Raw genomic sequence first — 55,097 nt, 5'->3', positions numbered from 1 at the left:
CCCGACGCCGCCAACCGGGTCTATGCCACGCTGGAGGAGGCGCTGGCACGCTTCCGGCTCGCCCCGCCGCAGGGCTGCGAAAACCCCTATATCGCCGATTTCATCGCGCGTGGGTCGCTGAAGGCCGTCGAGGGCGGCTGGACCTGGAAGTTCGACCCGGCCATCTGGCAGAGGTTCTCGATGCCGGACCTGGGCGAGCTTCTGCCGCGCATCGCCTGCCCGGTGGCCCTGATGTGGGGCGAGCGCTCGGCGCTGATGCACGACGAGACGCTGGACTACATGTTCAGCCAGATGCCCGACGACACTTTGCGTCTCGCCATCCCCGACGCCGACCACCACGTGATGGTCGATCAGCCCCTGGCCTTCGTGGCGGGGCTGCGAGGACTGCTGGCGGGGTGGGGGTAGGGTTTGCCAGCCAGCCGCTGACGTTCTACTTCCGTCTTTCCGGCCCCTGAGGAGCGCGCTACGCGCGACCTAAGGGCCGGGGAGACGGAGTTTTAGGGCAGGATGAGCGCTGACAAGTCGTCACGAGCCGGCCCCGTCCTCGTCTACGCCCCCGATCGCGGGATCGGCGACCTGATGTGGCACTTGCCGACCTTCCGGGCGATCGCCGCCCAGACGCCGGAGGGGCAGGTGGTGCTGGCCGCGCGACCGTCGAGCCGGGCCGCCGAGGTGTTGGCGGTCGAGCCGTCGATCGCCAGCGTGGTCTATGCGCGCCATTTCTCCGGAACCCTCAAGGGCGTCAGCGAGGTGCTCGACTTCTGGCGCATTTGCCGCGAGGTCAAGCCGCGCGCCGTGTGGATCCTGGAGAAGATAGGCCGTCCCGCCCAGGCCGCCTGGCTGGCCGGCGTGCCGGAGCGGCGCGGCTTTGGCCTTGGTCACAAGAGCCAGGAGCAGTGGCTGCAGGGACCGTTCCTGCCCAAGGCCCTGCGCCCGGCCCATCGGTTGGACAAGCTGGCGGCCTTCGAGGCCCTGCACGGCCTGAAGGTCGAGAGCCGCGAGCCAAACCTCAAGCTCGACCCCAAGGCCGTGGCCGCCGTCCAGGCCCGGTTCGCCGAACGTCCCGGCCCGTGGCTGGTGCTCGGCGTCGGGGCCAGCGAGCCGGCGCGGACCTGGCCCGCCGAGCGGTTCGCGGCCGTGTCGCAAGGCCTGGCCGACCTGTTTCCGACGGTGTTCTGGCTGGGCGGCCCAAACGACGCGCTGCGCGTCCAACAGACAGTCGACGCCCAGCCCGCGCCCATCCCTGGCGTTTTGGCCCGCGACCTGCTCGCCTGCGACCTGCCGCTGGACCAGGCCGCCGCCCTGATCGCCCTGTCAGCCGGGTTCCTGGGCAACGACTCTGGCCCCCTGAACGTCGCCGCCTCGGTGGGATGTCCGGCCATCGGCCTGATGGGGACCAGCCCCGTGCCGGCCTATTCGCGCTGGCTCAGTCGCCTCGACGGTGGGGAGGGCAGGATCGCCGATATTTCGGTCGATCAGGCCGTCCAGGCTGTTCGAACACGGTTCACTGACGAGGCTTGGGCCAACCGCGACATCGGGGCGGCTTGAGCCGGCGCGCCGCACGTTGTAAGCGGCGGGGCGTTTTTTCTTCCAAGTAGGAATTAGACATGGCCGGCGACTACAACCGCGGTGAAATGAACATCCACGAACAGGCCGCGACCTTCGAGGGTTTTGGCAAGTTCACCAAGTGGGGCTCGCTGGCGATCGCCACCCTGCTGCTGACCATCACCGTGTGGTTCTGCACCGACGCCGGCCCGCTGGCCGGCTTCGGCGCGGGAATCGCGCTGGCGGTGCTGGGCTTCCTGGCCCTGCGCGAAAAGCCCGCCTCCGCCCACTGACACCGGTAGACATCGGTATATTTTTGCCCCTGACGCGAGCGTAAGGCTCGACATGGGGCAAGAACCTCCCCTAGAGAGACGCGCAAGCTCGCGTGAGCAAGCAGCGTCCTTGGGAGGGGTATGCCGGTGGCCATCATCGCCGTCACGAAAGAGACCCGCGGGGGTGAAACCCGGGTCGCGGCCACGCCCGAGACCGTCAAGAAACTGGCCGCGGCCGGCTGGACGGTGGTGGTCGAGGCTGGGGCCGGCGCCGCCGCCGCCTATCCCGACGCCGACTACGCGGCGGCCGGGGCGACCCTGGCCGCTACAGCGGCGCAGGCGGTGAAGGACGCCGACGTTCTTTTCAAGGTGCGCGCGCCCGAGGCCGCAGAGATCGCCGCCCTGAAGACCGGCGCGATCGTCGCTGCGGCGCTCAATCCGCATGTCGACAAGGACAGTCTGAACGCCCTGGCCAAGGCCGGCGCCAGCAGTCTCGCCATGGAATTCATCCCGCGCATTACCCGGGCCCAGGTGATGGACATGTTGTCCTCGCAAGCCAACCTGGCCGGTTATCGCGCCGTGATCGAGGCCTCGGAAGCCTATGGCAAGGCCCTGCCGATGATGATGACCGCCGCCGGCACGATCGCCGCGGCCAAGGTGTTCATCATGGGGGTCGGCGTCGCCGGCCTGCAGGCCATCGCCACGGCCCGCCGCCTGGGCGCGGTGGTCACCGCCACCGACGTGCGTCCCGCCACCAAGGAACAGGTCGAGAGCCTGGGCGCCAAGTTCCTGGCGGTCGAGGACGAGGAGTTCAAGAACGCCCAGACCGCCGGCGGCTACGCCAAGGAGATGAGCGCCGAGTACCAGGCCAAGCAGGCCGAGCTGGTCTCGGCCCACATCGCCAAGCAGGACATCGTCATCACCACCGCCCTGATCCCCGGCCGCCCGGCTCCCAAGCTGGTCAGCGCCGCCCAGGTGGCCTCGATGCGGCCGGGCTCGATCATCGTCGACCTGGCCATCGAGGCCGGCGGCAATGTGGTCGGCGCCAAGCTCGGCGAGACGGCGGTCACCGAGAACGGCGTCAAGATCCTGGGCATTCCCAACCTGCCCGGCCGCATCGCCACCGACGCCTCGGCGCTCTATGCCCGCAACCTCTTCGCCCTATCGGGCCTGTTCCTGAACAAGGAGGGCAGCTTTGCCCCCGACTTCGAGGACGAGATCCTGAAAGCGGCCTTGGTCACCCGAGGCGGCGAAGTCGTGCATCCCGCGTTGAAGACCGCCTAACTCCAAGCTCGAAAAGGGAGGCTCCCATGGAAGCCGTCGACCCCACCGTGTTCCGCCTGGCGATCTTCGTGCTCGCCATCTTCGTCGGCTATTACGTGGTCTGGAGCGTGACGCCGGCTTTGCACACCCCGCTGATGGCCGTGACCAACGCCATCTCGTCGGTGATCATCGTCGGCGCGCTTCTAGCTGCCGCTGCGCACGGGGCTGACGCCGACCTGGCCGGCGGCACGGTCGCCGCCTCGACCTGGATCTCCAAGGGAGCCGGCGCCATCGCCGCCGCCTTCGCGGCCGTCAACATCTTCGGCGGCTTCCTGGTCACCAACCGGATGCTGGCCATGTACAAGAAGAAAGAGAAGGCCAAGTGAGCCAAAACAGCGCCCTTCAAGCCCTCGGGCTGCTGGTTGCGCTATTCGTAACGGGTTCGGGCGCGGAGGCGGCCGAGCCGTCCGCGAGCGGCCGACCCTTGCTTCTTTTCCCAATCATCGTCGAGCCGCCAACAACGACCTCGACGACCGCCGTTGCCAGTGGCGGAGACCTGTTCAGCCAGGCATTCCGATCCGAAGCGGCGGTTCGTCTGACGTTCGCCTATCAACTGCCGGACGCCACTGGGCGCACCATCGCCTTCCCGGAAGGCGCTGTGTTCGCAAAGGCCGTGACCGCCGAGAGCGACGTGTTTTGCGCGCCGAGCTCCAACGGGGCGATCGGCATCTTCTTGAAGGGGGACGTCGGTGTTTGCTTTCGCGACGCGGATCATGACGGAGTGTTCGATGGGCAAGCGCTGGTCGACTCCGCTTCGCGCGCCCGTACCGCCTACGAGCTGAAACCGAAGGCTTGGCGCTGGGCTCCTGCGAAGGTGGCCTACAGCCCGATCCGCCCGGAGGACATCCCGGCCGGGAGGATCGCTATCGACTACTTTTACGTCGATCCGCCTTTAGCCCGCCCCCAGGCATCCGTCGCGTTGCGTATCTGCGCGCCGGACGCCATGACCGCCCCAACCAAGGAATGGACATGGGGCCAGTGCGGAACGTTGATGGTGGGCTTCAAGGTCACCGCTTACAGGGACCGGACGGCGATCGACCTGAAAGCCCCGGGGCCTCAAGCCCTGACCTTGGGGCCAATGGCTACGACGGTTCGGGTGGATGTCGCGGGCCTAGCTTCGGCGGAGACCGGCCAGCCGTTTCCGGCCGGACGTAAGCTGATGATGCTCGCTGCCACCTACGGCCGTCCCAACGACCCGGCCCTCCAGACTTCGATCTTTGCGCTGTTGCCCGCTGACGCTCCCCTGGGCGAGGTCCGTCCATGAGCCGCTCGTGTTCAAGGGGCGGGTGCTGATGTTCGGCGGCAAGCGCATCGTCAAACAGGCCCAGGTCGCCAACCGCATCGCGCTGGAGCGGTGGTGGGACGATCTGCGGGCCAGTGCTCGCGCCCAAGAGCCCGGGCGGCTGATCGCCCATGGCCGCAAGACCTATAGCCAGAACGACGAGGACGGCATCGTCCTGGAAATCTTCAACCGCATCGGTGAGGGCGACCGGCGGTTCATCGAGTTCGGCGTCCAGGCCGGGGTCGAGTGCAACACCGCCCTGCTGCTGATGGCCGGCTGGAGCGGTCTGTGGCTGGACGGTTCGGACAGGTATGTCGCCGCCGCCAAGGGCCACCACGCCGTGGCCGTGGGGCAGGGGCGGTTGACTGCCCAGAAGGCCTTCGTCACGTCCGAGAACATCGACACCCTGCTGGGCCCCTGGGCCGGCGGGACCGCCGCCAAGCCCGCCTCCGTCGACCTGCTGTCGATCGACATCGACGGCAACGACTACTGGATCTGGGACGCGATCACCGCCGTGCGGCCCCGCGTCGTGATTATCGAATACAACGCCGCCTATCCGCCGCCCGTCGCCTATGTCGCCGAATATAGGGCCGACCGCACCTGGGACGGCGGCAATGACCACAGCGCCAGCCTGACCAGCCTGGAAGCCCTGGGCCGCGCCAAGGGCTACGCCCTGGTCGGCTGCAATCTGTCGGGCGCCAACGCCTTCTTCGTGCGCGACGAAGAACTGACCGGCGAGGGCGGCCAACCCCGCTTCGCCGCGCCCTACACGGCGGCGAACCACTACGAGCCGCCCCGCTACGACCTCTCCGGCCTGCCTTCAGGCCATCCGCCCCGGTTCGGCGTCAACGCCGCGCCTGAGCTGGCGGGGGGGAGGTCCGCATGAGCGATGGCGCTTCGCCCTTGCTGACCATCATTTTGATGAGCGCAGCTTTTGGCGGCGGATTCCTGCTGCTTCTCTTCATGTTGTGGGCCAGTGGTCGCAGCCCGATCGTCCGGATCGCCGGGGAGTTGGCCGCGAACCTGCTATACTTGGCGATGGCGCTGCTCCAGGCCTGGAACGCCCGTGGAGCGGACGACGCGACCGTCTGGAAGGCTGTTTCAGCGACCTTGGCGGTTGCAGCGGCCTTTAACGCATTCCGCTTCGCGAAGTCTCGCCAGAAGTCCGAGTTTTCACCGCCCGATGGAACGGCCAAGCCATGACGTTCCACCATCTCAGCGGCGTCGCCGCTCGTTTCTCTCCGCTCTTGGGGGCCAAGACCTGACATGAACGCCAATTTCGCCGCCGTCCTCTACATCGTGTCCGGGGTGCTCTTCATCCTGGCCCTGCGTGGGCTGTCCAGCCCGGTGACCAGCCAGGCGGGCAACCGCAACGGCATGATCGGCATGGCCATCGCCGTGCTGACCACCCTGGCCACGCTCTGGAAACAGGGCGCGCTGGACCCCGTGACCATCGGGTTGATCCTCGGCGGCGTCGCGGTGGGCGGCACGGTCGGGGCGGTGATCGCCCGCAAGGTGGCCATGACCTCGATGCCGCAGCTGGTGGCGGCCTTCCACAGCCTGGTCGGCATGGCCGCCTGTCTGGTGGCCGTGGCGGCGATCTACACCCCGGCGGCCTACGGCATCGTCGGCGCGGACGGCCATGTGCATCTCAACAGCCTGATCGAGCTGTCGCTGGGCCTGGCCATCGGCGCCATCACCTTCACCGGCTCGGTCATCGCCTTCCTCAAGCTGAACGGCAACATGGGCGGCGCGCCGATCATGCTGCCGGGTCGCCACCTGCTGAACATCGCCCTGGCCCTGGGCATCGTCGCCCTGGTCGTGGTGCTGGTGATCAGCGGCGGCGCGGCCATCTGGGCGTTCTGGGCGATCTTCGCCCTGGCCCTGATCATCGGCGTCACCCTGATCATCCCGATCGGCGGGGCCGACATGCCGGTCGTGGTGTCGATGCTCAACAGCTATTCGGGCTGGGCGGCGGCGGCCCTGGGCTTCACCCTGGAAAACACCACCCTGATCATCACCGGCGCCTTGGTCGGCTCGTCGGGCGCGATCCTGTCCTACATCATGTGCAAGGCCATGAACCGGTCCTTCATCTCGGTGATCCTCGGCGGCTTCGGCGCCGCCGACGCCGTGGCGGGGCCTGGCGGGACGGCCGAGACCCGGCCCGTCAAGCAGGGCAGCGCCGAGGACGCGGCCTTCATCATGAAGAACGCCAGCAAGGTGATCATCGTCCCCGGCTACGGCATGGCCGTCTCCCAGGCCCAGCACATCCTGCGCGAGATGGGCGACAAGCTGAAGGAGGAAGGCGTCGAGGTGAAATACGCCATCCACCCCGTCGCCGGCCGGATGCCCGGCCACATGAACGTGCTGCTGGCGGAAGCGAATGTCCCCTATGACGAGGTGTTCGAGCTGGAGGACATCAACAGCGAGTTCTCGACCGCCGACGTGGCCTTCGTGATCGGCGCCAACGACGTCACCAACCCGGCCGCCAAGACCGATCCGACCAGCGCCATCTACGGCATGCCGATCCTCGACGTCGAAAAGGCCCGCACCGTGCTGTTCATCAAGCGCGGCATGAGCTCGGGCTATGCCGGGGTGGAGAACGAGCTGTTCTTCCGCGACAACACCATGATGCTGTTCGGCGACGCCAAGAAGATGGTCGAGGGGATCGTCAAGGCGCTCTGAAGCTTTTTTCGAGCGAAGTGGTTCCGGTGAGGGCGGCAGACGATCTGCCAGGACGGGCGCGGGACCTTGTCCTGTTCTTCTCGGAAGAGGCTTTCGTTGGTGTCGATCCAGCCGGGCAGGCCCCTACGGTGGGGGCGTTTCTAGAGCAAGCCGCGCGATATAGAAATCGCACGGCTTGCTCTAGATTTTTGTTTTCGCATCGCTTTTGCGGAAAACCGGTGGCCACTTTTCCGCGCGATGTTCTAGGCAGATGGCTTCGGGCTGTGGTCGCTTGCCGACCACTCCCCCACCGCCACATCCCCCACAGCGGGAGGCATTAGGACCGCTCTTCCCCCCGCGCCGTCAGCCAGTACATCACCGGCGTCGCCACCCGCGACAGCACGGTGCTCGTGATCAGCCCGCCGATGATCGCGATGGCCAGTGGCGAGTACAGCCCCGAGCCCTCCATCGCCAAGGGCAGCAAGCCGCCGATCGCCGTGACCGAGGTCAGCAGCACCGGCAGGAACCGCACCTCCCCCGCCTTCTCGATGGCGTCGTGCAGACCCATGCCGCCGCGCCGCAGCTGTTCGGTGAAATCGACCAGCAGGATCGAATTCTTGATCTCGATGCCAATCAGGGCGATCAGGCCGATGGTCGCGGTGAAGCTCAGCGAATGGCCGGTGATCCACAGAGCCGCCACCGCCCCGAACAGGCCGAACGGGATGATGCCGGCCACCACCAGGGCGGTCTTGAACCGCTGGAACTCCAGGACCAGCACCGCCAGGATTCCGAACACCGCCACCATCACCGCCGCGCCGAGCCCCGCGAAGCTTTTGGACTGGGCCTCGGCCTGGCCGCCCAGGGTCAGGCGGTAGCCGGGAGGCATGGGCAGGTCGCGATCGAGCCGCGCCACGATGTCGGCGGTGACCTTGGCGGTCAGGTAGCCGGTCTGGACATAGGACGAGACGGTCACCGTCCGCTCGCGGTCGAAGCGGTCGATGCGGGCCGGGCTGGAGCGCAGGGTCGGGGTGGCGATGGCGCCCAGCGGGGCGGCCTCGCCGTCGGCGGTGGGCACATAGATCTTGGACAGGTCGGCCAGGGCGTTGCGATCTCCCGTTTGGGCCGACCCGTCGGTCGCGGCCATCGGCAGCCGCACCTTGACCGCATAGTCGTCGCCGTCCGGATCGCGGAAGCGGCCGGTCTCCTCGCCCGACAGCGCCAGGCGCGCCACCCGGCGGGGGGCTCCGGCCGGCACGCCCAGGGCGGCGGCCTTGCCCTCGTCGACACCGAGGTCGAGGTCGGTGCGGTCCAGCCGCACGGGGTTGCTGACGTCGCGGGTCCCCGGCGCGGCCTTCAGCACCGCCTCGGCCCGGGCGGCCAGGGCCTTCAGGACCTCCAGGTTCTGGCCGGTCAGGCGCACGGCGATCGGGGCGTCGATCGGCGGGCCGTTCTCGAAGGTCACCACGCTGATCCGCGCCCCGGGGAAGCGGGCGAAGTCGCGGCGCAGGTCGTCCAGCACCGCCTCGCTCTTGCCTGGCTCCCAGGCCTTCAGGCTGGCGAACACCTCGCCATAGGTCGTCGAACTCTCGCGCTGGCTGACATTGTAGAAGATCTGCGGATTGCCCCGCCCCAGATTGGCGGCACGCCAGGTAATGTCCGGCTCGGCCTTCAGACGCGCCTCGACGAACCGAAGGGCGCGGTCGGTGCGGGCCAGGGGGCTGCCGTCGGGGGTCTCGACCCGGACGATGAACTGCGGAGTCTCGGCGGCCGGAAACAGGCTGCTGCCGATGATCTTCAGCATCGGCAGGGTGGTGAGGCAGAGGGCCAGCATGATCGCCAGGCTCAGCCACGGCCGCGCCAGGCCGAAATGCAGAACCGGTCGGTAGAAGCGATGGATGGCCCCGTTCACCGCCCGCAGCAACGCGTTGCCCTCGGGGTCGGAATGCTTGTCCAGCACCCGGCTGGCCAGGAACGGGATGATGGTCATCGACACCACGAAGGACGCGCCCACCGTGCATAGCACCGTCACCGGCAGCGAGCGGATATAGGCGCCCGAGCCCGCCGGCAGGGCCATCAGCGGCAGGAAGGCCAGCATCAGGCAGGCCGTGCACCCCACCACCGCCAGGGCGATCTGCCGGGCGCCATTGATCGCGGCGGCCGTGCGCTCCTCGCCCTCGCGGATGCGGCGGGCGATGTTCTCGGTAATGACGATGCTGTCGTCGACCAGCAGCCCCAGGGCCAGCACGAAGCCGGCGATCGACAGCTGGTTCAGGGTGAAGCCGAAGGCCTGCAGCATCGACAGGCCGATCAGCAGGCTCAGCGGGATCGACACCATCACCACCAGCCCGGCCCGCGTCCCCAGCGGCAGCAGGGTGATCAGCACCAGGGCCAGGGCGATGCCGAAGTCGCGGAACAACCTATTCAACCTGAGTTCGACATTCCTGGCCTGGACAAAGCCGCGCTCCAGCTTGACCCCGGCCGGCAGGGTCTTCTCATAGTCGTCCAGCACCTTGTCGACGCCGGCGGTGATCTTGGCGACGTCCTGGCCGTCCTTCTGGGTGACGGTGATGAACACCGCCCGCCGGTCGTTGAAGCGGGTCAGGTGGGTGGGCTCGGCCTGGGCCCAGGCCACCTGGGCGACGTCGCGCACCCGCACCACCTGGCCGCCGAGCGAGCGGACCGGCGTGTCCTTGACCGCGTCCAGCGATCGGAAGGCGCCGCCGGCCTTGACGTTGAAGCGGCGGTCTCCGGCCTGCACCGCCCCGATCGGCGCCTCGGCTCCAGCGGCCTTCAGGGCGTCGGAGACGGCGATGGCGGGGAGTTTCAAGGCCGACAATCGGGCCAGGTCCAGCGACACCCGCACCTCGGAAGGCGGCGCGCCGTAGTAGCGGGCCTGGCGCACGCCGGGCACGCGGTCGAGCCGCTCGCGCAGCCGGTCGGCCACCTTTTCCAGCCGGCGCATCGGCAAGACTTCGCTCGTCAGAGCCACCTGGACGATGGCCACCTCGGTGGTGCGCACGCGGTCGATCTCGAGGCGAGTCAGGCCTGCCGGGAGGTTACCCCGGATGGCGTTCACCTCGCGGACCACCTGATCGTATTTGCGCTCGGGATCGACATCCCAGGTGAAGTGGACCCGGATCACCGCCGCACCGTCTAGGCTGGTCGATTCGACCTTGTCGATATTGTCGAGGCCGTCGACCGCATCCTCGATCGGGTCGGCGACCAGCTGCTCCATCTCCGAGGGCTCGGCCCCGGGCAGCACGGCGCGGATCACCACGATGGGGATCGGGAAGTGCGGATCCTCGGAGCGCGGCACGCTGAGGAAGGCGTTGACCCCCAGCATGACCAGCAGGCCAAAGGCCACCAGGGTGAACTGCCAGCGGCGGACCGCGAAGCCGAAGAGATCGGGCTTCATCGCGAAGGTCCCCGATCGCGAACTCCCCCAACATCCGTCATTCCCGCCCTTGTGGCGGGAACCCCTGGTTCAGCCGACGGTGAAGCGCCATGGCGCGCTGGCGCGCCACACTTCCGCACCTGCGGCGGAGAGAGGGGTTCCCGCCACAAGGGCGGGAATGACGGCTGAAATGTGGGGGCCTTAGCGAGAAAGGCAGAGCGCATCATCGCCCCGCCTTCCCGCCCAGCGCCTTGGCATCCGTAACCGTCACCCGGTCGCCGTCCGAGACGAAGCCGGCGCCGGCGGTGATCACCCGCGCGCCGTCCGGCAGGCCGGCCACCAAGGCGTCGTCGCCGTCGAAGCCGCCGAACCGCACGGGCGTGCGGCGGGCCTTGCCGCCCTCCAGCCGCAGCACGGCCGCCCTTCCGCCCGAGGCTTCCAGCACCGCCTCGGCGGGGATGCGGGCGAAGCCGGCGTTGGCGGTGGGCGCGCGGGAGGCGAGGCGGGCATTGGCGATCTGGCCGCTGCGCAGGTCAGGCCTCTCTTGGTTGGAGGAGGCGGCGACCTCGATCTCGACGATGACCGCGCCGGTCCGCACGTCGGTCGCCTGGCCCACGCGGGTGACGTGGCCCGTCAGCATCTGGCCAGGTAGGGCGTCGACGGTGATCTCCACGGGCGAGCCGACCGCGATCCCCGCGACGTCGCGGGCGGCCAGCGGGACGCGCAGCACCAGCGGGCTGGTCAGGTCGGCGACGGTGACCACGGCCTGGCCGGCCTGCACCACCTCGCCGGCCTGGGCCTTGCGCTCCAGCACCACGCCGGAAGCTGGGGAAACAAGCTGGGCCCAGCGACGGTCGAAGGCCGCGCCGCCATAGGCGGCGCTGGCCGAGCGCACGGCGCTCTCGGCGTCGTCGACGCGGACCTTGGTGACATAGCCCTTGGCGAAGAGAATCTTGGCCCGGTCCAGGTCGCGGCGGGCCTTGTCGAGCTCGGCGCTGGAGGCTTGCTGGCGGGCGTCGACGGCGGCCGGGTCGATCGCGGCCAGCACCTGGCCAGCCCGGACCGGGTCGCCGGCCTCGACGCCGACCCGGGTCAGCACCCCGGCGATCCGGAACGACAGCGCCATCTGCCGGCGACGCTCCAGGGTCCCGGTGGCGGTGACGCCGCCATTGGCGTGGGGCGCGGCGACGGCGACGGCCTCCACCGCCTGGGGCGGGGGTGGAGCGGCCGGGGTCTTGTGGGGGCCGCAGGCGGTGAGGGCGAGGGCGGAGAGCAGGGCAAGGAACGCCGCCTTCCCCCTGGAGGGGGGAAGGGCTGGGGATGGGGGTGGAAACGCATTAGGATAAGGCGCGAACGCAGCGGCCGCCTCCAGCGACGCCGCCCCCATCCCCGACCCTTCTCCCCTCCAGGGCGAAGGGAGTTTCTCCGTGCCCATAACCCCGCCCCCTCGACTATCGATCGATGATAAGTTATCAGTGATAGATTATCGCGACTTGTCAAGCCGCTCGCGGTCGGAGAAAGCATCGAAACGATGAAGGCGCCGCAGGTCCGATCTCCCCGCAAGGCCAAGGGCCAGGGCGGCGAACGTCGCGAGGAGATCCTCGACGCCGCCCTGACCCTGTTCAGCGCCAACGGCCTGCAGGCGGTCTCGACCCGGCAGATCGCCGAGGCGGCCGGCATCAGCCAGCCGGGGCTCTACGCCTATTTCGCCACCAAGGATGACCTGATCGCCGAGCTGTGCGTCCGGGCCTTCGCCAAGCTGTCGGCGCGAATGGAGGCGGGCAAGGCCCAGTGGACCCCGACCCCGGAGATGTTCGACCGGGCGATGATGACCTATATCGACTTTGGCCTCAGCGAACCGGACGCCTATCGCGTGGCCTTCATGGTCGAGAAGAGCCACGACGGCTCGTTCCTTTCGCGGAGCGGCGGGCGGCCCATGGCGGCGGGTCTTGAAGCCTTCCAGGGCTTCGTGGCGATGATCGCCGACCTCCACGACCACGGCTTGACGGCCGACGACGACGCCCTGCGCCTGACCCAGACCCTGTGGGCGGGGCTGCACGGACTGGTCTCGCTGCTGATCGCCCGGCCGGAGTTTCCGTGGGTCGAGCGCGAGGCGCTGATCGCCGCCCATATCGCCATGCTGCGGCGCGGGGCGCTGAAGTAGGAGAGGGTTTCGGAGGGCGGGCTCCGCGCCTATATCCCGCCTTCCTCATTCTGAAAGACACCCCATGGCCAAGCTGCAGCTCCTCGAAACCTTTAGCCTGCAGGAAACCGAGAACGGCTATAGGCTGCTGGTCTCGGCGGTGGGCGGCGACGCCCTCTATGTCGAGATCACTTCGGCCCAGATGGACGACATCATCGAGAGCCTCGAAGCGGCCATGGGCGGCGAAGAGGACGGTGACGCGGTCGAGGACGACGAGGCGTTCTAGGGCAACGGCTTATGCCGCAAGCCGCTCGCCTTCGCGCCCTGACGCCCTACGCCGCCTTGCTGGGCGCCATGGTGTCGTTGTGCATCGGCACGTCCTTCGCCAAGAGCCTGTTCCCGCTGGTCGGGGCCCAGGGGACCAGCGCCTATCGGGTGGGGTTCTCGGCCCTGATCCTGCTGGTGGTCTGGCGGCCCTGGCGCACCCGGTGGGCGGGGCCGGATCTGAGAGCGGTGGCGATTTATGGCGCGGTCATGGGGGCGATGAACCTGTGCTTCTACATGTCGCTGCGGACCATCCCGATGGGCCTGGCGATCGCGATCGAGTTCACCGGCCCGCTCAGCCTGGCCATGCTGCACGCTCGCAAGCCCAGCCATTTCGCCTGGATCGGCCTGGCGGTGGTCGGGCTGGCCCTGCTGCTGCCGTTGGGCGACGCCAGCCTCAATCTCGACCCGGCAGGCGTGGCCTTCGCGGCGGCGGCGGCGGTGTTCTGGGCGCTCTATATCGTGGCCGGCCAGCGAACCGGTCATCTGCATGGCGGCCAGTCGGTGGCCCTGGGCATGACCACGGCCGCCCTGGTGGTGGCCCCGTTCGGGATCGTGGCGGCCGGGACCAAGCTTTTGGACCCCATGGTGCTGGGCCTTGGCCTGGTGGTGGCCGTGGTCTCCAGCGCCATCCCCTATTCGCTGGAAATGGTCGCCATGCGCGGCATCTCCAAGCGTAGCTTCGGGGTGACGCTCAGCCTCGAACCGGCGGTCGGGGCGCTGGCGGGCCTGCTGTTGCTGGGCGAGCACCTGGTCCGCCGCCAATGGCTGGCCATCGCCTGCGTCATCGCCGCCTCTGTCGGCACGGCCCTGTCGGACCAGGCCGGGCGGCGCGCCAAGGCCCCACTGCACGACTAAGCGTCGATCCCCGACTTGATTTAAGGCCAAGCTTCGATCTAATGCGCGGGTGCAACCCAGAGTAAGTTGATCCATGCCTAGACCCATCGGGGCCGCCCTGACCGGCCTTACCCTTTCCGCGTTGGCAGGGACGGCGCTCGCGGCCGAGACTCCCGCCGCCACGGCGTTCGGGGCTCGCCAGAGAGTGCAGCAGGCCAGTCTGTCGCCCGACGGCCAGTCGATCGCCCTGGTTCAGCCCTTGGCCGAAAGCCAGGCGACCGCCGTGTTCGTGGCCCGGCTGGACGGCGCCGGCCAGCCCAAGCCTATCCTCGGTTCATCCGGTCATCCCGACCGCCTGACCAACTGCCACTGGGTGTCCAACGGCCGGCTGGTCTGCGGCATCTTCATGATGGTGGATCAGGACGCCGAGAAGATCGGCTATTCACGCATCGTCGCCGTCAACGCTGACGGGACCAAGGTGCAGGAGCTAAGCGCGCGCTCCCGCGGGATGGCGGTGGCCTACCGGCAGGACGGCGGCGACATCGTCGATTGGCTGGCCGACGACGCCAATGGCGCGCTGTTGATGACCCGGTCGTTCATGCCCGAGGAGACGACAGGGACAATGCTGTCCAACCAGAAGAGCGGCCTAGCGGTCGAGCGGGTCGACACCACCACCCTGGCCCGCAGCCCGATCGAGCCGCCGCGCGGCGATGCGGTGGAGTATCTCTCCGACCAGCACGGGGCGGTCCGCATCTACGGCCAGCAGCCCAAGACCAATGCCGGCTACCGGACTGCGCGGACCAACTATTTCTACCGCCTGCCGGGCGCCGGCGCCGACTGGCGGCCGCTCGGGACCTATGACGCCGAGGCCTACACGGGCTTCTCGCCCGTAGCGGTGGATCGCGACCTGAACGCCGCCTACGGCTTCGAACGGGTGGACGGTCGCCAGGCGTTGGTTAGGCTGTCGCTGGACGGCGCGATGAAGCGCGAGGTTCTGGTCGCCCGCGACGACGTCGATGTGGACGACGTGATCCGTATCGGCCGCCAGAACCGCGTGGTCGGGGCCAGCTTCGCGACCGACAAACGCCAGTCGGTGTTCTTCGACCCGGCCCTGCAGAAGCTGGCCGCGTCCCTGTCCAAGGCCTTGCTGGGCCATCCCGTCGTCACGTTTGTTGACGCCAGCGCTGATGAGAAGCGGCTGTTGTTGTGGGCCGGCAGCGACGTCGATCCGGGGCGATACTACCTGTACGACCGCAACACCCACCAGCTTAGCGAGGTCATGGCCCAGCGGCCCGAGCTGGCGGATTTCAAGCTCTCGCCGGTTCAGGCCATCACCTACAAGGCCGCCGACGGAACCATGGTGCCGGCCTATCTGACCCTGCCGCCCGGCAGCGACGGCAAGAACATCCCCGCCATCGTGATGCCGCACGGCGGGCCGGAAGCGCGCGACGAGTGGGGCTTCGACTGGCTGTCGCAATATTTCGCCAACCGCGGCTTCGCGGTGCTGCAGCCCAACTTCCGGGGCTCGTCGGGCTATGGTGAGGCCTGGTTCGAGAAGAACGGCTTCCAGTCGTGGCGCCAGGCGGTCGGCGACATCAACGACGCCGGGCGCTGGTTGCAGAGCCAGGGCGTCGCCGCGCCGGGCAAGCTGGCCATCGTCGGCTGGTCCTACGGCGGCTACGCGGCCCTGCAGTCTTCAGTGCTAGACCCCGACCTGTTCCAGGCCATTGTTGCGGTCGCCCCAGTCACCGACCTGGAGACCCTGCGCGAAGAGGCGCGCCTCTATGACAAATACAAGCTGGTCGACGCCTTCATTGGCCGGGGACCGCACGTGAAGGAAGGCTCGCCGGCCCGGAACGCCGAGAAGATCAAGGCGCCGGTGCTGATGTTCCATGGCGACGACGACACCAATGTCGGGATCGGCGAGTCCCGCCTGATGCTGTCGCGGCTGAAGGCGGCGGGCAAGAGCGCCGAGTTGGTGGTGTTCAAGGACCTGGATCACCAGCTAGACGACAGCGCGGCGCGCGCCCAGATGCTGGACAAGGCCGACGCGTTCCTGCGCAAGACGCTGGGGCTGTAGGGTCCCTGCTCCCGCAAGGGGAGAAGGATCCAGGCCCTTGCCAGCGCGGCTCCAGGACCGCAATCTCCGCTCAAAAGCCTAGGGAGACGCCCGTCATGACCGTCAGCCTGTTCACTTTCGTGGATCTGTTCACCCGCCACCTGGGGACCGCCGAGCACCTGCTCACCAAAGGCGCGGCCCATGCCGCGGCCCACGGGCTGAGCGAGGAAGCCGTGCTCGACTGGCGGCTGATCGACGACATGCACCCGCTGCGCTTTCAACTGATGGTGGTCTGCAACTTCGCCCAGCAATGGCCGGCGCGGGTGGCGGGCCTGCCGGTTCCCGAAGCGGTCGGCGACCAGCTTGACCTGGCCGGTTTGAAAGCCGCCATCGCCGGGGCGAAGGCGTTCCTGGCGGGGCTGACGGCCGAACAGTTCGAAGGCCGCGACTCGGTCCTGCTGACCTACGCCATTGCCCAGGGCATGGAGCCGACCCTGGAGTCCGGCCACTGGCTGAGTGTCTTCGCGACGACCAACCTGATGTTCCACCTGTCGACGGCCTACGCCATCCTGCGCGCCAAGGGCGTGCCGCTGGGCAAGCCCGACCTGTTCGTTGCGGGGCTTTAGGCGGGCGCTAACCCGCCATGGTCTCGCGCTTTTCCTCGAGCGCCAGCCATTCTTCCTCGGCCGTGGCCAGGTCGGCTCGGGCCTTGTCGAGAGATTTCATCACCTTGTCGAAGCTGACCGGGTCCTTGGCATAGAAGGCCGGATCGGCCAGTTTGGCCTCGATGTCGGCGATGATCTTGGGCGAGGCGGCGACCAGGGTCTCGCACTCCTCCAGCCGCCGCTGATCCTTGTAGGACAGCTTGACGGTCTTCTTCGGCGGGGTGGGCGCGGGCGGCGGGGTCAGCACCGCCTTGTGCGAGCCTGTGCCGGTGGCGAAGTCGCCGGCCGCGCCCCGGGCGCCCTTGAAGAAGTCCGGGGCCTGGTCGATCAGGTCGGTCCAGCCGCCCGGGGTTTCCAGCACCTTGCCATGGCCGTTCATGGCGATGGTCGAGGTCGCCAGGCGGTCGATGAAATCGCGATCGTGGCTGACCAGAATGAGGGTTCCCTCGAAATCAGCCAACAGCTCCTCGAGCAGGTCCAGCGTGTCCATGTCCAGGTCGTTGGTCGGTTCGTCGAGCACCATCAGGTTGGTCGGCGAGGCCAGCGCCCGGGCCAGCAGCAGGCGGTTGCGCTCGCCGCCCGACAGGCTGGTGACCGGCTGGCGCAGCTGAGCCTCGGTGAACAGGAACTCCTTGGCGTAGCCGGCCACGTGCTTGGCGATGCCGCGCACCAGAATCGAGTCGCCGCCGCCGGGGGTCAGAAAGTCCCACAGGGTCATCTTCTCCGACAGAGCCATACGGTTCTGGTCGACATAGGAGATCTCAAGATTGGTGCCCAGCTGCACCGTGCCCTCGTCGATCGGGATCTCGCCCAGCAGCATCCGCACCAGCGTGGTCTTGCCCGCGCCATTGGGGCCCACCAGGGCCACGCGGTCGCCGCGCAAAATGCGGGTCGAGAAGTCCTCGATGATCGTCCGGTCGCCGAACCGCTTGGTGACGTGCTTGGCCTCGACCACCCGCTTGCCCGACGTGCCCGAGCTCTCGACGGCCATGGTCATGCTGCCGCGCTTGTCGGACTGCAGGTCCTTCTTTTGGCCGCGCAGGTCCATCAAGGCGCGGCGACGGCCCTCGTTGCGGGCCCGGCGGCCTTGGACGCCGCGGGCCAGCCAGGCGTTTTCCTTCTCCAGCTGCTTGTTGAGCCGCCGCTCCTCGTCGGCCTCGGCCGACAGCACCTGCTCGCTCCACAGCTCGAACTCGGCGAAGCCCTTGTCGAGGCGGCGCACCTTGCGATGCTCCAGCCAGAAGGTGCGCTGGGTGACGCGATTGAGGAAGGCGCGGTCGTGGCTGACGATCAGGGCGGCGCACTTGGAGCCGGCCAGCTCCTCTTCCAGGGTCTGGATCGCGAAGATGTCCAGGTGGTTGGTCGGCTCGTCCAGCAGCAGCACGTCGGGCTGTTCGGCGAACGCCCTGGCCAGCGCCGCCCGGCGACGCTCGCCGCCCGACAGGCCCTGGGTGCTCTTGGCGTAGTCCAGGCCGAAATCGGCCAGGGTGGCGTGGGCCTCGTAGTCCTCGGCCCCGCCGGCCGTGCAATAGTCCAGCAGGGTGTCGCCGGTGATCTCTGGCTCCTGGCTGACATAGACGATCTTCGAGCCCGGCTGGGCTGAGCGCTCGCCGCTGTCGGGCTCTACGCCCTGGTTGGCCAGGATCTTCAGCAGGGTGGACTTGCCAGCCCCGTTGCGCCCGACCAGGCAGGCGCGGATCCGCGGCTCCAGGGCCAGGTCGACGCCGTCGAACAGCGGCTTGGCGCCATCGGCGAGGCGAACGTCCTTGAGGGCCAGGACAGGGGCCTTGCCAGAGGCGCGGAGAGGGGAAGCCATGATCGGTGGGTCTACTGTCGAACGGAAACGGAGGAGGAGGTGGGGGCTATAGCAGGGCCGGCGCGGGGGCGGGGGGATTTCTTGTTGCAGCGCGGCGGGGGCGGGGGCGGCGGAGGACGGGGATGAGGACGGGGACACACACTCACCCAGACCACGGCTCTCGCACGACCGAGGCGCTGGGATGAGTGTGTGTCCCCAAATCATCCTAAATCTCGGCTCTGGCTTTTAGCGGCCGCCCCAACCGCGTCGCGACCTGCAAAGCGACACGTGCGTCGGCGCTAATGTCGTCATCGAAGAAGGTAGCCATGTCGTCTCCCAGCAGTCTCGATAGAGGCGCGGGCGCCAGCAGCACGTCGGCATGACCGGTCAGGTGCGCTCTTACGCTGGACCATGGCCAGTCGATCGCCCGGCGAGTCAGGCCGGCTCGCACCGGGTTCAGTCCCACATAGCGGGCGCAGAGGCGCAGATAGGTCTCGTCCATCGGAAACGACGCGAACCGGCCTTGCCAAAGGTAACCCTTCCAGCCCTCACGGCGGTTGATGTGCCGAGTATAGCGGACATGGGTCATGGCGATCGCCTCGGCCAAGCCCTCGTCGGTCGAGGGAGTGGCGATGAGGTGGACGTGGTTGGGCATTAAACAGTAGGCCCAGACCTCGACCTCTGCTGCCTTGAAGGCTTCGGCCGCGAGCTGGAGATAGGTTTTGTAGTCGGCCGCGCAGAGAAAGGTTGGCTGTCGGCGGTTGCCGCGCTGAGTGACGTGGTGCGGCGTTCCTGGGATCACCACGCGCGCCGTTCTGGGCATGAGATGTCCCCATGTTTGTTCTATATTTGTTCTAGTTTCGCTCGTTGTCAATCGGAGAGGTGAATTGGCTGTTTGGGGACACACACTCACCCTGACGACGCTGCCAAGACGGCTTGAGTGAAGGAATGAGTGTGTGTCCCCGTCAGCCCTAAGCTAATAGGGCAGCTGTTCCGGCTGCGGCGCTGGCGCCGGAACCGGCGCCTCGGGGGCGACCACCGGCTCGGCCTCGGCGGCGGTGCGGGCGAATTCCGAGGCCAGGGTTTCGTAGAAGCCATTGCGCGGGTCGGGCGCGCTCGTGGGCGCGGCGTCAGGCAGCAGCCACGGGAAGTCTCGGATCGCCAGGCCCTCGTGGGCGCTCAGCATGAACCGCCGCCAGATGCTGGCCGGGATGTCGCCGCCGACCACCTTGTTCATCGGCCTGTCGTCGTCATTGCCCACCCAGACCCCGGTGACATAGTCCGGCGTAAAGCCCACGAACCAGGCGTCGCGCCAGTTCTGGCTGGTGCCGGTCTTGCCCGCCGCCGGCCAGCCGAAGGCGGCCCGCTTGGCGGTGCCGATCTCGACGACCTTCTTCATCATCCGGACCATCATGCTGGCCTTGGCGATGTCGTAGACGCTGACGAGATTGGGCGCGGCCATGTGGCTGAAGATCGCCCGGCCGTCCTGGGTGGTAATCGTCTCGATGACATAGGGCTCGAGCCGATTGCCGCCCTGCTGGAACACCTGAAACCCCGAGGTCAGCTGCAGCAGGTTCACCTCATAGGCCCCCAGCGCCACCGACAGGTCGGGGTTGGACGGCAGCGACGTTATTCCAAACCGCCGGGCCAGGTCGCCGATCGCCGGACCGCCAGCCTCCTGGGCCAGCTTGATGGCGATGGTGTTGATCGAATTGACCAAGGCGCTCTGCACGGTCATCGGGCCGCGATAGCCTCCGCTGTAATTTTCGGGTTTCCAACTGCCGAACTGGACCGGGCCATCCACGCGGATGTCGGTGGGCAGCACGCCCTTCTCCAAGGCGGCGGCATAGATGAACGGCTTGAAGCTGGAGCCCGGCTGGCGCTTGGCCTGGACGGCGCGGTTGAAAGGACTGTCGACATAGTCCGTGCCGCCGACCATGGCCCGGATCGCGCCGTCGGCCGACAGCGACAGCAGGGCCGCCTGGCGGGCTCCGGCGCTCTGCCCGCCGATGGCGATGGCCTGGCGCACGGTGTCGGCGCCCACATGCTGCAGGCGCGGATCGATGGTCAGGCGCACCACCAGGTCGGGGGCGTTCTGGCCGGCGATGCGCACGGCCTCGGTGGTGGCGTAGTCCAGCACCCAGCCAAAATCGCCCTCGTCCTGCCTCGCCAGGGGCGACAGGCGCGGGGTGTCGTCCAGGGCCCGGCTCTCCTGCTCGGGAGTGATCCAGCCTTCGCGACGCATATTGGCCAGGATCAGGCGCGAGCGGGCGATGGCTCCGCCCATGTCGCGGGTCAGGGCCAGGCGGGTGGGGGCCTTGGGCAGCGAGGCCAGCAGGGCGGCCTCCGACAGGGTCAGATGGCTGGCGGGCTTGTTGAAATAGGTCTGGGACGCGCCGTCGACGCCATAGGTGCCGGCCCCGAAATAGACCCGGTTCAGATAGAGCTCGAGGATCTCGTCCTTGGTCAGCACCCGCTCCAGCTTCCAGGCCAGGACCATCTCCTGGACCTTGCGCTTGGTGATCCGGTCGGGGGTCAGGAACAGGCCCTTGGCCAGTTGCTGGCTCAGGGTCGAGGCGCCCTGAACGGTGCGGCCAGCCCGGTGATTGACCCAGGCGGCGCGGACGATGCCATAGGGGTCGATGGCCCCGTGCTTGTAGAAGCGCTTGTCCTCGGCGGCCAGGAAGGCCAGCGGCAGGTAGTTGGGCACGCCGGCCAGGGTGATCCGCTGGCCATAGCGGGGGCCGCGGGTGGCGATCACCTGGCCGCCTCGGTCCTCGAAGCGGATGCCCGGCGCGCGATTGACCGCGAACAGCGCCTCGCGCGAGGGCAGGGGCGGCACGTCGCGCAGGTACTTCCACCAGACCATCCCGACGCCGGAGCCCGCGGTGACCAGGCCCACGACGAACAGCGCCAGCACGGCGATCCAGATCCACCGGCCCTTCCGGGCCTTGGCGTGCTTCAGGTCGGCGCGGAACGGCTCTTCCGGCTCGGGCCGGCGTGGGGGTTCGGGCGGTGGGGGCGGTGGAACCGAGCCGAACGCGGGCGGACGCGCGCCTTGGGCCGGCGCCGCCTTGTCGTTGAACCGATAGGGCGGCAGCGTCCAGTCGTTCACGATCGTCCCATGGTCCCGGTTGGTATCGGCAGCGTTTGGGTTTAGGACGCCGGGATCATGGCGCGCAAACCTTTCTGGGAGACGAAGTCCCTAAACCAGATGACCGTCCCCGAGTGGGAAAGTCTATGCGATGGCTGCGGCCTTTGCTGCCTGGTTCGCTTCGAAGACGAAGATACCGGCGAGATCATCCCCACAAGGGTGCACTGCCAGCTGTTCAACACCCACAGCTGCACCTGCAGCGACTATCCCAACCGCAAGAAGACTGTGCCCGACTGCATCAAGCTGACGCCGCACAATATCGAGCGCCTGGCCTGGATGCCGCCGTCCTGCGCCTATCGCCGGCTCAACGAGGGCAAGACCCTGCCGCTGTGGCATCCGCTGATCACCGGTGATCCCGAGAGCGTCCACACGGCGGGGGTCTCGGTGCGGGATCAGACGGTGTCGGAGCTATCGTTCGACCAGGCCGAGGACGCCATGGACTTCGTGGCGCTGGACCTGATGTACGACAAGAGTGACGTGGATTGGGAGGGGTAGGGGTTTTTTCGCCTACGTTGGGTTAGAGCTGCTTACAAGCCCAACGCTGACGGTGACTGCACTCGACCTCCATCTAGAAGAACTAAAACGCGGTTAGCCGCCAGCGAAAAACCGTGCACGGCCGTCAAGCTCGTCCCGCCGACAACTTCTGGAAAAAGGGGACTCGTAGGTGCCTATTATCCTCCTGCTTTGGCTCACGCTGCTGCTGGCCCCAATACTTGCAGGATTGTTAATATTTCTTGGGCGAAGTTTTAGTTTTATCACTACACGCCAAATACTAACATCGGCCTCTCTCTACATGGCGGCAATGTTCCTGAGCTGCATGTCAAATATCGGTTCCGCGTCGGTACTCGTGACCGTGGCCTTATTGTGCGGGCTATACATCGCTTATTGCCTGTTGGTTTGCGGAATGTTCTTTCTGAAGGTTCCCCATATACGCTGGCCGCTTCTGCTGTTGGCAATGACGCCTGTCGCCTTCGGCTATTTGCTAGTCTCGTTCGGCGGCCTGGCTTTGGCTTTTATCATCGACGACGCCGTCACCGCGCCGACGTCGGTTGAGAGCGCCGGAAAGGGTCTTCGATGTGAAATCAGGCCCTGGAGGCCCCCTCCCGCCGACGTTCCTGAGGACCGGTCGGGTTATAACGTGGACGTCTTTGATGAATGGAAGCCGACGTCGCTGAGAAGGAGGTTGGTTCGCTTGGAGGTGAATGAGACGGCTGGCGACGCGCCTCGAAACTGTGCGGACGGTTTTCGCGCTGTGGGAAAGTATGGACGGTGAGCCGTATTTCGCCCTCGTCCTCGCCCCGCATCCGCCCCGGATGCGCCTTAAACCCTTGGTGGATTGGAGCTCTGGCGTTTGGCCGTGTCAAGGACGGCCCGGAGGGCCGCCGCTCCGCGGCCGGCCGGAGGCCGGTCCTTGACACGGCCAAACGCCAGAGCAAGCTCGCCATCAAGGTTTCAAGGCGCGGCCTCGCCGTGGCGGGCGGATCGGGAAGGGGCTGGGCGGTCATCCCGTTGATCCGCTCATCCCGGCATTCGCCGGGATGAGCGGTGTTTCGGACCGCTGGCGAGCGGTCCATTAGGGCGCTTTTCAGCCCCCTCCTGGGGATAGAGCGCCGTCGACGCTCGGCGTCGAGCACACAGACCCAAGTAAAATCAATGCTCTAAAACTATCTCACCCTCTTTGCGCTGGCGCGCCCGCTGCTGCCGTATCTTTGTGTCATGGCCCGGAGAAGCGAGATGAGCCCCGAGGAACTGATGCGAGACGGCGATAGGTTGCTGGTCGAACTGCACATCGCCAACCTCTTCGACGTGCAGGACACCACCGCCCTGCGCACCCCGGCCGAGCAGACCAAGCTGCTCGGCTCCGTCGCTTTCACCGCGCGCCGGATGAACGCGACCGTCGCCGCCAGCCGCCGCTCCCTGGCCGATGTCATGGCCGACGCCAGGGCGATCAAGGCTTCCAGGATGAAGGCCCAGGCCGCCAAGGCGGCCGCCAACGAGAACGACGAGAACCCCAGCCCGGAGATGGAAATGGATGACGACTCTGGCCGCACCCCCGAACGCGTCGCCGCTTTTCATACCGAAATCCAGCGAAGACTGGCTGCTCTTGTTGAACGAAGAGAAGCTAAAGGAATGGGTCGCCAACACCCCGTGGTCGGCCTTGGAGCGTCAGATGAAGGCCTTGCGGCCGTCGCAGGCCCCTCACCAGAAAGCCCCATCTGACCCCTGGACCACTTGGCTGTTCCTCGGCGGTCGCGGCGCCGGCAAGACCTTCGCGGGCGCGTCCTGGATCGTCGACCAAGCCGAGCCCGGCGTCCACCTCGCCCTGGTCGGTCCCACCTTCCACGACGTGCGCGAAGTGATGATCGAGGGGCCGTCCGGCATCAAGAGCCTCTACCCGCCCGGCGAGCGGCCGACCTGGCGCGCCAGCCGCAAGCGCCTGGAGTTCAAGAACGGCGCCGTCGCCCAGGCCTTCTCGGCCGAGGATCCCGACAGCCTGCGCGGCCCGCAGTTCCACGCCGCCTGGGCCGACGAGTTCTGCGCCTGGCGGAGGCCCGCCGAGACCCTGGCCATGCTGCGCTTTGGCCTGCGCCTGGGCCAGGATCCGCGCCTGGTGGTCACCACCACGCCCCGGCCGATCCGCGCCCTGCGCACCCTGATCGCCGAGCCCGGCGCCGTCCACACCCGCGTGCCGACCTCGGCCAACGCGGCCTATCTGGCGCCGGCCTTCCTGGCCACGCTGCAAAGCCTGTACGGCGGGACGCGCCTGGCCGCCCAGGAGTTGGATGGCTTGATCGTCGAGGGCGAGGGCGGGCTGTTCCGCGCCGAGGACCTGGCCCGCTGCCGGGGCGCGCCGCCGGCCGCCTTCGACCGGGTGGTCGTGGCGGTGGATCCGCCGGCCACCGCCGGCGGCGACGCCTGCGGCATCGTGGTCTGCGGCCGGGCCGGCGACCGGGCCTTCGTCCTGGCCGACCTGACCGCGCGCGGCCTCTCGCCCCACGGCTGGGCGAGGCGCGCCGTCGAGGCCGCCCACCGCTTCGACGCCGACGCCCTGGTGGCCGAGGCCAACCAGGGCGGCGACATGGTCCGCGCCGTCCTGGCCCAGGCCGACCCGCCGTGCCCGGTCAAGTTGGTCAAGGCCTCGCTGGGCAAGCGGGCCAGGGCCGAGCCGGTGGCGGCCTTGTATGAACAGGGCCGGGTGGTTCACTGCGGGGCCTTTCCGGCCCTGGAGGAGGAACTGATGGCCCTGGGGTCGGGCGATCTGGGGCACAGCCCGGACCGGGCGGACGCCCTGGTCTGGGCGCTGGCGGACTTGATGCTGGGGATCGGGAGGCGGCCGCGGTTGTCGGTGCTGTAGGGGCCGCATACTCCCCCCACCGTCGGCTTCGCCGACACCTCCCCCACAGGGGGAGGACTTAGAAGCGGAAATCCTCCCCCTGTGGGGGAGGTGGCCCGAAGGGCCGGTGGGGGGAGTGTTCCTGCATGTCCGTGCGGATCGCCGCGACCGCGCTATCCACGTCGTCCAGCACCCAACGAGCGGGAATTCGGAGCGTTCGCACACCCCGTTCCGCCATCCAGGCGTCACGGATGGCGTCGCGCTCGGGCTGGTCGCCGACCTCGTGCGCGTAGCCGTCGATCTCGACCGCCAGCCGCGCTGAAACACAGAAGAAGTCAAAGACGTAGGGTCCCATCGGATGTTGGCGGCGAAACTTCAAACCGTCGAGCCGAGACCCCTTCAGGGCTGACCACAGCACTCGTTCCGGCAAGGACATTTCCTTCCGCAGCTCACGCGCTCGGGCCACGTAGGCCTTGGGTTCTCGCATGTCGTTTCACGCCCCCCACCGGCCTTTGGCCGCCTCCCCCACAGGGGGAGGACCTGATGTTGATCATCCTGCATCTATACCATGTTCCCTCTTCGTTCTCAACCTCCGAGGCGCCCCATGCCCCTGTTCAGACGACGACCGCCCCCCGTGGCGCCGGAGGCCAAGGACTCCCGCGCCGCGCGGCTGATCGCCATCACCACGGCGGGCCAACCGCGCTGGACGCCGCGGGACTATGCCGCCCTGGCGTCCGAGGGCTTCGCCAAGAACCCGATCGCCTATCGCTGCGTGCGGATGATCGCCGAGGCCGCCGCTTCGGTGCCGATGACCGTCTTCGTCGACGGCCGCCGCGCCGACGACCATCCGCTGCGCGTCCTGCTCCAGGCCCCCAATCCCGAACAGGGCGGGCCCGACCTGATGGAGGCGTTCTTCGGCAATCTGACGGTGGCCGGCAACGGCTACCTGGAAGCCGCTCAAGGGGGAGAGGGCAGCGACGTCCCCACCGAGCTCTACGCCCTGCGGCCCGACCGGATGACCGTGGTGCCCGGCCCGCGCGGCTGGCCGCTGGCCTATGACTACCAGGCCGCCGGTCGCACGGCGCGGATCGGGCGCGACGCCGCCGGCTGGCTGCCGGTGCTGCACCTCAAACTGTTCAACCCCACCGACGATCACTACGGCTTTTCCCCGCTGGAGGCGGCGGCCTTCGCGATCGACGTGCACAACGCCTCGGGGGCCTGGAACAAGGCCCTGCTCGACAATAGCGCCCGGCCGTCCGGGGCCCTGGTCTACGCCAACCGCGACGCCGGCGACCGACTGAGCGCCGAGCAGTTCGAGCGGCTGAAGGCCGAGCTCGGCGACGCCCATTCCGGGGCCGCCAACGCCGGCCGGCCGCTGCTGCTGGAGGGCGGGCTGGACTGGCGGCCGATGTCGCTGAGCCCGGCCGAGATGGACTTCATCGCCGGCAAGCACGCCGCCGCCCGCGAGATCGCCCTGGCCTTCGGCGTGCCGCCCCAGCTGCTCGGTATTCCGGGGGACGCCACCTACGCCAACTATCGCGAGGCCAACGGAGCCTTCTGGCGCCACACCGTCGTGCCCCTGGCCGAGCGGGCGGCGCGGGCCCTGTCGGTGTGGCTGGCGCCGAAGTTCCCCGGTGCGAAGATTGCCTGCGACCTGGACGCGGTGCCGGCCCTGTGGGCCGAGCGCGACGCCCTGTGGGCGCGACTGGAAGGCGCCAGCTTCCTCACCGACGCCGAGCGGCGGCGGCTGGCGGGGCTGGAGGGATAGTCCTCCCCCCGTGGGGGAGGTGTCGGCGAAGCCGACGGAGGGGGGAGGGATCGGAGGCCAGCCGCCTCCCGGATCAACGACCCCAACACTCCCCCCACCGGCCTTCGGCCGCCGCCCCCACAGGGGGAGGACCTTTCCGATCAACCGGAGACACCCATGACTTCACCCCCGCGCTGGCGGCTGGACCGCCAGGTCTCGGTCGCCCTACTGGTGGCCATCGCCTTGCAGGCCGCTGGCGCCTTGCTGTGGACTGGCCGGGCCAGCGCCCGCATCGACAATCTGAGCCAGCGGCTAGACGCCCAGACCCCGGTGGCCGAGCGCCTGGCCCGGTTGGAGACTCAGGCCGAAGCCACCCGGGCCTCGCTGGCCAGGATCGAGACGAAGCTGGATGGAGGTCAGCCATGAAGGACGACCTCCAAATCCAAGGCCACGCGTCCCTCTTCTGGACCCGCGACCTCAATGACGACGTCACCGCCGCCGGGGCCTTCGCCGCCAGCCTGGCCCGCACCGGCCCGGCCGGGGTCAAGATGCTGCACCAGCACGACGACGCCGAACCCGTCGGGGTCTGGGACGAGATCGCCGAGGACGCCTCGGGCCTCTACGTCCGTGGGCGGATTCTCCGCACGACCCCGAGGGGGAGGCTGGTCGCCGCCCTGGTCGAGGCCGGGGCGCTGGACGGCCTCTCGATCGGCTTCCGCGCGGTGAAGGCCAGACCCGACGACACCGGCCGCCTGCGCGTGCTGCGCGAGGTGGAGCTGTGGGAAGTGTCGATCGTGACGTTCCCGATGTTGCCGGGGGCGCGGCTCAAGCGCGTCGGCTGAGGCCCAGAATTCCTCCCCCCGTGGGGGAGGTGTCGGCGGAGCCGACGGAGGGGGGAGTGATCCGCCGCTCCAAAACTCCCCCCACCGATCGCTTCGCGATCGCCTCCCCCACAGGGGGAGGACCTTCTTTCTGACCTTTCAAAAACCGGAGATCCCCATGAAGGAAACCAAGCAGGCCTTGGCCTCGCCGGAGGCCCGCGCGGCCTTGCACGAAGTGCTGGCGGCGTTCGAGGGCTTTAAGGCCGCCAATGACCAGCGGCTGGCCGCGCTGGAGACCAAGCGGGCCGACGTGCTGTTGGAGGAGAAGGTCGCCCGCATCGACGAGGCCGTCTCCAACGCCCAGGCGCGGCTTGACCGCGTGCTGTCTGACGCCCGGCGGCCCACGCTTGGCGGTGACGCGCCGCTGGCGCGGGTCGACGAGCGCAAGGCCGCCTTCGACCGCTATATCAAGACCGGCGAGACGCCTTCCGCGTCCTTGGCCTCGCTGCTGGAAGCCAAGGGCCTGTCGGAGGGCGTGGCCACAGCCGGCGGCTATGTGGCGCCGCCCGAACTGGAACGCCAGATTCTGCGGCGCCTCCAGGCCACGAGCCCGATGCGCGACATCTGCCAGGTGCGCACCATCGGCTCGGGGACCTTCCGCAAGCCGGTCTCGACCGCCGGTCTTGCCGCCAGCTGGGTGGCCGAGACCGCTGCGCGGCCGGAGACCACCCCGCCGACCCTGGACGTCATCGACTTCCCGGCCGGCGAGCTCTATGCCAGCCCCGCCGCCACCCAGGCCCTGCTCGACGACGCCTATGTCAATATCGACGAGTGGCTGGCCGAGGAGGTGCAGGACGCCTTCGCCGCCCAGGAGACCGCCGCCTTCGTCAGCGGCGACGGGGTCAACAAGCCCAAGGGGCTGCTGGCCTATGTGGCCGCCGCCGACGCCTCCTACGCCTGGGGCCAGATGGGCTATCTGGCCACCGGCGTGGCGGGCGCCTGGCCGGCCACGAACCCGACCGACAAGCTGATCGACCTGATCTATGCGGCCAAGACCCAGTACCGCCAGAACGGCCGCTTCGTGATGAACCGCCGCACGGTCAGCGCGGTGCGCAAGTTCAAGGACGCCCAGGGCAACTACATCTGGAACGCGGCCCTGCAGCCGGGTCAGTCGGCGTCCCTGCTCGGCTATCCGGTCACCGAGATCGAGGCCATGCCCGATGTCGCGGCGGGTAGCCTGGCCCTGGCGTTCGGCGACTTCGAAAAGGGCTATCTGATCACCGACCGGGCCGGGGTGCGGGTGCTGCGCGACCCCTATTCGGCCAAGCCCCACGTGCTGTTCTACACCACCAAGCGGGTCGGCGGCGGGATCCAGAACTTCGACGCCATCAAGCTGCTGAAGTTCGCCGTTTCGTAGGCCCTAACACTCCCCCCTCCGTCGGCTTCGCTGACACCTCCCCCACAGGGGGAGGACTTCGCGACCAAGCTCCTCCCCCCGTGGGGGAGGTGGTCCGAAGGACCGGAGGGGGGAGTCCCTTCCTTTAGGAATCCCAACATGCCCCTCTCCACCACCCTGGCCGAGGCCAAGGGGTTCCTGCGCGTGGCTGACGCCACGGAGGACGCCCTGGTCACCCTGCTGATCGACGCGGCCGAGGCGCGCGTCGCCGCCGCCACGGGCCCGGTCCTGGCCCCCGCCAGCCCCGCGCCCCTGCGGCTGGCGATCCTGACCCTGGTCTCCCACGCCTATGAGCACCGGGCCCAATCTTCCGAGACAAGCGCCGAGCCGCCGCTGGGGCTGGTCGAGCCGTGGCTGGCCCCCTATCGGACGGCGCGGCTGTGAGCGGCCCCGGAAATTTGGGTCCCGACGCGGCCCTGGCCGCCGCCCTGGTCGCCACGCTGAAGGCCGCCCCGGCCGTCACCGTCCTGGTTGGCCAGCGCATCTATGTCGATCCGCCGCGCAGCCCGACCTATCCCTGCGTGCTGGTCGGCCGCCAGGAAAGCCGGCCGGCGGGACCCGACGCCGACGCGCTGGAGCACTTGGTCACCGTAACCGCCGCCTCGCGGTTTGGCGGACCGGAGGAGGCCCGCGCCCTGACCGCCGCCGTTCGCGCCGCCCTGCACAACGCCGCCCCGGCCGTCGAGGCCCGGCGGCTGGTCACCCTGCGCGTGACCTATGCCGACGTCTTCCGCGCCGCCGACCGCGAGCTGTCGCTCGGGGTGCTGCGGGTGCGGGCGGTGACGGAAGGCTCCTGATCCAGACTTGCCCCCACCTGACCGCTTCGCGGTCGGTCCGCCCCCATAGGGGGCGGAGCCCAAGCGCGCGAACTCTTCCCCCTCTGGGGGAAGACGGCCGAAGGCCCGTAGGGGGCAAGTGTTCGCCGCAATCCTCGAAAACCGGAGATTCATCATGGCCGCCCAAGCCGGCAAAGACATCCTGCTGAAGATCAGCGACGGCGCGCCGACGCCGGTCTTCACCACCGTGGCGGGCCTGCGGGCTCGCACCATCAGCCTCAACGCCAAGACCATCGACGCCACCGACGGCGACAGCACCGGCCGCTGGCGCGAGCTGCTGGCCGGGGCCGGCGTGCGCTCGGTCGCCGTCTCCGGCGCGGGGGTGTTCCGCGACGCGGCTTCCGACGCGATGGTGCGCGACAGCTTCTTCGCCCAGACCGCCCGGGTCTGGCGGCTGGTGATCCCCGACTTCATCCAGCTGGAAGGGCCGTTCCTGGTCGCGGCCCTGGAATATGCCGGCGAACACGACGGCGAGGCGGCCTTCGCGTTGTCGCTGGCCTCGGCCGGCGCGGTGACGTTCACGGCGATCTAGGACCCGCAAGTGCGCCAGTGAAAGGACTTCCATGCCCACCCCCAACCCCACTCGCGGCGAAGTCTCCGTGCCCCTGGCCGGGACCCCGCGCCGCCTGTGCCTGACCCTGGGCGCCCTGGCGCGCATCGAGGCCGCCCTGCAACTCGACGACTGGAGCCAGCTGCCCGACCGGTTCGGCCGGATGTCGGCCACCGAGCTGACCGCCGTGCTGGCCGCCCTGCTCGAGGGGGGCGGCGAGGACCCGGATGTGCTGACGGCCCAGCCCGTCACCCTGCCCGAAGCGGTCGCCGCCGTGGCCGCCGCCCTGGCGGCCTGCGCGTGAGCCCGCGCTGGGCCGACGCTCTTCGGCTGGCGACCCTGCGCCTGGCCATCGCCCCCGAGGCCTTCTGGCGGTTGTCGCTGCCCGAATGGCGGGCCCTGACCGAAGCGCCGGCCGCGCTGGTCCTGACGCGGGGCGCGCTTGACGCCCTGCTGAACCGCTTTCCCGACGAGGAGACCCGATGAGCGAGTTCGACCTTGATGGCCTCGACGCCATCCCCGCCCGCGCCACCGAGGCCGCCGCCGCGCTCGCCGCCCTGAAGGCCCCGGCCGAGCAGGCGGCGCGGAGCATAGACGAGGCCTTCGCCAAGGCCGGCACGGGCTTGGTCCGCTCGCTGGCCCACGCCGCCGCCGACGGCAAGATCAGCCTGGCCGAGCTCGCGCAAGCGGTGCTGCAGGCGGTCTCGGCCGGGGCAGGCGGCGGACAGGGGAGCGGCCTGGCGGCGGCCCTGGCCAGCGCCGTCGGCTCCATATTTTCTGGAGCGAGGGCCGACGGCGGGACCGTGAGCGCCGGCGGCGCCTATCTGGTCGGCGAGCGCGGCCCCGAACTGTTTCGTCCCGCGACCGGCGGCGCGATCGAGCCGGTGGGCGGAGGCGGGGTGAATGTGACAGTCAATGTCCAGGGCGGCGACGTCGCTGGCCTGGCCCGCTCGGACGCTCAACTGGCCCAGGCCCTGGCCCGGGCGGTCAGCCTGGGCGCGCGGCGGCTATAGGGATTATTTTCACCGCTCATCCCGGCGAACGCCGGGATGAGCGGCTTATTGTTACACCAGCACCGGCGTCAGCGACGGTTCGCCGTAGCGGTTCTCGTCCCGCTGGCCTTCGGCGGTTCCCACCCACAGGGTGAAGCCGACCAGCACCACCAAGGCGATGGCGAGGCTGACGAACAGGCCGCCGACCCCGGCCAGGGCCAGCAGGCCCGCGTCACCGTTCATCATCTCGGCGGCGATGGCGCCGAAACCGATCGAGATGGCCGAGGCGACCACCAGCACCGGCCCCAGCAGGATCAGCAGCAATTGCCACCAGCCGGTGCGGCCCATGTCGTGCAGGCGCTTGGTGTAGATACAGACGCCCGCGAAACTGGCCGCCAGGCCGATGGCCCAGCCGATCAGCGGAATCCAGCCCGCGACCATGTGCGCGCCCAGCAGCATCAACCAGCCGATCCAGAACGTCTGGCGGCCGATACGGCCCTCGGCGGTGAAGAAAAGCGATTTCCAGTCCATGTCATTCAGCTCCCAGCTTGGGGAGAATTTACGGCCGCCCCGCTCGCGGTTGAAGTGAATTGCAAGTCATGACGCGGGTTTAACTTCGCGGCCTATTCGAGTTGCTGGCCGGGAGGGGCGGGCGAGGCGATTGGCTCCCCTAGCGCCACCCAGATTCCGTAGCCGAGCCAGAACACAGCGAGGACGCCGGCGGCAAGGCTGATCGCCAGCATCCAGATAGCCGGAAAGGCAAGGCTCTCGACCAGCGGTTGGTCGAGAAACAGCCGGTTTCCGAGCACCAAGGCCGTTGAGATCGTGGCGACCGAGAATCCGATCATGGCGATCAGACTGCCTGGTCCGCGCCCCGCGTCACGCAGGCGCTTCAGATACAGACAGATGATCACATAAGAGACGAGCAGGAGCAGGAGAGGCACGCCGCCCCGCCTCACCAAGGCCGTGGAGAACGACAGCATGGTCGGCGCAAAGAACAACGTGGCGTGAAGTGCCAACTCGCCCAACACGAAGGCGCGGCGGCCAGCACGACCGCGCGGGTCCAGAACTACTCTCAGCCAGGTGAACGGGCGCCATTGCTCGGGCGAGAGGGGGCTGATCCCCACCCAGATCGTGAAGCCAAGACCAAGGCCGGCCGTGATCGCCGCGTCGACTGCGATGGGCAGGATCATCGCCACATCGTCGTCGTCAAAGAGATCGTAGATCCACAGTCCTACGAGCCCTTGAACGAGCAATTCAGCCAAACCGAGAGCGATTAGTGGGCCGGCGCTCTTACGAGCGTCGCGCGATCGCTTCAGCATCAGGCATGCCGAGGCGTAGAGACGCGCCGTAGCGATGAGGATCGACGCCACCAGCGCGACGCTTGGAGGGCTGGCCGTATAGACATGACCGGTGATGTCGGCGGTGATAAGGGCCTCGCCGATCGCGGGAAGCACCGCCGACGCCGAGGGAAGACCTAGCGACGCAAGTGCGAAGCTGAGGGTCAGACTGATCACCGCCAGCTGAAGCAGACCGGACCAGAAGGTGCGCCGATCTATCGCGCCGCGCGGATCGAACAGCAGAGGCAAGACAGGCATCAGGCGGCTCCTCAAGACGCCCGCCGAGCATAAGTGAATAATCACTCACACGCAAGGAGCCATCCATGGCCTTCCATGAAGCGCGCCTGCCCGCGCGGCTGGCGTTCGGCTGCGCCGGCGGCGTCGAGCGGCGGACCCAGGTCACGACCCTGGCCTCCGGATTCGAGCGGCGGTCCAGTCCCTGGGCCCAAGGGCGACGGCGCTACCTGATCGGCACTGCGGCGCGACCGCTGGACGACGCCGCCGCCCTGGTGGCGTTCTTCGAGGAACGGCGAGGGCGGCTGCATGGCTTCCGGTTCCGCGACCCGGCCGACTGCCGGTCGTGCGCGCCGTCGGCCACGCCGGCGGCGGCCGACCAGGCGATCGGGGTCGGCGACGGGGGTCGCAAGACCTTCGCCCTGACCAAGACCTACGGGACGGGCGCCACGGCGGTGGTCCGGCCGATCGCCAAGCCTGTGGCCGGCACGGTCAAGATCGCGGTGGCGGGCTTCGTGCTGGGCCCTGCGGCCTTCGCGGTCGATACGGTGACGGGCCTCGTGACGCTCGCGGTCGCCCCGGCCGTGAGCGCGGCGGTCACCGCCGGCTTCGAGTTCGACACGCCGGTGCGTTTCGACAGCGATCGCATCGACGTCACCCTGGAAAGCTTCAACGCCGCGCGGGTCGGCGCCGTGGCCCTGGTCGAGGTGCGGGTCTGATGCGCGCGGTTCCCAACGCCTTGGCCGCCGCGATCGAGAGCGGCGCGGCCAGCCTGTGCCACGTCTGGATCCTGACCCGCCGCGACGGCGTCGTCCTGGGCTTCACCGACCATGACCAGGACCTGATCGTCGAGGGCGTGACCTGCCGGGCCGCCACCGGCTGGACCGCCGGGGCCAGCGACACGGCGGCGGGCTTCGCGCCCGGTCTGGCCACGGCCGTCGGAGGCTTCGACGACGCGGGGCTTTCCGAGTTGGATCTGGCGGCGGGCCTCTATGACGGCGCCCGCGTCGAGTGCCGGCGGATCGACTGGTCGGCGCCGAGCCTGTTCGTACGCCTGTGGCGCGCCACCGTCGCCGCCGCCAAGGTCCAGGGCGGAGCCTTCACGCTGGAACTGGAAGGACCGCTGGCGGCGCTCGACCGCGTGGCGGGCCGCACCTTCGGACGGTCCTGCGACGCGGCGTTCCGTGACGCCCGCTGCGGGCTCGATGCGGCGGCCTTTCCCGGCGCGACCTGCGACAAGCGGTGGGCGACCTGCTGGGAGACGTTCGGCAACGGCGTGAACTTCCGGGGTTTTCCGACGGCGCCGGGCGAGGATTTCCTGACGCTGTATCCGTCCGAAGGCGAGCGCAATGACGGGGCGCGGCGGTGATGGAACACACTTGCCCCCATCTGGCGGCTTCGCCGCCTGTCGCGGCGGGGGGGCGGAGTTTCCGCTGCGTCAGCGGCGGAGCTCTTCCCCCTCTGGGGGAAGACGATCGCGAAGCGATCCGTAGGCGGCAAGTGATCGCCGCCGAAAACGTGGCAAGCCATCTCGCCCTGACCGAAGCCCGCCATTGGCTCGGCACCCCCTACCAGCACCAGGCCAGCCTGCGCGGCGTCGGCTGCGACTGCCTGGGTCTGATACGCGGCGTCTGGCGCGCCCTGCAGGGCGCCGAGCCGGAAACCCCGCCGCCCTATCGCCCCGACTGGGCCGAGCTGGGCGGTCGCGAACTCCTGGCCGAGGCGCTGGCTCGGTCGCTGATCCCGCTGGACCTCGCCGCCGCCCGGCCGGGCGACGTGCTGCTGTTTCGCATGGCCCCCGACGCCCCCGCCAAGCACTGCGCGATCCTGTCGGCGGCCGACCGGATGATCCACGCCTATTGGGGCCGCGCCTGCGTCGAGAGCTGGCTGGGGCGCTGGTGGCGAGCGCGGCTGGTCGCGGCGTTCCGCTATCCGTCAATCTGAAGGAGACTATCCCCATGGCTCAGGTCATCCTTTCCGCCGCCGGCGGCGCGATGTTCGGTCCGGTCGGGGCGGCGGTCGGGGCGGTGCTGGGATCGGTGATCGACCAGGCCGCCCTCGACGCCCTGACCCCGGCGCGCCAGGTCGGTCCCCGTATCCCGGACCTGCGCCTGACGGGCGCCGCCGAGGGCGCGCCGATGGCCGCCGTGTTCGGCCGGGCCCGGGTGGCCGGCCAGGTGATCTGGGCGGCGCGGTTCAGGGAACGCTGGGTCGACGGTCACGCGGGCGGCGGCGGAAAAGGCCCGCGCACCACCAGCGCCGCCTATAGCCTGTCGTTCGCCGTCGCCGTCTGCGAAGGCCCGATTGACGGGATCGGCCGGGTCTGGGCCGACGGCAAGCCGATGGACATGGCCGGCGTCCTCATGCGCGTTCACACCGGCGCCGAGGACCAGGCGCCCGACGCCCTGATCTCGGCGGTGGAGGGGGACGCTCCGGCCTATCGCGGCACGGCCTATGTCGTGTTCGAGGACCTGCCGCTCGGCGCCTATGGCAATCGCCCACCGCAGCTGTCGTTCGAGGTGTTCCACAGGCCGCGCGCCAGCGGCGCGGCTGCGGGACTGGAGGAGCGCCTGAAGGGCGTCTGCCTGATTCCCGGGGCCGGCGAATTTGTCTACGCGACCGACCTGGTCTTGCGCCGCGACGGCCTCACCCGCACGTCGGCCGAGACCCTGAACAACACCGAGGGGCTCGCCGATCTGGTGGTGTCGCTCGATCAGTTGCAAGCGCAACTGCCCAATGTGGACGAGGTGACCCTGGTGGTCGCCTGGTTCGGCGACGACCTGCGCTGCGGGTCGTGCGCGATCCGCCCCAAGGTCGAGACGGCGACCAAGGCGACGATCCCGTTCGAATGGCGGGCGGGAGGCCTCGATCGCGCTGACGCGGCGGTGGTGTCCTCGCATGGCGGAGGTCCGGCCTATGGCGGCACGCCGGCCGACCGGGCGGTGCTGCAGGCCATCGCCGAACTGAAGCGACGCGGGCTGCGGGTGACGCTCTATCCGTTCGTGCTGATGGACATACCGGCCGCGAACGCCTTGCCCGATCCCTATGGCGGCGCGGCCCAGGCGGCCTATCCGTGGCGCGGCCGGATCACCTGCCACCCCGCCGCCGGCCGCGCGGGCTCGCCCGACAAGACCGCCGCCGCGACGGCCCAGGTCTCGGCCTTGTTCGGCGCGGCCACGGCGGCCCAGTTCGGGGCGGCCGAAGGTCTTCCGGCCTATAGTGGCCCGGTCGGAGACTGGGGTCTGAGGCGGATGCTGCTCCACTACGCCAAGCTGGCCCAACTGGCGGGCGGGGTGGACGGCTTCATCCTGGGTTCCGAGCTGCGCGGTCTGACCACGGTGCGCGACGGGATCTCGTCCTATCCAGCCGTGAGCGCCCTGAAGGCGCTGGCGGGGCAGGTGCGCACCCTGCTCGGACCAGCCGCGAAGCTCGGCTATGCCGCCGACTGGAGCGAGTATTTCGGCCACCGGCCCGGCGACGGCAGCGGCGACCTGCATTTCCATCTCGATCCCTTGTGGAGCGACGGCAATATCGATTTCGTCGGCGTCGATTTCTACCCGCCCCTGGCCGACTGGCGCGACGGCGAGGCTCATCTCGACGCGGTCGCCGGCCACAAGGGGCCGCACGACCTCGCCTATCTGAGACAAAGCCTGGCGGGCGGCGAGGGCTTTGACTGGTTTTACGCGAGCGACGCCGCGCGCCTGGTCCAGACGCGAACGCCAATCAGCGACGGCGCCTATGGCGAGCCCTGGGTCTACCGACCCAAGGACCTGCAGGCCTGGTGGAGCCACCAGCACTTCAACCGCCCCGGCGGCGTCCGGGCGGCCAGTCCCACGGCCTGGGTCCCCAAGTCCAAGCCGTTGCGGCTGGTGGAGTTCGGCTGCGGCGCGGTCGACAAGGGCGCCAACGCGCCCAACCTGTTCGTTGACGCCAAGAGCGCCGAGAGCGCCCTGCCGCCGTTCTCGGATGGAACGCGTGACGAGGTCGGCCAGCGCCGGGCGCTGGAGGCGGTGCTGGCCCATGTAAGCGACCCGGCCGCCAATCCCATGTCGCCGGTCTATGGCGGGCCGATGATCGACCGCGCGGCGGCCTGGTGCTGGGACGCGCGGCCCTTCCCCGACTTCCCCGCCCGGGCGGGCGTCTGGGCCGACGGGCCCAACTGGACGCTGGGCCACTGGCTGAACGGCCGGGCCGGGATTGCGCCGCTGCCCGAATTGATCGCCGCCCTGGCTGACCGGGCGGGGGTGACGCTCGATCCGGGTGAGGCCGGCGGCAGCGTGATCGGCTACGTGGTCGACCGGCCCATGCGGCTGCGCGACGCCCTGGCGCCGCTGCTGGGGGCCTTCGCGCTGGACGCCGTCGAGCGGCAGGACGGCGTTGTCCTGGCCGGCCGTTGCGGCCCGCCGGCCTTGACGCTGGGCGACGACGACCTGGCCTGGCCCGAGGATCGCGAGGCGCCGACCGCGACGGGCCGCGCCCTGGCCGCCCCGGTGCGGGCCCTGCGCCTGCGCTTCATCGACGCCGCTCGCGACTACCAGACCGGCTCGGTGATCGTCCGCCGCGAGGTGGGGGAGGGCAACGCCGATCTCGACGTCCCGCTGGTGTTGAGCGCCGCCGAGGCCCGCGCCGTGGCCCGGCGTCGCCTGGCGGCCACCGATCCGCGCGACGCGACCGTCCACCTGTCGCCCCTGGCCGCCCTGCGCCTGGAGCCCGGCGACCGCCTGGCCTTGGACGGCGTGACCTGGCGCGTGGCGCGGGTCGATCTCGACGAGCATCCCCGTGTGCGACTTCTGCCCACGGCCCCACCCGTCGCCCTGGACGGCGACCTCGACTGGTCGCCTGCGCCGCCGCGCGAGACGTCGGGGCCGCCGATGCTGCACATACTGGACCTCCCCGGACAGGATGACGACCGGCCGCTGGTGGCGGTGGCCGCCGCGCCTTGGCGGGCCTTCGACATCCATGCCGGCGCCGGGCTGGCGTCCCTGCGGGCGCGGGCCAGCGCCGCCGTGCCCGCCACGGTCGGAGTCACCCTGTCGGACCTGCCGGCCGGCCCCCTGCACCGCTTCGACCGCGCCAACCGGCTGACTGTCCGGGTGGAGGGCGCCGCGCCTCAGGGCCGCGATCGCTCGGCCGTGCTGGCGGGCGCCAACGCCATCGCCGTGCGCGGCGCGGGCGGGGAATGGGAGGTGATCCAGTTCCTCGACGCCCAGGCGGTTGGCGATGATCGCTGGACCCTGTCTGGCCTGCTGCGCGGCCAGGGCGGCAGCGAGTCGGCCATGGCGGCGATCAATCCCGCCGGTGCGGCGGTCGTCGTACTGGACGCCGCCCTGGCGCGGGCCGACCTGTCGTCGTCGGAGCGCGGCTTGCCGTTGGTCTGGCGCGCGGCCCCAGCCGGCGGCCCGGCCTCGGGACCGGCGATGACCGAGGTCGTCGCCACCTGGCGCGGCCTCTCGAACCGGCCGTGGTCGCCGGTCCGCCTGAAGGTCCGCAATGCGAGCGTCGACTCGCTGGTCAGCTGGATTCGTCGCACCCGCGTGGCCGGCGACGGCTGGGAGGCCGAGGTCCCGCTGGGCGAGGAGCGCGAGGCCTGGCGGGTCGAGATCCTCGACGGCGAAATGGTGGTCCGCACCGTCGAGACCGCCGCGTCTGCCTTCACCTACACCGCCGCTCAGCGGGCCGCCGACTTCCCCGCTGGACCGACCGGCCTGGTGGCTGTCAGGATCGCCCAAGGCTCGGCCCTGTTCGGCTGGGGCGCGTCAAGCAGAGTGTTGCTGTGATATTAATGCAACATAACGCTTGCGCGCGGCGGCAAACGGCCTAATTGAGGCGTCCCCGGTCTTTCGAAGTGAGGAGCCTCCTTGGCGCGCGACCCCTATACGGAACTTGGCGTTTCCCGCACCGCCACTGCGGCCGAGATCCGCAAGGCGTTCCACAAGCTGGCCAAGGCGCACCATCCGGACACCAATCCGGGCGACAAGAAGTCGGAGGAGCGCTTCAAGCAGGTCACGGCCGCCTTCGACATCATCGGCGACGTCGACAAGCGCAAGAAATTCGACGCCGGCGAGATCGACGTCGATGGTCGCGAGACCGCGCGCGGCGGCTTTGGCGGGGCGGGCTCGCCGTTCGGCGGCGGCTTCAATCGAGGTCGCCCAGGGGCGGGCGGCGGCGACGGCCCGGAGATCGACCTCAACGACCTGTTCGGCGACATCCTGGGCCGTAATCGCGGCGCTGGCGCCGGCGCCGGCAGTTTCGGCGGCGGTTTCTCGCCCAAGGGCGCCGACGTGCGCGCTCGTCTCGACATCGACCTGGAAGAGGCGATCAAGGGCGGCAAGAAGCGGGTGGCCTTCTCCGACGGCCGGACCATCGACGTGACCATTCCGGTTGGCGCCCAGGAGGGCCAGACCCTGCGCCTGAAGGGTCAGGGCAGCCCCGGCCGAGGCGGACAGGGCGACGCGCTGATCGAGCTGGCCATCAAGCCGCACCCGATCTATCGCCGCGAGGCCGACACCCTGGTCATGGACCTGCCGATCTCGGTGCCTGACGCGGTGCTGGGCGGCAAGGTCGAGGCCCCGACGCCCGACGGCCCGGTCACCCTGTCGATCCCCAAGGGCTCCAACACGGGCGCCAAGCTGCGGCTCAAGGGCCGGGGCCTCTCCGACGGCAAGGGCAAGCGCGGCGACCTGTTCGCGCGGCTGGTGGTGACCTTGCCGGAAACGCCGGACGCCGAACTGGAGCAGTTCGCCGAGACCTGGCGGACCCAGAGGCCCTACGCGCCGAAGCGGCGGTAGGCGCTTTCGGCCTAGCCTTTCCCGGCCGGCAGCACGGCCTTCTTCACCAGATACGCCCCCTGACCCAGGCCGAAGATGGCCAGCAGGGCGGAATCGACGTCGGGCAGCAAGATGTCCTTGGCGATGTCGAGCAGCAGCATCACGTGGATGCTGGACACCGCGAAGATGCCGGCCGCCACCACGCTGATCAGGATCATCTGGAAGTCGCCCAGGTCGGTCTCGCCCTCGCCGTTCTTGAAAAGGTCGAGGAGCCTGGCCTTGACCGTTCCGGCCGTCGCAGCGGGCATGTCCTTGGCCGCGGGGGTGTTGGCCGCCCTGTTCGCCAGCAGCGCCGCCGAGGTCGCGGCGACGGTGGCCACCTGCACGGCGGTCGTGGCGCTCAGGGTCGCGCCGGCCACGGCCGGATCGCCGGCGTCAAGATTGGCCACGGCGGCGGTCGAGCTGTTGGCGGCGTCGGCGGCCGTCTTGGCGGTGACCGCGGCGGTCTGGGCGTCGGCATTGGCCGTGTCGCTGGCGGCGTTCTGCTTTTGGGTGGCGACGAGTTTCGCGCCGCCGAAGGTGACGGCGCTCAGTCCCGTCAAGGCCAGCACATTCACGGTCAGGCCGATCCCGCTGATGAACTCGGCCCCCAGCAGCAGGACGCGCAGCACCAGCATCGAACCGTAGGCGATGGCGACGACGCCAAACCACAGCGCCAGCTGGAACTGCGAGTTGCTCAGCCGTCCGTCGTGGCCGGTGATGAACCGCAGCGGCTTGCCGCCCGAGGCCAGGAAGGCGACCGACAGCAGGGCCGCCGTCACGCCGCAGACGGTCCAGCCGACCATCCACGGGTCGACCGGTCGCGCGATCCCGGTGATCTTCATGACCTTGGTCGCGGTCACCGGATCATCGACATCGATCCAGACGAGGTCGGCCCTGCCAGGCCTGGGCGGGATGATCCGCTTGTTGGCCCCTAGCCGCAGCGCCTGCTTGTCCGCCTGATTGACCACCAGCATATCGAAGGCCGGATAGCCGCCGTCGGGCTGGAACCGGATCGAATCGAAATTGGCGGCCTTGGCGGGGACAAGCTTGCCGTCCGGGCCCGGCAGCGCCTTGAGGCCAACCCCGACGATCGCGCCCGAGAATTGACTGAACGTCAAATTGGCGGGTGACGCTGGCGGCGTGGCCGTATCCGAGAGGGCCGGGGCGAAGGGCAGGGCGACGGGCGGGGCGACGGGCGGCGGGGCAGCCCGGGCGTGGGCGGCGCCGGCCAGAAAGGCGCCCAGGACGACGGCGGCCACAGCCACGCGCCAGGATGTCATGACCAGTCGCATCGCTCCCTCCCCAGAAAACCTTGCCGAGCTCTCCGCGATTTTACGCGCGAAGATTGCACTCTAGAATGGCCCAGTTTTCGTGACAAGCGGCTCGGCGGCGCGAGAGACAGCCCCTGGACGCGAAGGGCTTGGCGCCTGTCCGGCCGTGACAGAACGACGCGACCCGTCCATAACGGCCGTGTTCAGCCTCTATTCAGCCGCGAGGCTCTAAAACCGAGCCCATGAAGCCGATCAACATCCTTTTCGCCGCCCTGCTGGCCGCCTCCGCCCTGCCGGGCGTGGCGTCGGCGCAGCGCGGGCCGGACTCGCTGGGCGCTGACTGGCGCGCCCGGCAGGATCAGGCGCGGGGCGGCGTTCAGTCGGGCCAGCTGGTGCCACTGGGCCGGGTGATCGAGCAGATCGGTCGCCGCACGCCGGGCCGCGTGCTCGACGCCGGCCTCGAAGGCTCCAACTATCGCGTCCGCTGGGCCACCACCGACGGCCGCCGCATCGACTTCATCGTCGACGCGCGGACCGGCCAGATCCTCAGCGCCAACTAAGGTTTCCTGTTCCATGCGCATCCTGCTTGTCGAAGACGATCCCGACCTGTCGCGCCAGCTGAAGCTGGCCCTTGGGGACGCGGGCTACGCCGTCGATCAGGCGCCGGACGGTGAGGAAGCCCAGTTCCTGGGCGAAACCGAGCCCTATGACGCGGTCATCCTCGATCTCGGTTTGCCCAAGGTGGACGGCGTGTCGGTGCTGGAGCGCTGGCGGCGCGGCGGCGTGGCCACGCCGGTGCTGATCCTCACCGCGCGGGGTTCGTGGAACGAGAAGGTCGCGGGCTTCGACGCCGGCGCCGACGACTACCTGACCAAGCCGTTCCATACCGAAGAACTGCTGGCCCGCCTGCGCGCCCTGCTGCGCCGCTCGGCCGGCCACGCCTCGCCCAGCCTGTCGTGCGGCGGCCTGCGCCTGGACCCGCGCGCCGCCCGAGCCAGCGTCAATGGCGAACCCTTGCGCCTGACCTCGCTGGAATACCGCCTGCTGCACTACATGATCATGCACCAAGGCCGGGTGATCGGCCGCACCGAGCTGGTCGAGCACCTGTACGACCAGGACTTCGACCGCGACAGCAACACGATCGAAGTGTTCATTGGCCGGCTGCGCAAGAAGCTGGGCAGCGACCGGATCGAGACCGTGCGCGGCCTGGGCTATCGCCTGACGCCGCTGGAAGGCGAGACGACAGAGGGTTAGAGCCTTCGCCAATTCGTTTTGGCCCGGCCCAAATCTCCGCTCATCCCGACGAAAGTCGGGACTCACGCTGAGGCGGGGTGTTGGATCAGAGCGAAACCGCGAGGTTCGGCTTGAGTCCCGACTTTCGTCGGGATGAATGGAAAAAGGGGGGCGAGGTGAGCGAAACGGAAAAGCGTCCCGAGCCCCTCATCGTCCCTTCAACGGGCTTGCGCTAGCCATGTGGGACCTCAGCAAGCACTCGCTCGTCCGTCGGCTGGTGCTGCTGGCCGGGGTATGGAACCTGGTCGTGCTGCTGGTGGCGGGCGTTTTCCTGACCGCCCAGTTCCGCGACTCGGCCATCCGCCGCTTCGATTCCGCCCTGACGGTGCTGACCGACGATCTCTATGCCAGCTCCAGCGTCGAGGACGGCGTGGTCAAGGCGCCGTTCCTGACCGACATTCGCGCCACCCGGGTCTATTCCGGCCGCTATTGGCAGATCCTGGAAATGCGGCCACAGGGCCTGCGAATAATCGACCAGTCGCGGTCGCTGTTCGACAGCTCGCTGACCATCCCCGGCGCCCAGGCCGAGCGGCTGGCCGCCGCGCCGGGCAAAACCCTGTTCTTCGACCTGATGGGACCGCAGAACGCGCGGCTGCGAGCCGCCGCCATCCTGACCCGCCTGCCGGGCTATCCTCGCCCCGTGGTGTTCATCGCCGCCGAGGATCGGGCCCCGATCGACCGTGACGCCGACATCTTCGCCCGCAACACAGCCATCGCGTTGATCCTGCTGGGCGCGGGCCTGGTGTCGGCGGTGGTGGTGCAGGTGCGCGTCGGTCTGTTGCCGCTGTTTCGCCTGCGCCGCGAGGTGGGCGCCGTGCGCCGTGGCAAGGCCGAGCGGCTGGAGGGCGTCTATCCTGAGGAACTGGCGCCGCTGGCCGGGGAGCTAAACGCCCTGCTGACCCATAACCAGGAAGTCGTCGAGCGCCAGCGCACCCATGTCGGCAACCTGGCCCACGCCCTGAAGACCCCGCTGTCGGTGATGCTGACCGAGGCCAGCCAGCAGCCTGGCAGCCTGGCCGAGGTGGTCGAGCGCCAAGCCGCCACCATGCGCGAGCAGGTCGATCATCACCTGCGCCGGGCCCGCGCCGCCGCGCGCTCCCAGACCTCGGGCGAACGCACGCCCGTCGAGCCGATCATGGACGAGCTGGCTGCCACTCTGGAGCGGATCTTCCAGGACAAGCCAGGGGGGCGGGGCGTCGAGATCGACTGGCGCTGCCCCGACGACCTGGCCTTCCAGGGCGAGCGTCAGGACTTCATGGAACTGGCCGGCAATGTCATGGAAAACGCCTGCAAGTGGTGCAAGGCCAAGGTGCGGGCCGAGGCCGTGGCCAGCTCGCCCGAGCAGTTGACCCTGACCGTCGATGACGACGGCCCCGGTCTGCCCCCCGACCGCTGGATCGACGCCCTCAAGCGCGGCCAACGCATGGACGAGCATACGCCAGGCTCGGGCCTGGGTCTGTCGATCGTCGACGAACTGGCGCGGGCCTATGGCGGCTCGGTGACCCTCTCGGCCTCGCCGCTGGGCGGGCTACGGGTGACCCTGGTGCTGCCGCGCTCGGAGGGGTGAACCTCTTTCCTCACCCGTGAAACGGGGGAGGTGGCGCGGCGCCGATAGGCGAAGTGACGGGGGGGCGGTCCCAGATTCCATCGGCGACGCCCGTTGGATCAGCGAACACTTCGCTCGCGGCATAGCGCATCACCGACCGTCCCATTGCTGCCGAGTCAGCATCGCGCCACCGCCCCCGCCTTACGGGTGAGAAGAGATCAGGCGAGCCCCACAACCTCACATCGCGCACCTCTCAACCGCACATCGCAAGACACCGGTTTCCGCCATCCAGCGACCTTTCGACGCTGTGGCTCGAACAGCAAAAACTTATGGTTTCGGAAAGTCTTAACCTCGTTGACGACATGGTTGACGCGGGCCCCAGTGGGCTGCTTTTGCGGGGAGTTATGGCCGGGGTCGTCGCCAACAAGTTGCTGATGGTTCGGAAGCTGGTGGAAACCGCCCCCGACGCCGCTCTGCGCAGCCTGGAGCTTGCCTTGTCCGGTCCGGCCGGAGGGCAAGGCGCCCTGGCGTCGGTGCGTCGGTTGGTCGAGGACGAGACCGCCGCCCGCTATATTCGCAACAGCGTCCTGGCCCCGATCGTGCCGCTGTGCGCCGCGCGCGACAGCGAACAGACCTCTTTCCCGCCCCGCGTGCTCTCCCTGTTGTGGGAGGCCTTGAAGATCGACTCGCCGCGCAAGATCGAGGAGGCCGCGGCGCGCTGCAATCCCTGGGACCTCGAACAGGGTCCGCCCGAGGTGTTCAACGAACTGTGCGAGATCGCCGCCCGGGGCGTGCGCGCCCAGACCGCGCCGGGCTTCGTGGCCCTGGGCCAGATCTGCGACATCGACGAGTTGGCCGCGTGCCTGGAGCTGTCGGCCATCGTTCGCGCCGCCCTGCCCAAGCTGTCGGAATGGATCAGCAAGATGAGCGAGGAGCGCGCCTCGTCCGCGCGCCTGGCCTATAACGACGCCTGCGAGATCCGCGACGACGCCGGACCGCTGTTGTTCGAAATCCTCGCGGCGCACCTGCCCGACGATTTCCGGATCCTGCGGGTGATCTCGGCGGTGATGGAGCGGCCCACCGACAAGTTCTGGGCCTCGTCCGAGGTCGGGGTGTTCGGCGAGCGGGTGCTGACCGACATCGAGAAGAACATCGACTTCATTCGGACCTTCGACGCCGACCGGGGCGAAGCCGAGGGCCGCAAGGCGGCGCTGGCCGCACAGAGGGTCGCGGCGCAGATCACCGAGTTCGAACAGTCTGTCGATCTGAACAAGGACGGTCCCTGGGGCAGGCGGATCGGTAAGTACAAGCAGGGCGTCGCCCAGACCGTCGAAAGCCGCATGAACGCCGCCGAGAAGGAACTGCTGGCGGCCCTGCCGCTGCGGCCGATCTCGATCCTCGGCGGCAAGAATGGCAAGGGCATTCCGGCGCTGACCGCCGAGCCCGACGAGCGCTTGGTCAGCCGCGTGACCGCAGTGCTGGCCTTCGTCGCCGACGTCCGGTCCTGCGCCGCCCAGAGCGGCTATGGCGCCAGCCGGGCCAAGGTGCTGGAAAAGCTCAACACGCGTCTCGACCAGTATATCGAGGACATCCTCTATGTGGTCCGAACCGGCGAGGGCGGTGATCGGGCCCTGGCCCAGCGCTATCTCGACCTGGCGGCCGGCCTCATCGCCTATAGCCGCGACGAGAAGACCGCCGAGATCGTCCGCCGCCGCGCCGCCGCCGCCGTGGCCCAGGCGGCCTGATCCTTACGCGATTTTTTCGCTAACGGCCGTCGCCATTCCCCTTTAACACGCGCGCATGATCGCTTTCTGGATCGCTGCGGCGGGATTGTCGGCCGTCGTCGCCGCCTTGGTGCTGCGCGGCGCCGCGCAGGCCTCGCTGGGGGCGGGCGACGACGCCAGCCTGGCCGTGCATCGCCGACAGGTTTCCGAGATCGACGACCTGGCCGACCGCGGCCTGCTGGCCGACGGCGAGTTGAAGACGGCCCGCGCCGAGGCCGGCCGCCGGTTGATCGCCGCCGCCGACCAGCAACAGGCCTGGCCCGTCGCCGATCCCAAGACCCGGCCGCTGATCCTGGCCTTCGCCGCCCTGGCCCCGCTGATCGCGCTGGGCGTCTACGGCGCCGTCGCCGCGCCTGGCCTGGGCGACCAGCCCTACCTCAAGCGGGTGGCGCAGTGGCGCAACACCGAGCTCTCGCAACTGAGCCCCGACCAAATCGCGGCGGTGTTGCAGGAAACAGCCAAGGCCAAGCCCAATGATCCTGAACTGTTCAGGCTGCTGGCCCTCACCCGTCTGCAGGCCGGCGACCCGACTGGCGCGGCCCAGGCCCTGCGGCGCGCCGTCTCGCTGGCGCCCGACCGGGTCGATCTGTGGGTGGGTCTGGGCGAGATGTTCATCGCCGAAGCCAAGGGCGAGATCGGAACCGACGCCAAGCGGGCCTTCGCCGAGGCGCTGAAGCGTGACCCGGCCAATGTCATCGCCCGCTACAACCTCGCCAAGGCCCGCATCGCCGAAGGCGACCTGGCCGGCGGCCTGGCCGACTGGAGGGCGGTGCTCGCCGCCATGCCGTCCGACGACCCGCGTCGCGCGGGTTTCGCCGAGGAGATCGTCCAGACCCAGGCGCGCGGCGGGCTGCTGCCAGAACCGACGGCCCCTCAGGGGCAAGCCGCCGCGCCGGCCGGCGACGGCTCGGGCGTCGATGGCTTCATCCAGGGCATGGTCGCCAGCCTCGCGGCCAAGCTCCAGGCCAATCCCGACGACGCCGATGGCTGGGTCAAGCTGGTGAGGGCCTATGCCGTGCTGGGCGACACCACCAAGCGCGACGCCGCCCTGGCCCAGGCCCAGGCCCGCTTCGCCGGCCAGCCCAAGGTGTTGGCCGCGCTGCGTCAGGCCGCCCAGGCCCCCAAGGCGGATACGACATCATGAGTTTCCTGCCCAAATCCCGCAAGGCGCGCCGCCGCCTGACCGTCCTGGCGGTCGCCGCCCCGGTGGTCGCCCTGGCCGTCGGCCTGGCCCTGTGGGGCATGCGCGACGCCATCTCGCTGTTCTACACCCCCGCCCAGGCCGCCGCCGCCCATGTGCCGGCCGGCCGCAAGGTGCAGCTAGGCGGGCTGGTGGAGAAGGGCAGCGTGGTCAAGCACCCCGACGGCCTGGTGGAGTTCGTGGTCGCCGACCAGCGCGCCACCAATCTCGTGCGCTACCAGGGCGACCTGCCCGACCTGTTCCGCGAGGGCCAGGGGATCGTCGCTTCGGGCGCCTTCGACGAGACCGGTGTCTTCGTCGCCAAGCAGGTGCTGGCCAAGCACGACGAGCGCTACATGCCGCGTGAAGTGTCCAAGGCGCTGAAGGAACAGGGCGAGTGGCGAGGGGATGGCCAAACGCCGTCCTACTCAACAGGGAAGCCCGCCTCGTGAGCGTAACGCTTAAATTTCCTTCCCCCCTTGCGGGAGAAGGTGGCGGCCCCAGGCTTGATCCGGGGCCGACGGATGAGGGGTCGCGCCGACCTGTCCGCCGTGCGCGGCTGACCTCGCCTTCAACCCCTCATCCGTCGCTTCGCGACACCTTCTCCCGCCAGGGGAGAAGGGAAGGTTTGGCATGATTACCGAGTTCGGCGCCTACGCCCTGATCCTGGCCCTGGTGCTGTCGGCCCTGCAGATGGGGCTGTCGGCGGTGGGCGGGGCGCGGCGGATGTCGGTCCTGACCGGGGCGGGGCAGGGCGCGGCCCTGGGCGCCTTCCTGTGCACAGGCCTGACCTTCCTGGCCCTGGTCCATGCCTTCGTGGTGTCGGACTTCTCCGTGGCCAACGTCGCGGCCAACTCCCACACCGCCAAGCCCATGCTCTACAAGGTGGCTGGCGCCTGGGGCAGCCACGAGGGCTCGATGCTGCTGTGGTGCCTGGTGCTGACGGGCTTTGGCGCGGCCATGGCGGCCTTCGGCGCCGCCCTGCCGCCGCGCCTGCGGGCCTATGCGGTGGCGACGCAGGGCGCGCTGGGCGTGCTATTCCTGGCCTACACCGTCTTTGCTTCCAACCCGATGACCCGGCTGATCAACGTTCCGGTCGAGGGGGCGTCGCTCAATCCGCTGCTGCAGGACCCGGCGCTGGCCTTCCATCCGCCGTTTCTCTACTGCGGCTATGTCGGCTTCTCGGTGGTGTTTTCGTTCTCGATGGCCGCCCTGATCGAGGGCCGGGTCGATGCGGCCTGGGCCCGCTGGGTGCGGCCCTGGACCCTGGCGGCCTGGAGCTTCCTGACCGTCGGCATCACGCTCGGCGCCTTCTGGGCCTATTACGAACTGGGCTGGGGCGGCTGGTGGTTCTGGGATCCAGTCGAGAACGCCAGCTTCATGCCGTGGCTGATCGGCACGGCGCTGCTGCACTCGGCGGTGGTGCTGGAAAAGCGCGGCGCCCTGCCGGGCTGGACCGTGTTCCTGGGGCTGGCTGCCTTCACCTTCTCGATGCTTGGCGCCTTCCTGGTGCGCTCGGGCGTGCTGACCAGCGTCCACGCCTTCGCCGTCGATCCGGCGCGGGGCATCCTGCTATTGACCATCATGGGGATCGCGGCCGGGAGTGGCTTCCTGCTGTTCGCCCTGCGCGCCCCCAGCCTGAACAGCGGCGGGTTGTTCGCCCCGGTGAGCCGCGAGAGCGCGATCGTCGTCAACAACATCATCCTGTCGACCGCCACGGCGACGGTATTGCTTGGCACGCTCTATCCCCTGATCCGCGAGGCCATGGACGGCGAAGCGGTGTCGGTCGGCCCGCCTTGGTTCAACCTGACCTTTGTTCCCTTGATGGTGCTGGCCATGGCCATCCTGCCGGCCGGACCGCTGCTGGCCTGGAAGCGCGGCGACGCCCGGCTGGTGATGCGCCGCCTGTGGCTGGCCCTGGCCTGCGCCGCGATCCTGGGCCTGGTGGCCTTCGCCGTGATCGCGCCGCGCCATGCCCTGGCGAGCGCGGGCCTGGCCCTGGGGGTCTGGCTGGTGGCCGGCGCGGTGCTGGAGCTGGCCGAGCGGGTGCGGGCTTTCCGTGCGCCCTGGGCCGAGGTCCGGCGCCGGACCGTGGGCCTGCCGCGCGGCGCCTGGGGCATGACCCTGGCCCATGCCGGCCTTGGCCTGTTCGTGCTGGGCGCGTCGTTCGAGACCACCTGGCGCGTCGAGGCCGCTCAAGCCGTGAGCGTCGGCGGCCAGTTGAAGCTGGGCGCCTATGAGCTGGCCCTGACCGACGTCGGCGCGGTCGAGGGCGCCAACTACATCGCCGAGCGGGGGATCGTGAAGATCACCCGCGGCGGCGCTCCGATCTGCACGGCCCAGCCCGAGCGCCGCTTCTATCCGACCGGCCGCCAGACGACCTCCGAAGTGGCCATCTGTCCACGGGTGCTGGACGATCTTTATGTGGTGCTGGGCGAGCGCCGAGCGGGCGCGAACGGCCAGCCCGCCTGGCTGGTCCGCGCCTTCGTCAATCCGTGGGTTCGGCTGATCTTCCTGGGCCCGTTGATCATGGCCCTGGGCGGCCTGATCTCGCTGTCGGACCGCCGGCTGCGGTTCGGCGTGGCGCGCAAGTCGGAGACGGCGGCTTGAAGATCGCCTCCTCCTTCCTTCTCCCGCAAGGGGAGAAGAGAAGGGGTGTGCTCGTGGCGCTGATGGCCATCGCCTGCATGGCGGGCGCGGCCGCCGATCCCGCCGAGCGTCTGCCTGATCCCGTGCAGGAATCCAGGGCCCGCGACCTGTTTCGCGAGGTGCGCTGCCTGGTTTGTCAGAACGAGTCGATCGACGACTCCCAAGCCGACCTGGCTGGCGACCTGCGCGGCGTGATCCGCGACCAAGTGAAGCAGGGCCGCAGCGACCGGCAGATTCGCACGTTTCTGGTCGCGCGCTATGGCGAGTTCGTGTTGCTCAAGCCGCCGTTCTCGCCGAGCAACGCCGTGCTCTGGGCCACGCCTTGGGTCGCCCTGGTTTTGGGCGGCGGGTTGATGATCGTGCTTCTGAGGCGACGGGCCACACCCGGAGCGCCCGGCGAGGACGTTGAACAGCTTTCCGAAGGCGAAGAGGCTCGTGTTCAGGCGTTGTTGAAGGATGAATGACACGATTGCGCCGCGAAGACGCCGCAAGACCATCGTCAGCGTGGCGCAAAGATCAGTTGAAGACCATTGCGCCTTTCGCTAGCGCAACTAGGTTCTCAGGCCAAGGACCCGGCGCAGTGCGCCGTGGGTGAGGAAAGACGTAAGATGGCTGCTAGGAAGTCTGGTTTCTTTGTCGGCGCGGTGGCTGGCGCGGGCGTGGCCTGCGCGGCCTTGGTCGGTGTCGGCATGCGCATGGGTCCGGCGAGCGCCGACGCGGCGCCGCAGGTGATCCGCACCTCTGGCGCCGCCGTGGCCGCCGCGGGTGCTCCGCCCGCGATGTTCGCTCCGCCGCCCGGCGCGCCGCTGTCGTTTGCCGACATTTTCGAACAGGTCTCGCCCGCCGTAGTGCAGATCGACGTGACGTCCAAGGCCGCCGCCGCGCCGAAGCTGCGCATCCCAGGCCTGGAAGGCTTCGACATCGTGCCGCGCGGCCAGAAGCCCGAGGACGGCGAGGAAGCCGCCCCCGGTCCCAAGCAGCAGTCGTCGGGTTCGGGCTTCTTCATCTCGGCCGACGGTTATCTGGTCACCAACAACCACGTCGTCGCCGACGCCGATGATGACGGCATCAATGTTGTGCTCAAGGACGGCCGCGAGCTGAAGGCCACCATCGTCGGTCGCGACGAGGGCACCGATCTGGCGGTCCTCAAGGTGGTTGATCCCAAGGCCAAGGGCGCGGCCTTCCCCTTTGTGAATTTCGAGAACCAGGCCAAGCCGCGGGTCGGCGACTGGGTGATTACCATCGGCAACCCGTTCGGCCTGGGCGGCACCGCCACGGCCGGCATCATCTCGGCCTATAATCGCGACTTGGGCGACAGCTCGTCGACCTTCGTCGACTACATCCAGATCGACGCTCCCATCAACCGCGGCAACTCCGGCGGTCCGTCGTTTGACGTCTATGGTCGGGTGATCGGGGTCAACACTGCGATCTTCTCGCCAACCGGCGGCTCGGTGGGCATCGGCTTCGCCATCCCGGCCGACGTGGCCGAGAACACCGCCAAGCAGCTGATCGCTGGCGGCAAGGTCGTGCGCGGCTATATCGGCGCCCAGATCCAGCCCTTCACCACCGAAATGGCCGAGGCCCAGGGCCTGTCGGACGTCAAGGGCGCCATCGTCGCCGACCTGGTGGCGGGTGGCCCGGCCCAGAAGGGCGGGCTGATGCCCGAGGACGTGATTACCGCCGTCAACGGCGTGGCGATCAAGAGCGGCTCGGAATTGACTCGCGAAGTGGCCAAGGGCCGTCCGGGCGACACCCTGAAGCTGTCGGTCCTGCGCGGCGGCAAGCCCCGCACGGTCGAGATCAAGTCGGGCGTCCGGCCGACCGAGAAGGAACTGGCGGTCGATGGCGACAACACCGACCAGAACGGTGGCGAAACCCCGACCAAGCCGCAGACCCAGAAGTCCGAAGCCCTGGGCATGAGCCTGGCGCCGATCGATGACGCGGCCCGTCGCACCTACAGCATCGACCCCGCCGTCAAGGGCGTGCTGATCGATGGCGTCAAGGTCAACTCCGACGCTGGCGAGAAGGGCCTGCGCAAGGGCGACGTCCTGACCAGCGTCAATGGCGATCCTGTCGCCAGCGCGTCGCAGGTTTCGGCGGCGGTCGAGGCGGCCAAGAAGCTGCAGCGCCCCAGCGTCAATCTTCGCATCGTCCGCGCCGGTCGTCCGACGATCGTGCCGCTGAAGATCGCGCCGTAGGGCTCGGCGCGGAACACCGTCGCGCGGGGGCTTTCCCCCGCGCGCGGATCACGTCACCATCCATGCCGTGACGACGAACACGACGGGGGCGTCACCGATTCGGTGACGCCCCCGTCGTGTGCCAGGGCGTGCATCCAGGGGCCTGAAATGCGTATTCTGATCATCGAAGACGATCTCGAAGCGGCCGGCGCCATGAGCCACGGCCTGACCGAGGCCGGCCATCAATGCGTTCACGCCCCCGATGGCGAGGCCGGCCTGACCGAGGCCGGCAAGGGCGGCTTCGACGTGATGATCGTCGATCGCATGATGCCCAAGAAAGACGGGGTCGAGGTTGTCTCTACCCTGCGCCGCGAGGGTGACAACACCCCGGTGTTGTTCCTGTCGGCCTTGGGCGAGGTCGGCGACCGCGTGATCGGCCTGAAGGCCGGCGCCGACGACTATCTGGTCAAGCCCTACGCCTTCGCCGAACTGATCGCTCGCGTCGAGGCCCTGTCGCGCCGTCGCGAGACCGGCGCCGTGGCCACCACCCTGAAGGTGGGCGAGCTCGAGATGAACTTGATCAACCGGACGGTCCATCGCCAGGGCAAGGAGATCGACCTCCAGCCTCGCGAGTTCCAGCTGCTGGAATTCATGATGCGCCACGCCGGCCAGTCGGTGACCCGCACCATGCTGCTGGAAAAGGTCTGGGAATATCACTTCGATCCGCAGACCAATGTCATCGACGTGCACATCTCCCGGCTGCGCAGCAAGATCGACAAGGGCTTCGACCGGGCCATGCTCCAGACCGTCCGCGGCGCCGGCTACCGCCTCGATCCGTAGGCGGCGCGGTTTGGCTGTGGTAGGCTGAGGGCCATGAACAAGCTGACCCAGCCCGTTCCCGACGATGAAGACGACTTCGGACCTGAGCTTTCCGGGGCCGAGATGGACGCTTGGATCGCGCGCAATCGCGACGCGATCAACGAGTCGCTTGACCGGGCGCGCCGCGAGCACGTCGAAGGGCTTTCCGAGCCGTGGAATTTTGAAAAGATGCTCGCGGAGGCCAAACGAGAGTTCAGAAAAAGTCGCCAGGGCTGAATGGGCGAGCCGAAGGTCGTAAAGTCCCGCGAGGCTCAGGCGGACTTCAACCGCATCTATGCGTGGATCGCCCAAGATAGCGGCGAGGCGCGCGCTGAGGCAGTGATCATGCGACTGGACGCCGCCTTGCTGCGCTTGGCAAAACGCCCAGGTCTCGGGCGGCGTCGGCGGGATTTTCGGGGCGATCCGCATGGCTTGACCGTCGCACCATGGCTCGTCGTCTACGACCCCTTGCCCGATGACGCGGGTATTCTTGTCCTCCGCATCGTCGACACACGCCGCGATGTCGCGGCATTGCTCGGCAAGAAGAGCTAGCCCATGCGTCTGCCGCGCCTGATCCGATCGACGCCGTTCCGGCTGACCCTGCTGTTCCTGGCCCTGTTCGCGGCCGCCGCCAGCGCGTTCCTCGGCTATATCTACATCGCCACGGCCGGCGAGGTGAACCGCCGCGCCGACGCCGAAATCACTCGCGAGATGGAGAGCCTGGAGGCCGCCTACCGGGTGGGTGGGGTCGACGCCCTGAACCAGACCATCGTCGAGCGCGCCACCGGCGAGCGGCCGTTCCTGTACCTGCTGCTCGACAAGGACGGCAAGCGAATCTCCGGCTCGATCGAGGAGTCGCCGATCGACGATTTCGAAGGCCAGGGCCCGACCTGGGAGGGCTTCAAGCTCACTGAGACCGACATCGACGGCGCCGAGGTCAGGCGCGCGGCGCGCGGGGTGCAGGAGCGGCTAAGCGGCGGCGAGGCGCTGTTCGTCGGGGCCGACGTCCAGGAGTCCGAAGGTTATGTGATGAAGATCGTCCGAGCCCTGTGGGGGGCCGGCGCGCTGGTCATCATCCTGGGCCTGGCGGGCGGGGTGATCATCAGCCGCAATGTCTCGCGCAGCATGCAGGGCCTGGTCGATGTGGTGAACGCCGTGCGGTCCGGCGACCTGCGCGCCCGGGCCGGGGTGCGCGGCACCCGCGACGAGTATGACGAGCTGGCCGTGGGCCTCAATGACATGCTCGACCGCATCGAGCGACTGATGGGCGGGCTGCGCCACGCCGGCGACGCCATCGCCCACGACCTGCGCTCGCCCCTGACCCGGCTGCGGGCCCGCATGGAAGTGGCCCTGATCGACGCCGAGAACGGGAAGGGGGATGCGATGGCCGCCCTCGAGACCGCCCTGCTCGACGCCGACGGCGTGCTCAAGACCTTCAACGCCGTGCTGGCCATCGCCCGCTTGCAGGCGGCCGGCGACGCCCCCGACCAGCAGACCTTCGACTCCAGCGAACTGGCCTCCGACATGGCCGAGCTGTATGAGGCCAGCTGCGAGGACAAGGGTTTGGACTTCAAGGCCGAGATCACCCCCGCCCTGAACATCCGTGGCAACCGCGAATTCATCGCCCAGGCCCTGGCCAACATCCTCGACAACGCCATCAAATATACACCAGCAGGCGGCGCGGTGATGCTGCGGGCCCGTCGCCGCTCGTCTGGCGAGCTGGAGTTCTCGGTCACCGACACGGGGCCCGGCGTGCCCGAGGAAGACCGCGCCCGTGTCGTCCAGCGCTTTGTGCGCCTGGAGAACAGCCGCAGCGAGCCCGGCGCGGGGCTAGGTCTGTCGCTGGTCCAGGCCGTGGCCGTCTCGCATGGCGGACGGTTGGAACTGGCCGAGGGGCCAGGCGTCTATGACGGCTCCGGCCCCGGCCTGCGGGTGGCGTTGGTGTTGCCACGGGTGGAGTAGGATCCTGGAGCATTTCCCGACCTGAATGCGTCAGGCCGTGAGCTCTAATCTTCTGTTTTGACGCATTTTTCTTCACGCGAACCGGAACGACTTCGCTCGAAAAATGCTCTAGCCGCCCCACATCTGGATCTTCACGTCGTAACAGCGGTCGCGACCCTGGCGGGTGGCGCAGTAGCCCGTTTCGTCGGAGCCTTCGTGGATCATCGCGTAGCGGCGCTTGCGCCAGGCTCGGCGCCCCCGCGCCTCCGGCATCCGCAGAATGAAGGTCATGGCCCACCCGGAAGATTACGTCTGTAGTCTTATAAACTTACAGATGTAATCCCAGACGTCAACCGACGCGACGCCGGGAACGTCGGGGTGATTAGCGGCGCAACGCAGGCAGGTTGATGCCGTCGACCTGGTGCTCGATCACCTCGCCGGGCCAGATGAAGTGTGGCGGCATGGGTCCGCGCGGGGTGACGCTCCAGACGACCAGAGCCGTCAGTATGGCCAGGCCGACGATCGACACCGCGCCGGTCGCGTGGCGCTCTTCGCTGGGCTCGGGCTGAGCCAGCAGCTTGACCCGGAGCAGCAAGGGATGGGCCGCCCAGAAACAGGCCAGGGGCGAGCCGGTGCGGGCGGCGTGCGCCTTGACCAGGGCTTCGGCATAGACCTTCCGCAGGGTGGGCCGGAGGCTCAGCACCTGGGCGTCGCAGGCCAGTTCCTGGTCCAGCCGGGCGCAGACCGCGCCGATGTGGATCAGCGGATTGCACCAGCCCAGCGCCAGGCCCACGGCGATCGCCAGATTGGCCAGCGGGTCGC

57 protein-coding genes and 1 pseudogene (2 of these 58 cut by a window edge) are annotated in these 55,097 nt (G+C 68.9%); 46 read left to right on the top strand and 12 right to left on the bottom strand.

The genetic code is table 11. The features are described from left to right. From ACP696_RS18370 to ACP696_RS18330, 9 genes are all read left to right on the top strand, one after another. Positions 1-405, top strand: partial view of an alpha/beta fold hydrolase gene (locus tag ACP696_RS18370; protein ID WP_426014955.1) — the end only. It extends 519 nt beyond the left edge of the window; only the last 405 of its 924 coding nucleotides appear in the window; the start codon falls outside the window, past its left edge; its stop codon occupies positions 403-405. A gap of 102 nt (positions 406-507) precedes the next feature. Beyond that, positions 508-1,548 carry a glycosyltransferase family 9 protein gene (locus ACP696_RS18365; RefSeq protein ID WP_426014953.1) on the top strand — a complete coding sequence of 347 codons (1,041 nt, stop codon included), beginning with the start codon at positions 508-510 and terminating at the stop codon, positions 1,546-1,548. A gap of 59 nt (positions 1,549-1,607) precedes the next feature. Then, positions 1,608-1,838, top strand: a complete 231-nt coding sequence (locus tag ACP696_RS18360) for an aa3-type cytochrome c oxidase subunit IV (protein WP_426014951.1) — start codon at positions 1,608-1,610, stop codon at positions 1,836-1,838. Positions 1,839-1,958: 120 nt separating this feature from the next. Continuing rightward, positions 1,959-3,101 carry a Re/Si-specific NAD(P)(+) transhydrogenase subunit alpha gene (locus ACP696_RS18355; protein ID WP_426014950.1) on the top strand — a complete coding sequence of 381 codons (1,143 nt, stop codon included), beginning with the start codon at positions 1,959-1,961 and terminating at the stop codon, positions 3,099-3,101. Between the two features lie 26 nt (positions 3,102-3,127). Continuing rightward, positions 3,128-3,466 (top strand): NAD(P) transhydrogenase subunit alpha, encoded by a 339-nt coding sequence (locus tag ACP696_RS18350; protein ID WP_426014948.1) that lies wholly within the window; start codon positions 3,128-3,130, stop codon positions 3,464-3,466. Then, complete coding sequence (locus tag ACP696_RS18345; protein ID WP_426014947.1) at positions 3,463-4,404, top strand: hypothetical protein; 942 nt, start codon at positions 3,463-3,465, stop codon at positions 4,402-4,404. The genes ACP696_RS18350 and ACP696_RS18345 overlap by 4 nt, the downstream gene beginning before the upstream one ends. Positions 4,405-4,411: 7 nt before the next feature. Further along, positions 4,412-5,308, top strand: coding sequence for a hypothetical protein (locus ACP696_RS18340; RefSeq protein WP_426044142.1), 897 nt, complete (start codon positions 4,412-4,414; stop codon positions 5,306-5,308). Then, positions 5,305-5,625, top strand: coding sequence for a hypothetical protein (locus tag ACP696_RS18335; protein WP_426014944.1), 321 nt, complete (start codon positions 5,305-5,307; stop codon positions 5,623-5,625). The genes ACP696_RS18340 and ACP696_RS18335 overlap by 4 nt, the downstream gene beginning before the upstream one ends. Before the next feature lie 63 nt (positions 5,626-5,688). After that, positions 5,689-7,107 carry an NAD(P)(+) transhydrogenase (Re/Si-specific) subunit beta gene (locus ACP696_RS18330; RefSeq protein WP_426044141.1) on the top strand — a complete coding sequence of 473 codons (1,419 nt, stop codon included), beginning with the start codon at positions 5,689-5,691 and terminating at the stop codon, positions 7,105-7,107. Between the two features lie 35 nt (positions 7,108-7,142). On the opposite strand, the pseudogene ACP696_RS18325 reads toward ACP696_RS18330, so the two are convergent. The 3 genes and pseudogenes from ACP696_RS18325 to ACP696_RS18315 form a co-directional block, all read right to left on the bottom strand. Then, a pseudogene (locus ACP696_RS18325) lies at positions 7,143-7,226 on the bottom strand (hypothetical protein); the annotation flags it as partial. 197 nt (positions 7,227-7,423) lie between these two features. Continuing rightward, the gene (locus ACP696_RS18320) at positions 7,424-10,501 is read right to left on the bottom strand and encodes an efflux RND transporter permease subunit (RefSeq protein WP_426014940.1); all 3,078 of its coding nucleotides are present in this window, start codon (positions 10,499-10,501) and stop codon (positions 7,424-7,426) included. 202 nt (positions 10,502-10,703) lie between these two features. Further along, the gene (locus tag ACP696_RS18315; RefSeq protein WP_426014937.1) at positions 10,704-11,684 is read right to left on the bottom strand and encodes an efflux RND transporter periplasmic adaptor subunit; all 981 of its coding nucleotides are present in this window, start codon (positions 11,682-11,684) and stop codon (positions 10,704-10,706) included. Positions 11,685-12,011: 327 nt separating this feature from the next. On the opposite strand from ACP696_RS18315, the gene ACP696_RS18310 reads away from it, so the two are divergent. From ACP696_RS18310 to ACP696_RS18290, 5 genes are all read left to right on the top strand, one after another. Beyond that, positions 12,012-12,644, top strand: a complete 633-nt coding sequence (locus ACP696_RS18310) for a TetR/AcrR family transcriptional regulator (RefSeq protein WP_426014935.1) — start codon at positions 12,012-12,014, stop codon at positions 12,642-12,644. A gap of 64 nt (positions 12,645-12,708) precedes the next feature. Then, positions 12,709-12,909 (top strand): hypothetical protein, encoded by a 201-nt coding sequence (locus ACP696_RS18305; protein WP_426014933.1) that lies wholly within the window; start codon positions 12,709-12,711, stop codon positions 12,907-12,909. Positions 12,910-12,920: 11 nt separating this feature from the next. Beyond that, complete coding sequence (locus tag ACP696_RS18300; RefSeq protein ID WP_426014931.1) at positions 12,921-13,805, top strand: EamA family transporter; 885 nt, start codon at positions 12,921-12,923, stop codon at positions 13,803-13,805. Between the two features lie 73 nt (positions 13,806-13,878). Beyond that, complete coding sequence (locus ACP696_RS18295; RefSeq protein ID WP_426014929.1) at positions 13,879-15,864, top strand: alpha/beta fold hydrolase; 1,986 nt, start codon at positions 13,879-13,881, stop codon at positions 15,862-15,864. A 95-nt stretch (positions 15,865-15,959) separates the two neighbouring features. Further along, positions 15,960-16,469 (top strand): DUF1993 domain-containing protein, encoded by a 510-nt coding sequence (locus tag ACP696_RS18290; protein ID WP_426014927.1) that lies wholly within the window; start codon positions 15,960-15,962, stop codon positions 16,467-16,469. A gap of 7 nt (positions 16,470-16,476) precedes the next feature. Here ACP696_RS18290 and ACP696_RS18285 read toward each other — a convergent pair whose 3' ends face one another. The 3 genes from ACP696_RS18285 to ACP696_RS18275 all read right to left on the bottom strand — a co-directional run bounded on the left by ACP696_RS18285 (position 16,477) and on the right by ACP696_RS18275 (position 21,418). After that, positions 16,477-18,324 (bottom strand): ABC-F family ATP-binding cassette domain-containing protein, encoded by a 1,848-nt coding sequence (locus ACP696_RS18285; RefSeq protein ID WP_426014924.1) that lies wholly within the window; start codon positions 18,322-18,324, stop codon positions 16,477-16,479. 205 nt (positions 18,325-18,529) lie between these two features. Beyond that, positions 18,530-19,126: a transposase gene (locus ACP696_RS18280; protein ID WP_426014923.1), complete on the bottom strand. Its 597-nt coding sequence runs from the start codon at positions 19,124-19,126 to the stop codon at positions 18,530-18,532. A 153-nt stretch (positions 19,127-19,279) separates the two neighbouring features. Next, positions 19,280-21,418 (bottom strand): transglycosylase domain-containing protein, encoded by a 2,139-nt coding sequence (locus ACP696_RS18275; protein WP_426044140.1) that lies wholly within the window; start codon positions 21,416-21,418, stop codon positions 19,280-19,282. A gap of 54 nt (positions 21,419-21,472) precedes the next feature. On the opposite strand from ACP696_RS18275, the gene ACP696_RS18270 reads away from it, so the two are divergent. The 4 genes from ACP696_RS18270 to ACP696_RS18255 all read left to right on the top strand — a co-directional run bounded on the left by ACP696_RS18270 (position 21,473) and on the right by ACP696_RS18255 (position 24,812). Further along, a complete protein-coding gene (locus ACP696_RS18270; RefSeq protein ID WP_426044144.1) occupies positions 21,473-21,952 on the top strand; it encodes a YcgN family cysteine cluster protein in 480 nt (159 codons plus the stop codon). 169 nt (positions 21,953-22,121) lie between these two features. Further along, positions 22,122-22,730 carry a hypothetical protein gene (locus ACP696_RS18265; RefSeq protein WP_426044139.1) on the top strand — a complete coding sequence of 203 codons (609 nt, stop codon included), beginning with the start codon at positions 22,122-22,124 and terminating at the stop codon, positions 22,728-22,730. Between the two features lie 461 nt (positions 22,731-23,191). Further along, positions 23,192-23,677 carry a hypothetical protein gene (locus ACP696_RS18260; protein ID WP_426044138.1) on the top strand — a complete coding sequence of 162 codons (486 nt, stop codon included), beginning with the start codon at positions 23,192-23,194 and terminating at the stop codon, positions 23,675-23,677. Continuing rightward, entirely contained in the window at positions 23,628-24,812 is a 1,185-nt protein-coding gene (locus tag ACP696_RS18255) for a DNA-packaging protein (protein WP_426044137.1), read from the top strand. Before ACP696_RS18260 ends, ACP696_RS18255 begins: the two co-directional genes overlap by 50 nt. Before the next feature lie 58 nt (positions 24,813-24,870). Here the strand turns inward: ACP696_RS18255 and ACP696_RS18250 are convergent, their stop codons facing one another. Next, entirely contained in the window at positions 24,871-25,227 is a 357-nt protein-coding gene (locus ACP696_RS18250) for an endonuclease domain-containing protein (protein ID WP_426044143.1), read from the bottom strand. Positions 25,228-25,359: 132 nt separating this feature from the next. On the opposite strand from ACP696_RS18250, the gene ACP696_RS18245 reads away from it, so the two are divergent. The 10 genes from ACP696_RS18245 to ACP696_RS18200 all read left to right on the top strand — a co-directional run bounded on the left by ACP696_RS18245 (position 25,360) and on the right by ACP696_RS18200 (position 31,214). Beyond that, positions 25,360-26,559, top strand: a complete 1,200-nt coding sequence (locus ACP696_RS18245) for a phage portal protein (protein ID WP_426044136.1) — start codon at positions 25,360-25,362, stop codon at positions 26,557-26,559. Positions 26,560-26,715: 156 nt separating this feature from the next. Beyond that, positions 26,716-26,964, top strand: coding sequence for a hypothetical protein (locus ACP696_RS18240; protein WP_426014910.1), 249 nt, complete (start codon positions 26,716-26,718; stop codon positions 26,962-26,964). After that, positions 26,961-27,380, top strand: coding sequence for an HK97 family phage prohead protease (locus ACP696_RS18235; protein WP_426014908.1), 420 nt, complete (start codon positions 26,961-26,963; stop codon positions 27,378-27,380). The genes ACP696_RS18240 and ACP696_RS18235 overlap by 4 nt, the downstream gene beginning before the upstream one ends. Before the next feature lie 157 nt (positions 27,381-27,537). Beyond that, complete coding sequence (locus tag ACP696_RS18230; protein WP_426014906.1) at positions 27,538-28,776, top strand: phage major capsid protein; 1,239 nt, start codon at positions 27,538-27,540, stop codon at positions 28,774-28,776. Positions 28,777-28,914: 138 nt separating this feature from the next. Next, positions 28,915-29,199, top strand: coding sequence for a head-tail connector protein (locus ACP696_RS18225; RefSeq protein ID WP_426044135.1), 285 nt, complete (start codon positions 28,915-28,917; stop codon positions 29,197-29,199). Further along, positions 29,196-29,612, top strand: a complete 417-nt coding sequence (locus ACP696_RS18220) for a DUF3168 domain-containing protein (RefSeq protein ID WP_426014902.1) — start codon at positions 29,196-29,198, stop codon at positions 29,610-29,612. Before ACP696_RS18225 ends, ACP696_RS18220 begins: the two co-directional genes overlap by 4 nt. A gap of 154 nt (positions 29,613-29,766) precedes the next feature. Further along, on the top strand, positions 29,767-30,183 hold the full coding sequence (locus tag ACP696_RS18215) for a phage major tail protein, TP901-1 family (protein WP_426014901.1): 417 nt from the start codon (positions 29,767-29,769) through the stop codon (positions 30,181-30,183). A 31-nt stretch (positions 30,184-30,214) separates the two neighbouring features. Next, positions 30,215-30,505 (top strand): GTA-gp10 family protein, encoded by a 291-nt coding sequence (locus tag ACP696_RS18210; protein ID WP_426014900.1) that lies wholly within the window; start codon positions 30,215-30,217, stop codon positions 30,503-30,505. Beyond that, positions 30,502-30,687, top strand: a complete 186-nt coding sequence (locus ACP696_RS18205; protein ID WP_426014898.1) for a phage tail assembly chaperone — start codon at positions 30,502-30,504, stop codon at positions 30,685-30,687. Before ACP696_RS18210 ends, ACP696_RS18205 begins: the two co-directional genes overlap by 4 nt. After that, positions 30,684-31,214 carry a phage tail tape measure protein gene (locus tag ACP696_RS18200; protein WP_426014896.1) on the top strand — a complete coding sequence of 177 codons (531 nt, stop codon included), beginning with the start codon at positions 30,684-30,686 and terminating at the stop codon, positions 31,212-31,214. Before ACP696_RS18205 ends, ACP696_RS18200 begins: the two co-directional genes overlap by 4 nt. A 51-nt stretch (positions 31,215-31,265) precedes the next feature. Here ACP696_RS18200 and ACP696_RS18195 read toward each other — a convergent pair whose 3' ends face one another. Next, positions 31,266-31,724: a DUF805 domain-containing protein gene (locus ACP696_RS18195; RefSeq protein WP_426044134.1), complete on the bottom strand. Its 459-nt coding sequence runs from the start codon at positions 31,722-31,724 to the stop codon at positions 31,266-31,268. Positions 31,725-31,816: 92 nt separating this feature from the next. Beyond that, positions 31,817-32,791, bottom strand: coding sequence for a hypothetical protein (locus ACP696_RS18190; protein ID WP_426044133.1), 975 nt, complete (start codon positions 32,789-32,791; stop codon positions 31,817-31,819). Between the two features lie 65 nt (positions 32,792-32,856). Between ACP696_RS18190 and ACP696_RS18185 the strand changes: the two genes are divergently transcribed. The 5 genes from ACP696_RS18185 to ACP696_RS18165 all read left to right on the top strand — a co-directional run bounded on the left by ACP696_RS18185 (position 32,857) and on the right by ACP696_RS18165 (position 39,555). Further along, positions 32,857-33,486: a phage distal tail protein, Rcc01695 family gene (locus ACP696_RS18185; RefSeq protein WP_426014890.1), complete on the top strand. Its 630-nt coding sequence runs from the start codon at positions 32,857-32,859 to the stop codon at positions 33,484-33,486. Continuing rightward, positions 33,486-34,136, top strand: coding sequence for a baseplate hub protein (locus tag ACP696_RS18180; protein ID WP_426014889.1), 651 nt, complete (start codon positions 33,486-33,488; stop codon positions 34,134-34,136). Before ACP696_RS18185 ends, ACP696_RS18180 begins: the two co-directional genes overlap by 1 nt. Positions 34,137-34,267: 131 nt before the next feature. Then, positions 34,268-34,711: an NlpC/P60 family protein gene (locus ACP696_RS18175; protein WP_426014888.1), complete on the top strand. Its 444-nt coding sequence runs from the start codon at positions 34,268-34,270 to the stop codon at positions 34,709-34,711. Positions 34,712-34,725: 14 nt separating this feature from the next. Beyond that, positions 34,726-38,544: a baseplate multidomain protein megatron gene (locus ACP696_RS18170; RefSeq protein ID WP_426044132.1), complete on the top strand. Its 3,819-nt coding sequence runs from the start codon at positions 34,726-34,728 to the stop codon at positions 38,542-38,544. Between the two features lie 81 nt (positions 38,545-38,625). Beyond that, on the top strand, positions 38,626-39,555 hold the full coding sequence (locus tag ACP696_RS18165; protein WP_426014886.1) for a DnaJ C-terminal domain-containing protein: 930 nt from the start codon (positions 38,626-38,628) through the stop codon (positions 39,553-39,555). 11 nt (positions 39,556-39,566) lie between these two features. On the opposite strand, the gene ACP696_RS18160 is transcribed toward ACP696_RS18165, so the two are convergent. Then, positions 39,567-40,868, bottom strand: coding sequence for a hypothetical protein (locus ACP696_RS18160; RefSeq protein ID WP_426044131.1), 1,302 nt, complete (start codon positions 40,866-40,868; stop codon positions 39,567-39,569). Between the two features lie 221 nt (positions 40,869-41,089). Here ACP696_RS18160 and ACP696_RS18155 point away from each other — a divergent pair, with 221 nt between their 5' ends. From ACP696_RS18155 to ACP696_RS18095, 13 genes are all read left to right on the top strand, one after another. After that, the gene (locus ACP696_RS18155) at positions 41,090-41,407 is read left to right on the top strand and encodes a PepSY domain-containing protein (RefSeq protein ID WP_426014882.1); all 318 of its coding nucleotides are present in this window, start codon (positions 41,090-41,092) and stop codon (positions 41,405-41,407) included. Between the two features lie 13 nt (positions 41,408-41,420). After that, positions 41,421-42,101: a response regulator transcription factor gene (locus tag ACP696_RS18150; protein WP_426014880.1), complete on the top strand. Its 681-nt coding sequence runs from the start codon at positions 41,421-41,423 to the stop codon at positions 42,099-42,101. Between the two features lie 217 nt (positions 42,102-42,318). Next, positions 42,319-43,707 (top strand): ATP-binding protein, encoded by a 1,389-nt coding sequence (locus tag ACP696_RS18145; protein ID WP_426014878.1) that lies wholly within the window; start codon positions 42,319-42,321, stop codon positions 43,705-43,707. A 383-nt stretch (positions 43,708-44,090) separates the two neighbouring features. Continuing rightward, entirely contained in the window at positions 44,091-45,431 is a 1,341-nt protein-coding gene (locus tag ACP696_RS18140; protein WP_426032744.1) for a hypothetical protein, read from the top strand. A 55-nt stretch (positions 45,432-45,486) separates the two neighbouring features. Next, complete coding sequence (gene ccmI / locus ACP696_RS18135) at positions 45,487-46,614, top strand: c-type cytochrome biogenesis protein CcmI (protein WP_426044130.1); 1,128 nt, start codon at positions 45,487-45,489, stop codon at positions 46,612-46,614. Next, complete coding sequence (ccmE, locus tag ACP696_RS18130) at positions 46,611-47,102, top strand: cytochrome c maturation protein CcmE (RefSeq protein WP_426014872.1); 492 nt, start codon at positions 46,611-46,613, stop codon at positions 47,100-47,102. Before ccmI ends, ccmE begins: the two co-directional genes overlap by 4 nt. 181 nt (positions 47,103-47,283) lie before the next feature. Next, positions 47,284-49,260 (top strand): heme lyase CcmF/NrfE family subunit, encoded by a 1,977-nt coding sequence (locus ACP696_RS18125; RefSeq protein ID WP_426032749.1) that lies wholly within the window; start codon positions 47,284-47,286, stop codon positions 49,258-49,260. Positions 49,261-49,322: 62 nt separating this feature from the next. Beyond that, a complete protein-coding gene (locus ACP696_RS18120; RefSeq protein WP_426014964.1) occupies positions 49,323-49,763 on the top strand; it encodes a cytochrome c-type biogenesis protein in 441 nt (146 codons plus the stop codon). 144 nt (positions 49,764-49,907) lie between these two features. Then, on the top strand, positions 49,908-51,497 hold the full coding sequence (locus ACP696_RS18115) for a trypsin-like peptidase domain-containing protein (RefSeq protein WP_426032753.1): 1,590 nt from the start codon (positions 49,908-49,910) through the stop codon (positions 51,495-51,497). 147 nt (positions 51,498-51,644) lie between these two features. Continuing rightward, positions 51,645-52,316: a response regulator transcription factor gene (locus tag ACP696_RS18110; RefSeq protein ID WP_426014867.1), complete on the top strand. Its 672-nt coding sequence runs from the start codon at positions 51,645-51,647 to the stop codon at positions 52,314-52,316. 33 nt (positions 52,317-52,349) lie between these two features. Then, positions 52,350-52,571 carry a hypothetical protein gene (locus ACP696_RS18105; protein ID WP_426014865.1) on the top strand — a complete coding sequence of 74 codons (222 nt, stop codon included), beginning with the start codon at positions 52,350-52,352 and terminating at the stop codon, positions 52,569-52,571. Beyond that, positions 52,572-52,886, top strand: a complete 315-nt coding sequence (locus ACP696_RS18100; protein ID WP_426014863.1) for a type II toxin-antitoxin system RelE/ParE family toxin — start codon at positions 52,572-52,574, stop codon at positions 52,884-52,886. A gap of 3 nt (positions 52,887-52,889) precedes the next feature. Then, complete coding sequence (locus tag ACP696_RS18095) at positions 52,890-54,296, top strand: sensor histidine kinase (RefSeq protein ID WP_426044129.1); 1,407 nt, start codon at positions 52,890-52,892, stop codon at positions 54,294-54,296. Positions 54,297-54,404: 108 nt separating this feature from the next. Here the strand turns inward: ACP696_RS18095 and ACP696_RS18090 are convergent, their stop codons facing one another. Next, positions 54,405-54,566 (bottom strand): hypothetical protein, encoded by a 162-nt coding sequence (locus tag ACP696_RS18090; RefSeq protein ID WP_426014860.1) that lies wholly within the window; start codon positions 54,564-54,566, stop codon positions 54,405-54,407. 91 nt (positions 54,567-54,657) lie between these two features. Then, positions 54,658-55,097 carry the 3' end of a M56 family metallopeptidase gene (locus ACP696_RS18085; protein ID WP_426044128.1) on the bottom strand. The gene runs 454 nt beyond the window's last position, so 440 of the gene's 894 nt are visible here — the last part of the coding sequence; its start codon lies beyond the right edge, outside the window; the stop codon is at positions 54,658-54,660.

Source organism: Caulobacter sp. DWR3-1-2, from assembly GCF_049896225.1.
Taxonomy (GTDB): domain Bacteria; phylum Pseudomonadota; class Alphaproteobacteria; order Caulobacterales; family Caulobacteraceae; genus Caulobacter.
This window is presented reverse-complemented; position numbering and strand designations above follow the sequence as displayed.

Coding starts and splice junctions, on each gene's coding strand:
- ACP696_RS18365 (WP_426014953.1), top strand. CDS start 508: ATGAGCGCTGACAAGTCGTCACGAGCCGGCCCCGTCCTCGTCTACGCC.
- ACP696_RS18360 (WP_426014951.1), top strand. CDS start 1,608: ATGGCCGGCGACTACAACCGCGGTGAAATGAACATCCACGAACAGGCC.
- ACP696_RS18355 (WP_426014950.1), top strand. CDS start 1,959: ATGCCGGTGGCCATCATCGCCGTCACGAAAGAGACCCGCGGGGGTGAA.
- ACP696_RS18350 (WP_426014948.1), top strand. CDS start 3,128: ATGGAAGCCGTCGACCCCACCGTGTTCCGCCTGGCGATCTTCGTGCTC.
- ACP696_RS18335 (WP_426014944.1), top strand. CDS start 5,305: ATGAGCGATGGCGCTTCGCCCTTGCTGACCATCATTTTGATGAGCGCA.
- ACP696_RS18330 (WP_426044141.1), top strand. CDS start 5,689: ATGAACGCCAATTTCGCCGCCGTCCTCTACATCGTGTCCGGGGTGCTC.
- ACP696_RS18320 (WP_426014940.1), bottom strand. CDS start 10,501: ATGAAGCCCGATCTCTTCGGCTTCGCGGTCCGCCGCTGGCAGTTCACC.
- ACP696_RS18310 (WP_426014935.1), top strand. CDS start 12,012: ATGAAGGCGCCGCAGGTCCGATCTCCCCGCAAGGCCAAGGGCCAGGGC.
- ACP696_RS18305 (WP_426014933.1), top strand. CDS start 12,709: ATGGCCAAGCTGCAGCTCCTCGAAACCTTTAGCCTGCAGGAAACCGAG.
- ACP696_RS18300 (WP_426014931.1), top strand. CDS start 12,921: ATGCCGCAAGCCGCTCGCCTTCGCGCCCTGACGCCCTACGCCGCCTTG.
- ACP696_RS18295 (WP_426014929.1), top strand. CDS start 13,879: ATGCCTAGACCCATCGGGGCCGCCCTGACCGGCCTTACCCTTTCCGCG.
- ACP696_RS18290 (WP_426014927.1), top strand. CDS start 15,960: ATGACCGTCAGCCTGTTCACTTTCGTGGATCTGTTCACCCGCCACCTG.
- ACP696_RS18285 (WP_426014924.1), bottom strand. CDS start 18,324: ATGGCTTCCCCTCTCCGCGCCTCTGGCAAGGCCCCTGTCCTGGCCCTC.
- ACP696_RS18280 (WP_426014923.1), bottom strand. CDS start 19,126: ATGCCCAGAACGGCGCGCGTGGTGATCCCAGGAACGCCGCACCACGTC.
- ACP696_RS18260 (WP_426044138.1), top strand. CDS start 23,192: ATGAGCCCCGAGGAACTGATGCGAGACGGCGATAGGTTGCTGGTCGAA.
- ACP696_RS18255 (WP_426044137.1), top strand. CDS start 23,628: ATGAAGGCCTTGCGGCCGTCGCAGGCCCCTCACCAGAAAGCCCCATCT.
- ACP696_RS18250 (WP_426044143.1), bottom strand. CDS start 25,227: ATGTCCTTGCCGGAACGAGTGCTGTGGTCAGCCCTGAAGGGGTCTCGG.
- ACP696_RS18245 (WP_426044136.1), top strand. CDS start 25,360: ATGTTCCCTCTTCGTTCTCAACCTCCGAGGCGCCCCATGCCCCTGTTC.
- ACP696_RS18240 (WP_426014910.1), top strand. CDS start 26,716: ATGACTTCACCCCCGCGCTGGCGGCTGGACCGCCAGGTCTCGGTCGCC.
- ACP696_RS18235 (WP_426014908.1), top strand. CDS start 26,961: ATGAAGGACGACCTCCAAATCCAAGGCCACGCGTCCCTCTTCTGGACC.
- ACP696_RS18230 (WP_426014906.1), top strand. CDS start 27,538: ATGAAGGAAACCAAGCAGGCCTTGGCCTCGCCGGAGGCCCGCGCGGCC.
- ACP696_RS18225 (WP_426044135.1), top strand. CDS start 28,915: ATGCCCCTCTCCACCACCCTGGCCGAGGCCAAGGGGTTCCTGCGCGTG.
- ACP696_RS18215 (WP_426014901.1), top strand. CDS start 29,767: ATGGCCGCCCAAGCCGGCAAAGACATCCTGCTGAAGATCAGCGACGGC.
- ACP696_RS18210 (WP_426014900.1), top strand. CDS start 30,215: ATGCCCACCCCCAACCCCACTCGCGGCGAAGTCTCCGTGCCCCTGGCC.
- ACP696_RS18200 (WP_426014896.1), top strand. CDS start 30,684: ATGAGCGAGTTCGACCTTGATGGCCTCGACGCCATCCCCGCCCGCGCC.
- ACP696_RS18195 (WP_426044134.1), bottom strand. CDS start 31,724: ATGGACTGGAAATCGCTTTTCTTCACCGCCGAGGGCCGTATCGGCCGC.
- ACP696_RS18190 (WP_426044133.1), bottom strand. CDS start 32,791: ATGCCTGTCTTGCCTCTGCTGTTCGATCCGCGCGGCGCGATAGATCGG.
- ACP696_RS18185 (WP_426014890.1), top strand. CDS start 32,857: ATGGCCTTCCATGAAGCGCGCCTGCCCGCGCGGCTGGCGTTCGGCTGC.
- ACP696_RS18180 (WP_426014889.1), top strand. CDS start 33,486: ATGCGCGCGGTTCCCAACGCCTTGGCCGCCGCGATCGAGAGCGGCGCG.
- ACP696_RS18170 (WP_426044132.1), top strand. CDS start 34,726: ATGGCTCAGGTCATCCTTTCCGCCGCCGGCGGCGCGATGTTCGGTCCG.
- ACP696_RS18160 (WP_426044131.1), bottom strand. CDS start 40,868: ATGCGACTGGTCATGACATCCTGGCGCGTGGCTGTGGCCGCCGTCGTC.
- ACP696_RS18155 (WP_426014882.1), top strand. CDS start 41,090: ATGAAGCCGATCAACATCCTTTTCGCCGCCCTGCTGGCCGCCTCCGCC.
- ACP696_RS18150 (WP_426014880.1), top strand. CDS start 41,421: ATGCGCATCCTGCTTGTCGAAGACGATCCCGACCTGTCGCGCCAGCTG.
- ACP696_RS18145 (WP_426014878.1), top strand. CDS start 42,319: ATGTGGGACCTCAGCAAGCACTCGCTCGTCCGTCGGCTGGTGCTGCTG.
- ACP696_RS18140 (WP_426032744.1), top strand. CDS start 44,091: ATGGCCGGGGTCGTCGCCAACAAGTTGCTGATGGTTCGGAAGCTGGTG.
- ccmI (WP_426044130.1), top strand. CDS start 45,487: ATGATCGCTTTCTGGATCGCTGCGGCGGGATTGTCGGCCGTCGTCGCC.
- ccmE (WP_426014872.1), top strand. CDS start 46,611: ATGAGTTTCCTGCCCAAATCCCGCAAGGCGCGCCGCCGCCTGACCGTC.
- ACP696_RS18125 (WP_426032749.1), top strand. CDS start 47,284: ATGATTACCGAGTTCGGCGCCTACGCCCTGATCCTGGCCCTGGTGCTG.
- ACP696_RS18120 (WP_426014964.1), top strand. CDS start 49,323: ATGGCCATCGCCTGCATGGCGGGCGCGGCCGCCGATCCCGCCGAGCGT.
- ACP696_RS18115 (WP_426032753.1), top strand. CDS start 49,908: ATGGCTGCTAGGAAGTCTGGTTTCTTTGTCGGCGCGGTGGCTGGCGCG.
- ACP696_RS18110 (WP_426014867.1), top strand. CDS start 51,645: ATGCGTATTCTGATCATCGAAGACGATCTCGAAGCGGCCGGCGCCATG.
- ACP696_RS18105 (WP_426014865.1), top strand. CDS start 52,350: ATGAACAAGCTGACCCAGCCCGTTCCCGACGATGAAGACGACTTCGGA.
- ACP696_RS18100 (WP_426014863.1), top strand. CDS start 52,572: ATGGGCGAGCCGAAGGTCGTAAAGTCCCGCGAGGCTCAGGCGGACTTC.
- ACP696_RS18095 (WP_426044129.1), top strand. CDS start 52,890: ATGCGTCTGCCGCGCCTGATCCGATCGACGCCGTTCCGGCTGACCCTG.
- ACP696_RS18090 (WP_426014860.1), bottom strand. CDS start 54,566: ATGACCTTCATTCTGCGGATGCCGGAGGCGCGGGGGCGCCGAGCCTGG.